Raw genomic sequence first — 57,671 nt, 5'->3', positions numbered from 1 at the left:
CTTCATTGAATCACAAGGCATATTGCAATCAGGCTTGCCTACAATTTTAGCTGGCACACCGACAACGGTCACGCAAGGGGGGACATTGCTCAACACGACACTTCCGGCGCCCACTTTTGAGCCTTCACCAATTTCAATATTTCCCAAAATCTTAGCACCTGATCCGATCATCACACCTTGGCGAATTTTTGGATGGCGATCGCCTTTTTCGTTGCCAGTACCGCCAAGTGTGACGTTTTGCAAAATAGAAACGTTATCTTCAATTACCGTCGTTTCACCAATAACAATACCAGTTGCGTGATCAAGCATGACACCTTTGCCAATTGTTGCCGCCGGATGTATGTCAACGCCGGACGCCATTGAATTCCGACTTTGAATAAACAGCGACAAATCGTTGCGCCCGTTATGCCACAAATAGTTAGCTAAACGATGGATTTGCAACGCTTGAAACCCTTTAAAATGAATTAATACTGTCAAAAATGAGGTTACCGCTGGGTCCCGACTGACAGCAGCCTGAATATCGATAATCGCAGAGTCAACCATAACTGGGTTAAGAGAATAAGCGGCTTCAAATATTTCTCGTAGCACAAGGGCTGGCATCACATCGTCTGACAACTTATTTGATAAAATAAAGCTGAGTGACGATTCAAAGGTATGATGGTTAATTAAACAAGCATGAATATAAGAAGTCAGCATTGGCTCTTTTTCAGCAACTTCTTTCGCTTCTTGCTGTAGAATTTTCCAAAATTCATCGCTGCTATGAACTCTACTATTCGGCATAATTTTTTCCATGAAATGGTATTGCTACTATTTGGTTTAACAAATTCATTCGCTCTACGCATTTGTACGTTGAAATAAGAAATAACCGTGAGTGTAGGTGAAACTAGCTAGCTTGCATAGCATTGCACTGGTGTCTATTGTTAAAAACAATACAATGTGGGAACGACATCGGCTTGATTCGATATGCTAGAAACCAAACATATGTTGATTCAACCCCATCCCAAAGTCGTATTGTGTATTTATCAGTTAAGCCAAATAGTAGCTGTTTAGTATTGCACATAGCTGTCATCTTTTAAGGAGAGAAGAATGCGTTTAAAGCACTGCCATAATTTTCATGATTTTCGTACACTGGCAAAAAAACGCTTGCCCAGCCCTATCTTTAACTATATTGATGGCGGGGCTGACGACGAAATCACCTATAGACGCAATACAACTGCTTTTGATACCTGTGACTTAATCCCTAACGTATTGACCGGCGTCAAGGACGTTGACTTATCCGTCACCGTCATGGGTCAAAAACTGGCTATGCCCGTATATTGTTCTCCTACAGCGCTGCAACGTTTGTTCCATCACAAAGGTGAGCGTGCGGTCGCCGCTGCTGCTGAAAAATATGGCACTATGTTTGGGGTCAGCTCCCTTGGTACTGTTAGCATTGAAGAAATAGCGCAACAAATTGATAGCCCGCAAGTTTATCAATTCTACTTTCATAAAGACCGCGCACTGAATTCAGTTATGATGCAGCGAGCCAAAGCGGCTGGCGTAAAAGTGATGATGCTCACTGTTGACTCCATCACTGGCGGTAATCGTGAACGTGATCTTCGAACTGGCTTTTCTATCCCCTTCAAACTGACCTTAAGCGGTATGTTGCAATTCGCTATTAAACCTATGTGGGGCATTAATTATGTCACTCATGAATCCTTTAAGTTGCCACAATTGCAAGACCATGTGGATATGAGCAAAGGCGCAACCTCTATTGCGGGCTATTTTAGCGATATGCTCGACCCCTCTATGAATTGGAAAGATGTAGAGGCCATGGTGAAGGAATGGGACGGTGAGTTTTGTTTAAAAGGAATTATGAGTAAAGACGATGCAAGGCGCGCTATTGAAATTGGTTGCACCGGCATTGTTATTTCAAATCACGGCGGTAGGCAACTTGATGGCTCACGCAGTTCGTTTGACCAACTCAAAGAAATCATGGATGAAGTGGGCGACGAAATTGACGTACTATTTGACAGCGGTGTGCAGCGCGGCACGCATGTGCTAAAAGCTTTGTCATTAGGTGCAAAAGCAGTGGGTATTGGTCGCATGTATCTTTATCCATTAGCAGCAGCTGGACAACCAGGCGTAGAGAGGGCTTTGGGTTTGATGCATGCTGAGCTTGAACGAGGAATGAAATTGATGGGTAAAATCGCTATTAGTCAGTTAAATTATAAAAACCTAAGATTTCGTGATTAAACACGTAATGACTGTATAAACGCACAGGTTTATTGCTATACTTGGCACATCAGACGCAAAATAAAAAAGAATTTTAATGGATGTAACTCGACTACTCGAAGATCTTAACGACAAGCAACGTGAAGCGGTTGCTGCGCCAGCACAAGACATGTTGATACTCGCAGGCGCTGGAAGCGGAAAAACCAGAGTGTTGGTGCATCGCATTGCTTGGCTGATGGAAGTTGAGTTAGTTGCGCCCTATAGCATTTTAGCAGTGACATTTACCAACAAAGCTGCGCGTGAAATGCGTGGACGCGTTGAACGTTTGATGGGCCAGCCTTTAAACAGTATGTGGATTGGCACCTTCCATGGCCTAGCTCACCGTCTATTGCGCTCGCATCATGAAGAAGCTGGTTTACCTGAAAACTTCCAAATACTCGATTCAGACGATCAATTCCGCTTAATAAAACGGCTATTGAAGTCGATGAACTTAGATGAAAAACACTGGCCTGCCAAACAAATTCAATGGTACATAAACGGCAACAAAGATGAAGGTTTGCGCTCCAGGCACATCGAAACTCATGGCGATCATACGCAGCAAAAAATGAAAGAGATTTACACTGCGTATGAGCAAACTTGCCAGCGCGCAGGCTTAATTGATTTTGCTGAATTATTATTAAGAGCTCACGAACTGTGGGCCAACAATCCACAGGTTTTACAGCATTATCAGAAGCGCTTCAGAGCGGTATTGGTTGATGAGTTCCAGGACACTAACAATATTCAGTATGCGTGGCTGAAATTACTTTCTTGTGAAAATAACAACATGATGATTGTGGGTGATGACGATCAATCGATATATGGTTGGCGCGGCGCGAACGTACAAAACATTTCCCATTTTTTGAGGGACTACCCCACAGCTAACACCATAAAACTCGAACAAAATTACCGTTCAACCTCGAATATTCTAGATGCTGCGAATGCCGTAATTGGACACAATCCCGGCCGCTTAGGTAAAAAGTTGTGGACCGAAGACTCTGAGGGTGAAAAAATAGCACTCTATGCTGGGTTTAACGATCTGGACGAAGCACGCTTCATTGTTTCGCAAATTAAGACCTATTATGAGCAAGGCGCTGCACTTTCTGACTGCGCTATTTTATATCGCAACAATGCGCAATCTCGTGTTCTAGAGGAAGCACTCTTGCATGAGGGCTTGGCCTATCGCATTTACGGCGGTTTACGCTTCTTCGAACGTCAAGAAATTAAAGATGCTTTGGGTTATTTGCGCTTAATTAGTCAACCCATCGATGATGCGGCATTTGAGCGTGTGGTCAATACGCCTACTCGTGGAATGGGTGATAAAACACTGTCCAACTTACGTGTATTTGCACGAGAAAATGATATTTCCATGTGGCAAGCAAGTAGTAAAATGCTAGCACAGAATATGCTTTCAGGTCGGGCAGCTACAGCACTTAAAGGATTTGTAGAGATGATCCTACAAATGACACAAGAAGTGAAAGACTTGCCACTTGAGAAGAAGGCTGATCACGTTATTAAACATTCTGGTTTATACGCTATGTATCAAGCTGAAAAAGGCGAAAAAGCAAAAGCTCGAGTAGAAAACTTAGAAGAATTAGTCACTGCCTGTAAGCAATATGAAGCCCCCGAGGAAGCGCAGGAAATGAGCCCGCTATCTGCATTTTTAGCGCATGCATCGCTCGAAGCAGGTGATGCTCAAGCAGATGCAAATCAGGATTCAGTGCAAATGATGACCATTCATTCCGCAAAAGGTCTCGAGTTTTCATTTGTGACATTAGCGGGTGTTGAAGAGGGCATGTTCCCAAGTCAGATGAGTAACGACGAGCCCGGTAAAATAGAAGAAGAACGCCGTCTCTGCTATGTGGGTATGACAAGAGCCATGCAAAAACTGCTTATTACCTATGCTGAAACCCGACGTTTATATGGTCAAGATAAGTATCATACTCCATCAAGGTTTATTCGTGAGATACCCGGTGACTTCATAGAAGAAATCAGGCTTAGAACGCAAATAAAACAGCCTATGCAAAACCGTTTTAGTGGCGCTACCTCGCACGCTGCATTTGAAGACAGTGGTTTTAAGCTTGGTGAGCGGGTTGAACACAAAAAATTTGGCGAGGGTACAGTACTAAATTATGAAGGCTCGGGCGAGCATGCAAGAGTGCATGTTAACTTCGATTCTGTGGGTACAAAAATTTTGATGCTTGCCTACGCTAAGTTAACTAAAATAGGCTAAGAGCTCAGCAGCGATTGGGCCTATTTTATAATCAAGGTGTTAGGTGTTCTCTTGCAACCATTCAGTGACACTTTGCTGATCACCTCTGAACACCACGCGATCTTTGCGTTTGTCCAACTGATACAAGTACATGGGATCATAGTAGTCTTCTGTAATTGCCCTAAGCCAATGTCGATGACTGCGAAAACTATCGCTGTGCTGGCATTCAATCGCCGCTTCCATTAACGCTAATATCTCCTTGGTACGCTGGCCGCCAAGGCGTTTCTTTACCCTCAATAGACTGTCTATAAGATAGTCTGAAAAGGCCTGCTCACCACTGATTTCATGATGACCTTGATAATACGCGATGGTCTCTGCATAACGCTCTACCACATATTCTTGCCAAAGCTTTTCGATACGTTCTTCAATGGGTAGGTCGATAACCACCATACCGCTCGCCGCCATGGCCAAATTAACTACCTCGGGCAGATGGCGAACGCCAATGTTGCGGCTTTCGTCCTCTAAGATAATCCGTTGGCCGGGGTGTTTTTCACGCACGCCAAGCAAGGCTAAAGTGAGGTTGTTCTCAAAATCAATCTGCGTAGGCTGTTCGGTCAGTGCTCGACCAAAGCTAGACCCTTTATGGTTAGCATGACCTTCTAGGTCGATGCTGTTATTCAGGGTTTTGATAATATCGGTTTTACCCGTACCGGTCATACCTGACAACAGAGTAAAGTTTTGGGCTGCACAAGTGTCGCCTAAATACTGCAATACAAATGTACGCAGCGACTTATAGCCCCCTTCTATGCGCGGACACTTAATACCGGCATCGGCTAACCACTGTTGGCTGAGTTGAGAGCGCAAACCACCGCGAGCACAATACAACACTGCATTTGGATGTTGCTCTAAAAACTGCTGCCAAGCCTTCACTCTGGTCTTTTTAGTCTCACCGTTGACCAGTTCGTGGCCTAAGTTGATCGCTGCTTGCTGGCCTTTTTCTTTATAACAAATACCAATAAGGCGGCGTTCTTCATCGTTAATGAAGGGCAGGTTAATAGCTGAAGGCAAGGCGCCTTTTGCAAATTCCACCGGGGCACGCACGTCAATCATTGGCGTCTGTTGCAACAACAGTTCTCGATAGGCATTACTGGTTGCGCGCTCAGTCTTTTTCAACTTGTCACCTCAATCGAATATTGTTCCCCAACTGCAGTCTCTAGATAGCCAATCGCTTGGTAATAGCAGCCGGCTGCGCTGAGTATGACTTTAGCCGCATCAACTGACTCAGCAGAGATGGCAACCAATAAGCCACCGCTGGTTTGTGGATCGCACAGCAATGCTTGTTGTTGCGGATCAACGCCGCAGACATGCTGGCTAATACTCTCCCAATTTCGCAGACTACCACCAGACACGCATCCCTCTTTAATATACTGATGCACAGACTCATCTAGTAATGGCACAGCCTTACTATCAATGGTGGCTTTGAGCTTGCTGCCCTGGCATATTTCAAGTAAATGTCCGAGTAAGCCAAACCCAGTTACGTCAGTCATTGCGTTCACTCCGGCGAGGCTGCCAAGTTCCACACCAACGGTATTTAAACGCATCATACTGTCAACCGCTAGGCGGCTATGCTCGGGCTTTAGCTTACTTTGTTTCTCGGCTGTGGTTAGAATACCGACACCCAGGGCCTTGGTTAAAAACAACTGATCACCTGCCTTGGCTGAACAGTTCTTCTTCAGATTAGTTAGTTTTACACGCCCGGTAACTGCAAGACCGAAAATAGGCTCGGGTGAGTCGATTGAATGACCGCCTGCTAATATAATGCCCGCTTCCCTACATGTATGTCGACCTCCATCGATTACTTGCTGTGCGATCTCTGGGCTAAGTATTTTTGAAGGCCAGCCAAGTATTGCAATGGCCATCATTGGAGTACCGCCCATAGCATACACATCACTAATTGCGTTAGTGGCAGCAACCCGACCGAATTCAAAGGGATCATCAACGATTGGCATAAAGAAGTCGGTAGTGCTAATGATGCCACTGCCATCACCAAGATCATATACTGCTGCATCGTCTTTAGTAGTGTTACCGACCAGCAAGTTGGGATCGGGCAGAGCAACAAAGTCAGTTTTTAGGAATTGTTCCAGCAGGTTCGGCGCAATTTTACAGCCACACCCAGCACCGTGACTAAATTGAGTTAAGCGTATTTTAGATGTCATAAGCTACATTTGTTGATAGTCGATGCTACAGGGTACTTTGTTTACTCATTGAGATCATGAGTTTTACTTATAATATTCACACTGGCTTAATACTTTTTGGTGTTTATCATAAGTGTAAAGAAGTTAATCCACATGCTCAGTTATTCCATGGCTTAGTATAATGATTGGCATATCCCTAGGCTATATGCAGGACTATTGGATCGCGTCACTATCGTAAGGGCCTATTTTAGCCGACACGTTATTGACTCTAATAGAGATCCTAAAGGTGGCAGTCTTTGTCCGGGGGGAAAACACCATCGAATTTGTGCTGTTAGCGACATTCGATGATGAACCCATATGGAATTCTGCCTGCGATATTATAAAATGAGTATTTTATTGATCAATAAACATTAAATATGTTTTTTGTAGTGAAATGACGCACTGGGGTGAGTATATTTCATATTCATTCTGGTGCATCATTGAATGCTTGAGTAAACCAATCGTATGATTTTTAAACGTCAGCTAATCATGTTTCTGCCACAATGACACTATATTATCCAATACTAATTCTGCAGCACGAATGTAACTATCTTGGTGACTATTTAGCTCATGTCCCATCATTGAATCATGTATTTCTGTAAAAGGATCAGCAATACCACTATCTTCACCACTTAATGCCTCAAGCACAGCCAATCCATGATATGGAACAGTCGATGGGTTGTACCCTCCCTCATGGCACATTACTAGTCGACCATCACACAATTCATCAGCCGCCTTTAATAACATATGAGTAAGACGGCGATAGCCGCTGCTGGTCATCATTTGTCGACCTAGTGGATCATAAATTCCGGCGTCAAAACCACTAGGTACAATAATGAGATCAGGAGAGAACTTATACAGAGCTGGCAACACGACACGTTCAAAACAGGCAAGATAGCCACCTAGTCCAGTTCCAGCGGGTAGAGGGATATTTAAGTTGAAACCTCGTCCCTCGCCTGAGCCTATATCTTGATTATCGCCTGTATCTGGCGGGAAGCAACGCTCTTGATGAACTGATATTGTCAACACTCTTGGATCTTCATAAAAAATTGATTCTGCACCATTTCCATGATGTACATCCCAATCTACAAATGCGATTTTTTTCAAATTGAGGTTATCCAGAGCATGATGTGCAGATATCGCTGCATTGTTTAATAAGCAAAATCCCATTCCCCCATCTGCAACTGCATGATGACCTGGCGGTCGAACTAATGCATAGCCATTTTTAACTTGTCTTTTAACAACCGCAGACGTAAGTTCCATTACGCCACCGGCAGCTAGTCTTGCAATATCAAGAGAGTTCACACTCATAGGAGTGAAAGGTCCTGCGTCTCCTCCTGTTTTGTTTAACTCAACCAATTGATTAAGATATCTCGGCGTGTGTACTTTTAATATTTCTGCATCACTTGCCACGCGATCTTCAATTAAGTGGAGCTTATTGGTCAACTTACTTGCATCAAGCAGGTTCTTTATTCGGCGTTTAGTTTCTGGGTTTTCAACATGTTGTAGTGGCTGCACATCGAAGCCTGCAGGCATTATCCCTGCCGCATTACCCGTATTGTGCCACATATAACGTTCATTCCAGACTAGTGCAGTTTTTAACATGACATTATCCTTAAAGATTAATTGTAAAACGTTTAAAACGTATAATTAAAGACAGCACCAAACTCTCTGGGCCGCGCAACATTTACCTCGACCAAACCAAACCCTGGCTTGTCTGCAACCCCACTGGTTATGTACTCTTGGTCAGTTGCGTTTCGGATATATAGCGAGATCCCCCAATCCGCATTATTCGGCGAATAACTGGCTGTCAGATTAACTAATGTTAATGCCTTTTGAATGAGTTCAGGTGTATTTATGGCGTCATTTGCAACCTTGTCTTTGTAATTTACGTCAGTACGCAATCGCAGTGTCGCTTGATTACTAAGTTCAACTTCATATTGCACACCTGCACTTAATGAGTTTTTTGGCGTATTGATAAATAAGTCGTCTTCTTGAATGGGATTAACTATCGGATTACCAAACGACCCGATAACAGCTGAGTCAAGCCGTGTATACCTGGCATTAAGATAGCCATAATCGATATTGATACTCAGGTTATCAATTGGTACAACTACTACCTCGATTTCTAAACCATCTATTTTACCCTTTGCAGCGTTAATTGTTCTGGGGATGCCTCCATCAAAAACAACAACTTGAATATCATCATAGTCAGCGGAAAATACGGCGGCGTTAACTCGTGCTCGTCCTCCCCAAAAATCAGATTTTACACCCGCTTCCCAGCTACCAACTTCTTCGGGCTCGAATGATGTTGGAAACTCTAATGGCAAACCATAGCGAGGATTAAACCCGCCACTTTTATAACCTTGTGAATAGGAGAGGTAAGTTAATCGGTCTTTGTTCAGAGTGTAGCTCAAAATAAACCGACCTGAAGTGTTAGTGAACTTTTCTTCTTGAATAGGATTAGCAATACTAGGACCACCGCCTATAGTATAACCCGTCAGATCGATCCCTTTTGTGTCTTGAGAGGTTCGTAATCCCAGTGTTAAATCCAAATCTTTATGAATGGCATAGTCAACTTCGATAAATACAGCCGTACTTTGGTTATCTATTGTCGTGCCTTCACCGGCGGGATCTATTCTAAAAATGTTAGGGCAAATGCCCGCTGATGTAAGATTTGGACCACCTAGCGCCGTCAAGTCACAGCCAATATTATTAGCCGCATATATGTCAAAAGTCTCTTGCGCAAAACTAACAGTGACTGCGTCGTTTCCAGTTTCATCCATGTAAAACAATCCTGCAATCCAGTCTAATTTGCCCTCAAATCCATTTCCAGAAAACTGTAACTCTTGACTAAACTGCTCATGCGACATGCTATTTTCGGTATGCAATAGGTTTAGTGGAGATCCATCTGCATCTCGAGCAAAATCGGTATCGAATTCGCGGTATCCGGTAATAGATTTAATTGTGGTGTGTTCTGAGATTTCCCATTCAGCGGTTAATGAAGAACCAAAAATATCATACTCAGAGCCTGTGGGGCCAGTTGCATTGCTCTTTTTTAGGTCGCCACTCAAAAAGCGACTATCATATAAGGGTGTGCCTAATGGCAAGCCAGGTAGCAGTGCGAATGCTGCTAATGCAGGATTTGTGGAACCCGCTAAAGGATTGCCACCGATTAGATTATTGTAAGCAAGTCCGGCAAAACTAGTATTTGCCGCACCCAAGTTAGAGGGCGTAAAGTTAACTAAAGAGGATGCCGGTGATTCTTCGTCGGCGCTACTATAATCAGTGGCGAAGTCAAGTGTAAGTGAGTCTGTTGCATACCATCTAGCAGTAAAGCGCGCCGCATATTTGTCTTCGCCTCCAAGTGATTGCCCTGTAAGAAGGCGTTCTGCATAGCCATCCTTTTCATTTGACGAGACAGATAATCGAGTAAACAGATTTTCAGAAATCGGTACATTTACAAAGCCTCTTAATTTTCTATGGCTAAAGTTCCCAATTGTCGTTTCAATTCCCCCTCTAAATATTTCATCCGGTTTAGTTGTAGTAACGCTAATAGCGCCCCCGATAGTATTTTTCCCAAACAACGTTCCTTGAGGGCCTCGCACGACTTCTATTCTTTCAATATCCATTGAATCAAAAACCGAACCTGTCGATCGTGCAATATAGACACCATCCAAGTAGATGCCCACGCCTGGATCCGCAGTTAAGGCAAAATCACTCTGTCCGATCCCCCTGATAAATACAGATGCCGCATTGCTGCTGCCGCTAATAGGAGCCGTTGAATCAAAGGTCATATTTGGCACTATCTGGTCTATTTGTGAAATATCACCTAACGCCCTATCGCGCAATCCTTCGCCTGTGAATGCGCTGACAGCTAATGGTGTATCTTGAATACTTTCAACTTTCTTCCTTGCATTTACTTGAATGACTTCTATTAGTAACTCTTCTTTTTCTTCTGTTTCTTGTGCACTTATGCAGATCGGAAAACAGGCTAAGGCGACGGAAACAGCAACAAATTTATGTTTAAACATTAACTTTTTTTTATTCATGAACTGCATAAATGTCCTTAATATTAAAATATTGTTATATATACGCTAAATTTTGTTAATACTATAAGAACAGATCTGGTATCGTAAAAAACTGACATTTGCGGACACACTAGTAACATTAACTTAAAATAGTGGAATAATTTTATGCAGCCTAAAACTCCGTATCTATCGCCTAAGTTTGCAACATATGTACAAGACTTCTTGTTAGATCGTGGCATCGAACCAAACGAGTTTTTTGACATTGAAGAGTTTCCTCATAAGAATGTTCAAGAGTTATCGCCGGCTATTAATATCGACTATGTTGCAGAGATGTTTGAAATTGTTTCTAAAAAACTCGACAAACCCTTATTTGGGCTGGAATTAGCGCAAGGATTTCACTTCGATTCGAGCAGCATGATAATCCTAGCTATGCTTTCAGCAAAAAATGCGACTGGCTTATTAGAGACACTGTTGAAGTATGACAAATATGTAGATACAGCGATTTCACTCGAATTTACTATAATAAATAATGAAGGCTGCTTGTCTCTTGAACTATTGTCTCCTGAAGGAACTAACACGGCACAAATTAGTCTTTTTCTAGTATTTCTTTTGCTATTATCTTTACAAAGGGCAACAAGAACCATGCCGAAAGTAAATAAAATTTGCCTAGTGGATCAGTTCAACTCTGCTGACATTAAACAAAAGGTGGATTTACGAAATACAAAATTCGAACGCTCTATTAATAAAAACTATATTTTTTTTGATTTGCAGTATCTCAAGACAAAGCTGAATTCCCACAATGAACTTTTACATGAAGTGATTTGCACAGCACTCGATAAGTATTATTCGTATCGTTCAGGACGATGCGACATTATTGATATTGTAAGTAGAGAAATATTAATACAAAACAAAACGTCTCTACCAACTATCATTACTATTGCTCGCGCTCTAAATATGTCTGAAAGAAGTCTGAGAAGATTATTGTCTGAGCATGAAATTACATTTAAAGAATTGAAGAGTGAAGTCTTTTTACAAAGAGCTAGCTATTATCTCGAATACACCAATATGACTATCTCCCAGATTGCTTATGAGCTAGGTTATTCGGAACCTAGTTCCTTTAATCGGGCGTTTAAATCATACTGCGACCAAACGCCAGATGTTTTTCGCAAGAAAAACTCAAATATAGATTAACTACTTTTGCTAAGTGGTGCAGGCAAGTATGAAAATAGTGCCAAAGTACATTTCACTGCTGCTGTTGCCTAATAAGCGGGTTGGCGTACATTTCTAACAATTTTTGCTGCTCTTCAGAATTCAGCATCGTTAGCCGAGACTCTATATAACGCTTTGCTTGTTGATACTCTGTATAAAGCTTCGCCAGTTGAGACTCTTTACTAAGCTCCGCTAGTTGAGACTCTTTACTAAGCTCCGCTAGTTGAGACTCTTTACTAAGCTCCGCTAGTTGAGACTCTTTACTAAGCTCCGCTAGTTGAGACTCTTTACTAAGCTCCGCTAGTTGAGACTCTTTACTAAGCTCCGCTAGTTGAGACTCTTTACTAAGCTCCGCTAGTTGAGACTCCACATAATGCTTTACTGACTCTTCGTTAGATGGAGCCGTTTTTATTTGTTTGTTTTGCTGATCACCATGCAACAAAGAGAGTGCAACGCTGGAAGTAGAAAAGGTTTGGTAACCTGACAAAATTTCTTTATCGATAAAAGCAGAAACCTCCTTCGCATTGGAAAATTGATTACCGACGAGTTTTCCGAAGTGCACATTCACTCTGCCTTTTTGACCGGTTATACCATTCACGATACTTTGCATATCTTCGTTATCAGGTTTGTCGTAGCCACCCACTTTTTCAGCTTGGCACAACTCTTTTGCTTTACTTACATCACATGGATCAAATTCGTAGGAAATAGAAACAGGTACAATACTTAAATTTGCAATATAGTCACAGAAATCAATATCTTTGGGTTTATTTAAAGACAGCATAGAAACAATAGCAGGGTTAGTGACATCAATGCCGTCTTTTGCTCGGCCCTCACGTTGTGCAATCCAAAGGTGTTGATTATCGTTTTTTAGCGAACATTCAATATACTCACTGAGTAACTTCGCAGCCGCCAATTTTTCTCTACGTCCTTCTACAGAGCGTTGAACCACAAAACACTTATTCAAACGAAGAATGTCGGCAACCCAACCTTTACTCAACAAATTGTCGCCAACCGCAATTCGAACCGTGTCTTGCCCATTGATGTGCAGCACCCAATTAACGAAGGCCGGATCGAGCGCAATATCTCTATGATTACTGACAAACAAATACGGTGTAGACAAATCGAGGGTGTCCAGGCCAGTCACCGTTAATCCCTTCGTCGTCTTCGTTAGCATGCGCTTCATGTAAGGTTCAACCATGACCTGAAAGTCACGTAAACTGGTTATGCTTTTTATTTTTTTACTAACATATTGTTTAATAAAAAAACCAAATATTGGCTTAGAAAATGGAGGCCATTTAGCAAAACGAAAGGCAACTAAAGTACGGATGAATTCTTCGTTATCAACTAAATTTTTTAGGACTTGGGGTAAATCAGCATTGTCATATGGCCTGATTTCGTCAAATTTAGACGTCATATCTTGGTTTTTACCTCAGTTATATCAGATTGCACGAATTTGGGCCTACTTTAAAACCCGCCAATTCATTTCTAATTGTTCGATCGCTGTGCTCACATACAAAGAGTCATCGCTTATAGTAATAGACCAACTTGACTTGCGTTCCACTTGTTTAGCTAAGGCCTGAATTTGCGGCCATTGAAACGCAAAAAACTGAATGGGTAGCGTTTCAAATTGCGATTTATTTTGTTTCCACCAAACGTCAGATTTTGTATTGAAACTATACACAAATGTATTTTTTGCAAGTCGGCAGGCTTTTTTCATTCTATCAAAACTTGGCTCTCCAACATCAATCCAACTCAATAATTGGTCGTCCAATGTTTTTTGCCAAATGTCGGGATCGTCTACTGAACTTAAGCCTTTGGTGAAAGCCAATAAATTTTCGCTATCATCAAAGGAATGAAGACAAAATACCAGTAGGCGAACAATCATACGTTCGATCGTTTCAGAAGGATGTTGTGCAACAGTCAAATTTAAATTGGGATAGTGATGATTATTTATGTCAGCAAGCGTGATATTAAATTTATAAATTGTAGGTTTAAGAGCCATTGAGTTTTCAGTTGTTCACTTAAGGTTTCTGCGTTATTGCAATTCGGCATAAATTACAGTTGAGAGTACGTTGTAAAACGCGTTTGAGTAGAGTGTACACTACATATAAATTATCTTTTTAAAAGAATGCATCGATTAGCTAAACAAGAACAAATTGACGCGCTGTGCTTTTAACTATATTTGTCAATGCGCAAAGTAACTTGCCTTCGCATGTACGCCAAGTGAGCGCTTACTTTAAATAAAGAAAACACTTAAGTAAAACTGTGATATTTCGTTCATAAGACTAATTATTCGCAAATATGACCAAGCAAGCAATTTAAAAATAATTTAACACTATGTTTTATATGTAGATTATTTTTGGTACGCGCTTTGCTTTATGTGTTGGCATAACGACAATAAAGGAATATGACTATGCCAGTAAAATTAGAAGACAGACCCATCGAGCAAGTAAAAGAAGAAGTAATTGACGTGCTTATTCATAATTACAGCCATGGTATTATTTCTAATGAAGCTTTTGAGCGCCGACTAGATGCAGTTATTGCGACATCATCTCACCAAGAAATGGTTGACCAAATTCAAGATTTAGATGCTGCACCAGACGATACATTGAAGAAACATAAAGAACAGCAATTTTCTGTACACTATAGCCAAGCCCCAGCTGAAGACAGCGAAACCCTGGTCAACATTTTGGGCGAGACCGAGCGCAGCGGTGTTTGGATTGTACCCAAAGAAATTAGGCTATTTACGATCCTTGGAGGCTCAACTCTCGACTTTACAGACGCGCGTTTTACCAGCTCTAACGTAACGGTAAAAGTGATGAGTATATTGGGTAGTGATAAAATTTTCGTTCCTGAAAATGTGAACGTACTATCAAAGGCTTTTTGTATACTCGGCAGTTCGAAAAATAAAGCGCCATCGGTTGCATCACTGCACGCCCCTACAATTAATATTGAGGGTGTGGTTATCCTCTCCGAATTGAGTATTAAACTAAAAACCACAATGAAACAAAACTTCGTCGCGTTTGCTAATAAAATGAAGGCGATGTTCGAAGCTAATTCCAAGACCTGAGGTGTAAATAATCCCAGCCTATTCACAATTTTAGATGTTTTATGAAGCCTTTTTAATGACAATTATGTAATGCATGAACTTATCCTAAATTAACCGTGTAATAATGATGTTGGCGTATTATTATGCTGGCGTTTTGGTTACTCCATGGTCAATTGCTGTAAATATAAGCAGTCTATGGACCCTTTTGATTACATGGGTAGGAGCATTGGATGCACTGGCGTCGTTGGTTAGTAACAATTGTATTTTTTTTTGCCGTTGTCGGCTCACTTGGGTTTGTTAAGTTCAACCAAGTTATGGCTGCAATCGCTTTTGGCGAGTCATTTCCAGAGCCCAGTGAAACGGTAAGGATTGAAAAGGTTGAAACATCGATTTGGCAACCTAATTTACGACTTATTGGCTCAATTTTACCGATACACAGTTTAGAAATTCGTAACGAACTAGAAGGTGTTGTTACTTACATTGGCTTCAAATCGGGAGGCAAAGTCGAGAAAGGTGCGGTTCTGCTGAGAATGCAAATTGATGACGAGTTAGCGCAATTAGACGCTATTGATGCAGAAATAATGATTGCAGAACTTGATGTCACCCGCTTTGAAAAATTGCTCGAACAACGTGCCTCGAGCCGCGAACAGTACGACAGAGCTAAAGCACAATTAGCCGTATCAAACGCACGCAAACGGTCACTTGAAGCAGTTATTGCAAAGAAAACTGTTATTGCGCCTTTTGCTGGTCAAGCAGGATTACACCAACTCGAGACCGGCGCATTTTTGGCCGCTGACACCATGACCACAAAGCTGGTTAGTGATTCAAATACCGTATGGGTAGATTTCAATATCCCGCAGGCTTATTCAAACTTAAGCGTAGGAACCAAAGTCACGGTCAGTTCCACTAATTTGGGACTCTTTGATGCAACCGCAGTCATCGCCGCAATTGATCAAGAAATATCCACACGTTCCAGAAACTTGAGGGTGCGCGCAGAACTGACAACATTTCAAGTAAAATTAAAACCGGGCACTATTGTTTCAGTTTTGTTACCGGTTTATTCCTCAAAAGAAGTGGTTCGACTCCCTACTAAGGCAATTAGACATGACGCTTTTGGCACTTATGTTTTTAAACTAACCAAAGATGACATGAACAATTGGCGCGCCGCTCGTCATGTTGTTACGGTTATTTCGAAAGAAAATGAAAGTAGTATCATCGATATCGCGTCGAGTAATAGCCTGCAATTAAACGATATTATTGCCACGCAGGGTTCATTCAAATTGCGTGAAGGCATTTTAGTTTATACCGATGAACAAGGCGAATAAGGATTATGGATAATCCAAAACCTGACCTTGGCAAGCCTAGCATTATGGATATTTTTTGTAAGCGCCCTATTCTAGCCATCGTATTATCACTCACCCTGTGCTTGGTAGGTATTCGCGCAGCGATTGAATTACCTATACTACAATTTCCAAAAATTGAGAGCGCATCACTGCAAATTGTTACACCCTATATAGGCGCATCAGCTGAAGTCGTGCAAGGTTTTGTTACAGAACCAATCGAACGAGCAGCGGCTTCTGTTCCTGGTATCGACTACATCGATTCAAACACAACATCCGGTGTTAGTACGGTAACGTTATGGTTGCGCCTTGGCGTTGATAGTACACGGGCGTTAGCTGAACTTTCATCAAGGCTTGACCAAATCCGCTTTGAATTACCCTCCGGTGCTGAAGATCCTTCTGTTCAAGTAGTAAGGGCCGACAGACCCTTTGCTGTGTTCTATTTGACGGTTAACTACGATGAAGAAATCGCAGGTATGTCGCGCTTGGAGGTTACTGATTATCTTTCTCGTCGTGTTGTGCCTAGTTTGTCCACCATCCCCGGTGTACAGCGTGTTGGACTTGAAGGCGGGCGTTCTCCAGCAATGCGTATTTGGTTAAATACAGAAAAAATGGCAGCCCTTGATGTTGCAGCCGATGACGTTTCTGAGGCACTGCGCGCAAACAACCTAGTTGCTACTGTAGGGCGCAGTGAAAACGCGCAGCAACGCATCGGCCTATTAACCGACACCTCTCTTAGCAGCGCCGAAGAATTTGAAAACCTTATTATTCGCCAAGTAGATGGTGCCCAGGTACGAATCAAAGATATTGCCGAAGTAAAATTAGGTGAGGAAGAGGGCCAAGTGAGTTCTCGTTTAGACAAAAAAACCGTTTTATACATTTCTGTGTGGCCATTGCCTGGTGCAAATGAAATAGAAATTGGCGATCGTGTATATAAAATGTTAGATAAAATAAATCTAACGTTACCCCAAGGTTTGAGTATTACCGATGGCTATGATGGTACTATTTATATGCGCAGTGCATTGCGAGAGATATTCATCACCTTAGCTGAAACCATCCTTCTCGTTGGGTTGGTCGTAGTTGCCATGATGGGTTCATTTAGAACCGCCTTAGTCCCTCTCATTACGATTCCCATTTCCATTCTAGGTGCCATTGCAGCCATGACATTGATGGGCTTCACGCTGAATCTGCTAACCGTGCTCGCCATCGTTTTGTCAGTCGGTTTGGTGGTTGATGATGCGATCGTTGTGGTGGAGAACGTTGCTCGATATATGCGCCAGGGTATGAGCAGAATGGAAGCCGCACTGGCAAGCTCAAGACAGTTACTGGCGCCGATTATCAGCATGACGATTACGCTTGCCGCTGTTTACGCCCCGATTGGGCTATTATCCGGACTCACTGGCGCATTGTTTAAAGAGTTTGCTTTTACTTTGGCTATCGCCGTGTTGATATCCGGTTTTGTCGCCATCACGCTATCTCCTATCATGAGTGCTTATGCGTCGCCAGAAGGTGGCAAAGAGGGCAAGTTGACGCGCAAAGTAAACGGCTTTTTCGAACGCCTAAAAACAGCATATGGAAAAGTATTAATTCGCACCATTGAATGGAAAGCGCAAGTTCTAACCATAGCTATATTCCTTTCTTTGCTTACAGTCCCATTCTATTTATTCTCATTAAAGGAGCTCGCACCAACGGAAGACCAATCGAGTATTAACGTTATTGTCGAATCTTCGCCTGACGCTTCTTTAGAGTACACTATGAACAAAATGGACGGTATTGTAGACACGATGAAAGAACTTGAGGGTGCCAAGTTCATGTGGCAAATCGTGAATCCACTAGGCGCATTCAGTGGGGTTGATTTCGTTGGTTCTAGCGAGAGAGAACAAAGCACACAAGACATGTTTTGGAAAGCCTTCGCCTCTCTTTCATCTGTAACCGGACTGAAAGCATTCCCTGTTTTGGAATCGGCCCTGCCGACATCCGGTAATTTTTCAGTTGAATTGGTCGTACTTAGCACTGATTCTTATGAAGATATGAAGGTGAATGCAAACAAAATGGTGCAAGCTGCTATTGCCAGTGAAAAGTTCCTTTTTGCAGATACCGACTTAAAGATTGATTTACCCCAAGCGCGCTTTAATTTAAATAGAGAACGTATTGCCGACTTAGGTATGGACTTAACCAGCGTTAGTCGACAACTGGAAGTGTTGTTATCGGGTAACTTCGTTAATCGCTACAATCAAGATGGACGAGCTTACCGCGTAATTCCTATGATTGACGAAGCAGGAAGAGCAAACCCCGAGGCCATACTCGATCTTCAAATTCGCACGCCCGCTGGTGATTTAGTCCCTGTTCGCACTATCGCGACGTTAGTGACCGAAACTGCACCGCGTGTATTGAGTAAGTTTCAACAAAAAAACGCATTTAGGATATTTGGCGAAGTTATTCCTGGAACCACTAAAGAGCAAGGATTGCGCGCGTTGGAAGACGCTGCTGCGCGACTTCTTCCTGTTGACTACAGTATTGATTACGCTGGTGAGTCACGCCAAATAAGACTTGAAGGAAATAGCCTTGAAGGTGTTTTGTTAGTTGCACTGATTTTTGTCTTTCTGGTGCTGGCAGTCCAGTTTAATAGTTTTAGAGACCCGCTGGTGGTTTTGTTAGGTAGCGTTCCTTTGGCACTCGCTGGTGCCATGATGTTTGCGTTTTTAGACTTTACAACGATCAATATTTACTCACAGGTCGGCTTTATTACCTTGGTGGGCCTTATCGCTAAAAATGGCATTTTGATAGTAGAATTTGCTAACCATATGCAGAAAATAGGCTATACCAAATTAGAAGCCATACAATTGGCTGCGCAAACCAGACTTAGGCCAGTATTAATGACAACTGCGGCTACTGTTTTGGGCCACTTCCCATTAGTATTAGTGACTGGTGCGGGAGCGGAGGCGAGAAACAGTATCGGGATTATATTGGTTGCAGGTATGTTGGTAGGGACCCTATTTACTCTGTTAGTGCTGCCGAGTGTTTATATGGTTTTGGCATCGAATCATTCACCAGATGAATTGAATGATGGTGAAACTGACAACAGAAGCACAGAAGACACAAGTGACACAAAGAGAAATGCAGCTTAAGTAAAAGGAATAACCGCCTAGAGCCACAATTTAGGTAGCTCTAGGCCAATATAGATGTAATTTTTATGATCATTCTTTGTATTTTTTTTGTTTCAGATATATGCTTACGATATACAATTTTTTAGTCGCACTTCAACCCAAAAAGAGAAGTCTATGCCTTTCAATAATGAGCTTACCGAAGAACTCAATCTTATTTTAAAATTCCCAAACAAGAGCTTGATGCAAGGGCTTAAGGTGCATAATGATGCTGACCCAGGTATGGTGGCTGCAGCAAAACGTTTATTTGAAAAAGGCATTATTAACCGGCCTGATGGTGGCTATTTAACTGACTTAGGACATGATCTTGCTGAACATGCCTCAGTAATACAATCGGCCCTAACGCATCCATAATGCGTTTTTCAGTAGTCTGAAAAGTAGGCTCTAACACCATAGGGCTTACTCGACTAACCAAGCTAGGGCATCTGACTCAGTCTTAAAGTAGTCAACTTCGCCCGAGACAAACCACGGAGCCAGTTTTGCTGCAAACTTTTGCCAGCCTTTATTGCCATATATTGCAATTTTAGTAAATTCACTACCGTGATTGAGGGATAATTGAAAATCGTCCCATGCGGCTCTAAATTCCCATCCTTCAAGTTCAGTGCAGTCGATTAGCGCTTTAATTTTAGCTTGCTTCACCTGTATAAGTGCGGCATCAAGCATGGGCGTAATAATGGCGTAGTCATCATGCATCAATTTGCCTGATACTTTTAAGGTGAGAAAAAATTCGTTGGCAACTCGTTCGATGCCTACGGTTAAACCGTGTTTTTTAATACTCATACTGATATACCTCAACTTTAGTTAAAGATGACTAACCCTGCCCTTTTCGCTTTACTGGCCCATGCATTTGAGGGATAAGTAAGGAACCAAAAAAAACACGACAGTAAGTACTTTATAATTAGCCATGAATTTATAATAAATTAGAGGCAGTTCACTTGCCGGAATTGCAAACATTTTACTGTGCATGGATGTCACCCAATTTCTCATTAATATCAACATTAGCGCCATAAAACATAGCAGCAAAATGTTTATAAACGAAGCCCAGCCTAAAAATTGTGTTAATTGTGTTAGCGTAACCATTGCAATTCCTGATGGGTAGGTTTGTTAATTCGCAATTCATGTTGAGTTGCGCACCAGGCATTGTCAATGTAACCGTCAGACCATCTTATGATGTGATGATCTTGATCAATTCTGTTGGGGTTCAATAGATTACGCATGCACTTTTTAGTGACCTTTTTGGCTTGAATTATAACTAGGAATAATTCGCCGCTATTGTTAAAGTGCAGAAACTAGTGTTAAAGTGCAGAAACTAGCGATACTCGCGGCCGTCTCGCGGCTTATATCCGGACAGGCTATTGGGAATACCTCAGTCGCATGGATAGTGCCCATCACTTGCCTGCATCTCGCATTAACACCAGCACGCAGTAGTAAGCGATAGAAGTTGACTCCTTCGTCTCGCAGCGGATCGCACTCGTTAACACTGATCATTGTCGGCACCAACCCTTGCACGTCATCTTCGGTAGCAAAGCCAGGCCAAGCCAAGGGATTACGCTTTTCGAATTCGTCAATACCATAGATCATTGCCCCCTGATTGTTATGCAAATCCAGCAGAATGCCATTGTTTTCTATCGATGACGGATTCTCCACCCGCGGCCACTGTCCTGCAATGTAGGGACACAGCGCATAAATACCACTGATCAACTCAGAATTACCATCTTGATTCAAACGTAAACCAGTCGCCAACGCCAGATTGCCGCCACCGCTATCACCAGACACAATAATGCGCGACTTATCTATTGCAAGAGACTCGCTGTTTGCACTGAGCCACTTTATACCCGATATGCAATCGTTCAGACCAGCCGGATAAGGCGCTACTTCGGGCGCAGATGAAGGAACCAAGGCGTTTCGAAAATCCACCATCGCCACGGCAACACCCTGAGCCGCAATGAGTCTCCCCCACGCCTTATAGTTGCCGTCATAGCAGGATAAGTTCGCCATACCACCACCATGAATGTAATAAACACAAGGTAAGATAGCGGAATTACGCGGACGAATAAATTGGATCTTAATGGTGTTGCCATCAGGGTCAGACTTGAAGGTCTTATCAGCAATAATGAGGCCTTCGGATGGCGCGATCTCCTGTGAATCACACATGTCGAGAAACTTACCTATCATTTCTCGAGTAGCAATTGCCTTTTCGGTATTAGCTGCCTCCAATGCCGCTTCTCGGCTTTCAACGTCACGCACACCGCCCATGGGTATTTTGCCAAATATTGCCTTTATGCGCGGGTCTATTCTTGGATCGTCATTCATTTTACTCATGTAATACTCCCAATGTGTGTGAAACCATGTAATTTAATGTGAATTCTATTCAACATTATGTCGACTTAAACAAGTAATTACTTGCGAATGAATACACACATTCATTAAATTTTAATAAAATACGGCAGCGCGACTAATGCTGGGCCAACCGCAAGTAACAAAGTGAAATTTGGCACAAAATATGGAAAGACAAAGAGTGCCAAACCGGTAAATAGTGGAATTGGAGCCTCTTGTTTTTTACCATAAATAAAATAGCCAATTCCTATTCCAGAAAACAAAACGCTCCAAAGCATGATCGATGACTCATCCATTTTCTATGTTCTTCTCAGTTTAAAATGTGCATTTTAGCTATTAAAGATTGGAGCTGAATAGGTGGATGTAATCCTAATGCCCGGTGATCACGCATTATAGAGAGTCCACACTATGTGTCGTATTAAAGTTGGCAGTTCACATACGTTATTTAGGTATGTTTCTTAGCATACTAGATTAAAAAAAATTACTGATCAATCATTCTAAGTCAGCCACCTTTTTGATGTCAGGACATGGACTTTTTTCCGTTCTAGTATCGCATACAAACATACTTACAAATTTATCGCACTTCTCTTTACCAGGCTTATCTACTTCTTATCCCTTGTTTTTTATATACGTCCCAATCAGATAGCTCATTTGAAAATGGTGTTATTAAGTTTTCCCCTTCAAAAAGTTCTGTTTTTGATGATGCGCTTGATAATACTGACAACATGCAAAAAAGGCTAAAAAACTGTATTTTATTCTTCATAAAAAATCCCCAGTGTATTTTAAGCATGACGCATCAACTCTACCGACAACTCAGCGCTTACGAAATCTTAATCTTAACCTTGCAATGGAAGAAGAATAAACTACATGCCTGTGCTAGGCAATAAACACTGATTCTGTGCACTTTATTGGTATTTAGGAGGCTAAGAAACTGTTTGATTTGAGAGGGGATGCATCACTTGTAAAATGTCGATTTGTGAATATAAGTTGATTGATATCAAAGAAATCAAACGTCCAATATCAGAACATAGAGTGGAAGTAATGATTGAGACTTTTTAAGAGCGTTAGGGTTAATGACTTAAACTGGGTGCATAAGGCGGGCCTGCAGCTAAAACGATGTATCCAACAAATTTAATTTCCTTATTTCAGCATAGATACGCCTAGTTTTGCGCTAACCATTAGGTGTACCTAAGTGTTTCTGAGATATAAGTGAGGGCCAATATCATTGCCAATAGATATATTATGCTAGTTCTTAAGATCTAAATAATAGTCATTTAGATTTAAATATTCTTAAAATATGGCAAGCTTGCACAATGCTTTTGTTGTGAATGACTATACTCAGAAATGTGGCTAAAAATCACACACAAGTCACTATCCGACTATTTAATATTAGGAGGTTTTTATGGAATATCGATATGCTGAACGTTCATCAGTAATTGAACAAGTAGAATTGTGGAATGGTAAAAAAAATTACGGCGAGTTTGAAACAAAGGATTACTGTTCAGGTGGTATTTTTGTTAAAAACTGTCAAAATAAAGTTGACACACACAGTGCATCTTCCTTAACGGTTAAGTTTTGTCATAATCCAAATCTAAGTTATCAGGCAAGTCATCATGCAGTGGTGGTGCATAAAACCGATAATGGCTTAGGTTTAAAGTGGTCGCATAGACAATACTAATAAGTGTAGAAAGTGTCTGCATCTTGATTTACTGCTTGCGGTAGTTCTTAAGGATGGCTCTTGCCTGCCATCCTCAAACAAATACATGGTCAAGAGTTTAGACTGCTAGCACTGAATTATCTTCGAATGACATAGGCGAAGTAATGTAAGCGTCAGCGTCAGCGTTCCAATCATTTTCCCATTGGCCATCATCTAGCAAATAACGAAATTGATATTCAGCGTCCTTTGGTAATAAAACGATGGTCGAGAAAGAATCATTTTTCAATTTTTTCATTGGAGTTTTAGCCATATCCCAATCGTTGAAGTCGCCTACGATAAAGACTTTTTCAGCATTTTTTGCTTCATCTTTCGACAGCTTAAAAATTACTTTACAAACAGGTTTAGATTTAAGATATTGCTTTTGGAAGTTCATTTGACGGTATAAACTAAACACGTTGTTTAATACTTTGCTGTAAACTTGCCGCTTGCATATTTAGTAACAATGGCCTGTTTTTAGTCTTGGTTAGCAAAAATTAATATCTGAACCACAGAGGCTTATCTTTCCAGTCGGCAGGATCTTTACATATCACAGTAATCTCCTTAGTTAGGGTTTGTTTACCCTCTTCAAATAGCGATGCTTGACCACAACAGCTGTCGATTTTTTAACGCTAAATTAACGATGGTAACTTTGATTACAGCCTTAATTTACCCTAATCTTGTTTTACTCGAATTTATGCAATGTATTTAAATGTCAGCATCTAAGACAACTCCAGCACTTAAAACCTCAGCTAACTCTATTACTGAACAAGTGCGTCTACATTCCCTCGACACCACCCGCGGCATTGCCGTAATGGCAATCTTATTAATCAACATATGGGGGTTTGGCTTACCATTTGAAGCTTACGCCAACCCGAATGCTTATGGTGGAATTGATGGCTGGAACCTCACATCTTGGTTTATTTCAGCCGTATTTTTCGAAGGAACCGCTAGAGGGTTATTTTCGCTTTTATTTGGAGCGGGTTTTATTTTGATGCTTAATCGGCTTGAGAAACTTGGCATGCATGGCATGGACATCTATACAAGACGCCTAGGTTGGTTGTTGCTCTTTGGTTTATTTCATGGGTATATTTTGCTGTGGACCGGAGATATCTTATTTCGATATGCAGTAATGGGCTTTTTATTGTTAGCTTTTCGTTCAGTAAAACCTAAAACGCTACTTGTTTTGACAGTCTTGCTTCTACTATTAGATGTCGCGCGCTATCAATTCTTCACTGAAACTAAGATGCTTGAAGTGCGCGAAAAAGCCACCATATCCCAAACGCTTAAAGATGGGGATACTGTGCTAACAGAACAACAGCAAAACAATCTTCAAGCATGGGAAGAAATGCAAAAACCGTTTGATCAAGAACTGGTAGATGAAGATGTAAAAGGCTATCAAGGTTCTTATTCAGATAGTTTTAAACTGTCTATAAAATGGATGGAAGCTCAAGCCACATATCTTTTCAATTATGCTATTTTTGATATTTTAGTGATGTTTTTTATTGGCGCAGCGCTGATGAAATTAGGTTTTTGGCAACAGGGTTTTGCCACTCGAAGCTTATGCTTAATGGTACTAATTGGGTATGGTATTGGGTTAAGCGCTCGCTATTACTATGTTCAAGCAGAAATTGCTTCTGATTTCGATATTTATAGCCGAATGGCCTATGCAGAATATAAGAATATTTGGCGTATATTGGTCACCATAGGCCACCTTGGAGTTATCACTTTATTTTGTCGTTCTGGCATACTAATGTTCCTGCAAAAGGCGCTTGGTAACGTAGGTCGTATGGCATTAACTAATTATATAAGCCAGACAATACTTGCCAGTATATTCTTTTACGGCACATTTATGGGTAATTACGCTAAATTAGAAAGAGTAGAACTTTGGTATGTGGTTGCTGCTATTTGGACTTTCAACATTGTATTTTCACATGTATGGCTGAAACTATATTATTACGGACCATTAGAATGGTTGTGGCGAGCACTTACTTATGGTGATTTACCAGAAATGAAACGCTCATAGCATTAGTTCACAACTTACCCTGGGGCACCTCAACCATTGCTTGTCGTTGCAGTTGCTGCTCGTTAACCGTTAAGGTTTTCTTCCCGTCTGAAATAGACCAACACCAAAATTGTTCCTTGCCTACTTGCTCAGTTTGAGGAGATAAAGTAATGGTTAACTCGCGTGACGGATCAACACTAAAGGCCTCGGGTAGCGGGAACAAAATTTGATCCCAATGAGTGGGTGCATCATTGGGTCCGGTGCCAAATTGTACGTCAGCGCTTAACTGCGCACTGAACCAGCCACACAGTGCAAATATCTCAGCCTTTTCGCTCGGTATAAGCGTGCTGGTGAATACTCTTGGCGTATCAGTTTTTGTTATAGTGTGCATATCCAGCGAGCCCATATTGGCGACGCTTTCCAACAAGCTCTCAGGCTCTAGCGCGACCAAATCCGATTGCTGAAAAGGCACTTGAGCTATGGGCGAAAAGTCGAGACCGTAGGGAGAATCCCGCAAAAAACACAAATCTTCTAATACATTTTCATCAACGACCAGTCCTACGTGCAGAGATAATTGGGCGGGGATCATTACACCGCCTTTGGCCAAATAACGATCCCTTACCGTTAGCAAGGGTTCTAGCATAGCCTCGTAAAACAGGCAGTGACCCATCCACTCCGATACGATAACATCGACCTTCTCGTCTAGTTGCAGCGAATCGTGATCGTCGTGGTAAAAAGTGATGTTCTCAAAGCCGTTAGCGAGGGCAATGGCTTGTGCATTCTTGATAAAAGGCGAACGGTCTACCGCTATTACCTTCTGTGCATTTGCGCGAGCAGCAAACATCGACAACACACCGCTACCGCATCCAAAATCAAGCACACTGTGATTGGGTTTGACTACTGCAGCGATAGATTTTTCGTAGGCTTCTGTGCGCACAAGATCCTGCAGCATTACTTTGTGCATGGCTACATCACGATAAGACATCCGGTGAAGACCCCCGCTGCCATCTCTTTCGTTGGCGCTTATGTCACCGCTGTTATTGTCGTCATTAGTCTTACTCATAGCCATCTCATGTTGGTGTTTGCGCGACAGTTTAACAGGCTGATGCTTTTCCAGATACTCATTATATTGGAACAATTAGCAGTCCTGTTTTGATTGCTTTATTACGTATTTTTAACCGCTACGCCAAAGCTAATGTAGGACGCAAATTTTGGCATCCCCTTTATATAATCACTTTCAAACCAATCGATAGTGAAGCCACAGCTTTGTATATTTTCAATTATGGGCCTATTTAAATTACAGCCACCAAAAGCCTTACTCCATAAACTATTTAAACGATTTTGCCATTTTTGAGTTGAATCATCAGGAGCCTGACCATGCTCACAGAAAAGAATTTTACCATCAGACTTTAAAACGCGGTGTATTTGCTTCATTGCTGCTCGCCAATCATCAATAGTACACAGCGTATAAGTTAATACTACTGAGTCAACTGAGTCATCATCAAGTGGAATTTTTTCACCTGGGAGGCTCAATCACTCAACCTGAATAGCTGATCTAGCTATGTTGTTCATCGCTTTTTTACGCATTCCAAGAGAAGGTTCAAGCCCCCATATCATGTTAACGTTGTTCTGATTATATAAAGCCAAGTTTACTCCAGAACCCATGCCAACCTCTAAAACATTTCCAAAAGCTAAGGGAACGACTTTCTCTCTGAGTTTCATTATTGCATTTGAAGAACAAGCACAATTTATGATGTGTGGAAGAATATTATTTTCATAAAAACTCAAAGGTGTATTCCCTCTTTAAACTGATATTCATGTGGCCTAGTGAGGCCTCCTTTCTTGATGTCTAAAGCTAAGGCTTACACTGTTAAAGTAAGCGCGCAACACTTCTTATATTTTTTACCACTGCCGCAATTACAGGGATCGTTGCGAGCAGGGACCTTAACAACCTTAACCGCCTGCTTTCTGTCAAGGAGCGCGGTTAGCTCAAAGATAGATTCAACTGCACCTTCGCTGCTATCAATCTTCACCTCAGCAAATAGATGTGCTTCAGCAACTGCGCTTTGCACCTCTTGCTTACGCTCCTCACTGGTAACAACCAAACTCAAGGGATATTTTTTACTACCGGGTATGCGGTTGGCATTCCTTTCATAACCGAATTTAAGATTGCTTTGACGTGCGTCTTGGCGGCCTTGAAAAAAGAATTTATCTGACATGTATGATCCAAAAATCTGTAAACGGTAACCACCAATGTGGTGGTCTCTACCAATAGTACCTTGTCTCGCCAAAACAGCCTACTAATAAGCGCTACAAAGTGGTAAACCAGACATTCTTACCGCATATTGAAATTCTTTTAACTGAACAGACAGGTGTGGCAATCTCTCTTTGAAGAAGTTTATTTCACTGCTATTTTTGAATTCAGCATTTAACGCACACTCAAGCGACATCTGTCTTGACAAACACCGATACTGATGATTCTTTATTCTGTGGAAGGCGATGGTATAGCAAGATGTCCTCTCCCATTTTTATAATCCAAAGTCACAATAAAATGTTTTAGAATATCGAAACCCAAAATACCACGTATTCTTTTCGACTTTATTCTTGAGCTAGCCTGCCCATATTGAGTATCCAAATTCGCCTTTTCACCCTCAGCTACAAATCGAACATCTACATTTTCAAGTTCAAATGGCCCTAACTTAAATGTATCGGCTTTTGCTATTTTGACGTCTGCCGATGAGTTAACGCCGCCAGATCTAGCCGTGTCATAAACTGTGTCGTCAAGATTTAACGATAAGGCTAATCTTCTATCGAGCAGTACACTGCCATTGCTGCCAGTATCTAGCAAAAGCCATACATTTTTATCATTTATCTCGACTTTAACCATGGGTACACCTGAGTTTTTCTGCCTGCGTAAATCGATATTTTTATGCTTGATCAAATCGATAGAATCTCTCGACATAATTCTCATGCGACTATTCGGATAGTCTAGCTGAACGATATAACGGTTAAAGAATGGCGCGCCAATCAACATTCCTGTTGAGTGGTGGCCTAAACTGAGGGCTGTAATTTCATTAAAAATCGTATTTTGGCTAAATAAAGCAACGGGTAATGCGGTAAATGCTTTGCGTTTTGAAGTACCATATACGCCTCTAATATAGACCTCTTTTCCGCGTTCTAGTTCGAGATTATGCTTTTCAACGAAATTCGTATTTATTGCATTTCCTTGTGCTCCGGTGTCTAAAAGCGCGTGACTGTCGACACCGGAAATAGTCACAGGAATATAGATATGACCACGGTCAATTTGAAAATTGATCCATTGGCTAACGTTAGCAAAACCAAGTTGAGAGAAAAAACAGATTAACGCTAAAAGGAGTACTCGATACATAAACAACTCTACAAATCCTTGTGTATATTCAAAGAATATACTTTTAGCTGCTTAAGGTAAAGTGACGGGATATTCTTTTAGTAGCAACGCCTGTTGGTAAGTGAAGTGGCATAGTATCTTTGATAAAGGGAATCCAAACTTAACAGCAATGTGTCACTTTCTAAATAAAGTCTGGTAGGAACTGACATGAGTATGACAGTTAGCCATTGTAATTTTGACATTTAACTTATGCTTATAAATTGCTATGAAAGTAACGGGGGGCTGCTATGGATAGCAAATGGAAAATTGAAAGGTAGAGGAAATATCTATCACCTTCTATATAATATTACTAAGAAAATTTTTCACAACAACTTCTTAGCTAACTCAGAGTGCTTAGAGGTTGTTGCCAATCAGCTATTAACTGCCTATGATACTCAATACATAACTCTTCAACATCAACGAATTAATTTATGACAAACTCCAATAATGCCCACGAGTTTAATTCAGGTAAAATATTACAAAAATTACGTGAGCTACAAGGTTTGTCTATCCCCGAGCTAGCTAAAGTGCTGGACATCAATTCTACTGACTTAATGAAATGGGAAAGCGACAAAATTCCCAGCCATAAAATTCAAGCATGTAGCATGTATTTTGAAGTGCCCGTCTCATTATTTAATACAATATTTAACAACAAAGCGACACTAAATAATATAGTGGAGTCTCATTTATACGCCCAACCAAATGATAAAATACAACAAATACTAAAAGAAAATAGTATTAGCCGAGAGCCGCAATTAAACTTATCAGGACTTGCTTTAAACCGGATTCCCCCAGAGGTATTCGAATTTTCATGGTTGCAATATTTAGACCTAAGTAACAACAATATCAAGAGATTGCTGCCTAGTGAACTATTTCAGCTTCCACAGCTAAAAACCCTAAATATCAGTGCTAATTTAATAACTTATCTCCCCGGGATATTAATTCACTTAGATAGATTAACAATGCTTGATTTTCGCGACAACCCCATGAGTTTGCAACCAAACCTATTGCAATCAGCAATGAACTTCGACGCTTTTAAAAACTTTGTATATAGTCGCAATATGACTTTAGTTATCTTTGAGCCAACTACTGGTATTGGTCATACTAGGTATGATGCATTAAGCGCTGAGATAGAAAAAAAGCAACCACTGTTGCTCACTACGGCCGATGAAGCAGAAGCTCAATTATCACTGTATAAAGAGCATATAAATAGTATCCTTTATCTTACCCCCAGCAGCCAACCCAAAATCTCGGCTGAACAGCTTAAAACATTACTTCAACCTTATAATTGCCACATGATTATATATACTCATGAATCTAATTTCAAAGAACAATATGATGCGATCAGGAGGGAGTTGATATTATCCTTGCCTAGTCATACTGGCTTAATTTACCAAACCAATACACTAGCAGAGTTTATTAAGCTCTTTGCTGATATTCAGCGCGGTTTGACCATGAATAAGCCTTCAATAGAGATTAAATTCGAAAAGTTAATACTCGAAAATATAGGAGCCTATGAACATCTAACAATTTTATTGAACCCAAAATTGACTGTACTCATAGGCTTGAATGGTGCAGGTAAAACTACTATTCTCAGAGCATTAGCACTTGCAACATTAGGACCAGAACACGCCGGAGTAGATGATTCAACAGCTGCGGACTTGTTGAGAATTACTGGAAATAGTAACGCTCTGACCCAGTGGGAGCCAAAGGGGTTAATAAAATTAGAAGCTAAAGTAAATGGGAAATCATACACAAACACTATTAATATTTTATATAATAGTGATACGGAAAAAGTAGAAATAAAGGGTCAACGTTTTTCCTCATTGTTCGATAGTGAAGGATATTTAATTAACTTGATTATTGGCATAAGTGAGCAACGTAATACAAACCTTAAATTGTCAGGTTATTCACCACATGACAAGATAAGGCCTAAAGTTAAAGATTTATTACCACTAATAAATGGTGAAGAGCAAGCTTGTATTGCCCAGTTTAGCAGTTGGCTAAGTAAACAAGCATTTGATATTTCACAAGGTGACGAGTCAAAACAAGTTTTGATTGATATTATATTTGCAGTCTTTTCTGCGTTGACGCAAGAGGACATTAAGTTTGCAGGACTTACCGACGTTGAGCCTCCAGAGTTATGGATAGAGCACCAAGATCCTAAACAACGAATACCATTGCGGTTGGCCAGCCAAGGCTATCAAGCGGTCATGGGTTGGATTGGCTTTATTCTTAAGCGTATGTTTGAAGCTTACGAATACTATCAGCAGCCATTACTTCAATCGAGCATAATTATAATCGATGAAATAGATCAGCTATTACACGTAAAGTGGCAACAAAAAATAATTAATGTACTGGCAAATCAGTTTTTCCCCAATTGCCAATGGATTATTACAACTCACTCACCGATGGTGGTAAATGGGTTAGACCAAGATCAAGTACTGACACTGCAACAGCGTGGGGGTGTTCTAACAGTCGAGGCTTGTCCTTCTGATTTATGGTTGTGGCAATATGGTGATGTAGTTAATTACTTATTCAACGTACCTCAAGAGCAACCAAAACAGCAAGAACAGCAATTGCTTCAAGATATTGCAGCGCTCAATGATATAGAAATATCCATACGGACTGAAGAACAACAACAAGAATTAAATAAGCTAGAATTAAGGCTTGAAAAGACCCAAAAAAGTTTAGCCTTTGTTAATGAACTCTATTCGGAGCAACAAAGGTTGCATGAAAGAGAGCAAGAGTTAGCCGCATTAATCGAAAAACTGACTCAGAAATAGAAGGTTTAATTCAATGCATTATATTAAGCGCAGTGAATTACCTGAGTTATTGGAAAATAGTACAGAAAGTTGGACTCAACCATGGATCGATTATTATAGATGGATAAAAAGCGACGACCCTAAAAATGTACACCCAGTAAAACCGACCGATGGCCACTGGCGTAAAGATGATATCAGGTTAAAACTGATCAACGATTTTCATAATAATTGTGGCTATTGTGGTAATGCATTACCCACCCCTTCTCTTTTTGCTGACATAGTCGACGAACTGAATGAAGAAGGTGAGAGGGTATTTGCAAGTAAGGGGGATGTAGACCATTTTTTGCCAAAGGCCATTTATCCGGAAAAAGTTTACGATTGGATAAATTATATTTGGTCATGTAAGCCTTGCAATCAATTAAAACTAGAATTTGAGGATATTAAATATCCATTATTAAATCCTTGTGAGAAAAGTGATTGTCAGCAGCTTATCTATCTTGAGTCTAGCGGACAATATGGTTTGAAAAATGTAATGCGTAATAACAAGTATTGGCAAAAAAGATTTAAAAATAGCCAAATAAAGACGTTGATGAACGCTATAGAAACGGGACAAGAACGGGCACTCAAAATTAGTGTTTTAAGGCAATGCTTTGAGTCTATAGTAGTGGGATTAACGATGTTAAAAAAATTACAACTCCCAGAAATAGAAAAACACATCGATAAAGATGTGAGGTTGATCAAAAAAACCATCGTTAGCCCAAACTTTCACTACCTATTACAAGAGTACTATCAATTGCTGCAGGACGACTATCCACAAGTAGTGCCCTTGCTGAACGAATAAACTTCATTCACTCTAACTGAATCGGCCCCAGAATGCTTCAACCTCGAATTTGAAAATATCTTTGGCAGTGCTTCCTTCAATTTTATCCAACGCATGTTTATCTGCAAGGAAAGTTATAATTTCAGCAGCAATATTTTCCGCCTGCTTTTCAACCAGAGATTGTTCTAAACCTAGCAATAAAAACCACAAGATATAAAATGGTTTTTGTAATCGTGTTTTTCCTTTTACCCCGAGTAAAATATTAAACGCTTCTGCTTCAGTTAGTGTTCCTTCTTGTAGGCTATGAGTCAATAGCATCGCCTTGTTAATAAAAACCTTTACGTCTGCAATACTGGCTTTGATATCTTCAATTGCTTGGCCATTTTGAAGTCCATTCGTCATCTCAAGCCATTCAGTAATCAATAGTTTTGGTAAGCGAAAGGTTAAGGGCCTTGGTGCCCAATTATATACGTCTACACGCTCAAAAATATCATTTTTATCATTCTTAGACGCATAACTTAAAAATGAAAACACGCTAAGTAATTCTTCATTTTCCATTCGAATGCTATCTTTGCGATAATGAAACCAGGAACGACAGTCTTTTTCCATTATCCTGATCTCATCGATAAAGCTACGCACAGCATAAGAGTTCCACATTTCAAAGGAGTGATCTTTAACGGGATAAGGTTTGTTGTTTAACCTTATAAACAAATCAATAGGGTCGAAAAGCTCATTAAGTTTCTCTTCGATATATACTACGGATAGTTCAAAGTCCTGGATGCTATCCTGAAAACCCTCATCCAAATCTTGATATCTCTCACCACCAAGTTTACTTAACACACGAATACTCTTCGACAATTTATAGTGAGGATGATTTGAAAAACTCTCTGTTCCATTTTCATCAATATATGACTCTCCAATAAAAGCCAATATCGATAGTAAGCGTTGCTGACCATCAACAACTTCACAAACACCATCTTTACGACGGAAAACAAAAATACTTGGTAAAGGAATGCCAAGCAACATACTTTCTATGATCCCGGAAGCTTTCTTGTTGTTGATGACTTCCTGTCGCTGATACGGTGGCCGGATCATAAAACGAGTACTGCTCATATCTGCAATGATATCTTCAATAGTAATCGTTACCGCGTCAGGGCGGTTTAATCGCATACTATCTAGCTGATTCATTGTTTCTTCTATATCTTTTTCTTCCTGTTCATTTCTTTTTGCTTTGAGTGGATTTTTTAAATAGGGCTGAAAATCAACTTTAGCGGCTCCTATAACAAATAGTTCTTCACTAAAAAAATCTGCCAAATATTGGAAGCGTAGATTAGTTATCCGGGAAAGGCCTCTATTATCTCCAGTAAACATCTCTAACTTATCTTTGATTGCTGTGCTTAGACGTTCGATAGTGGAGGAATCAAAAAGAACAGAAAAATCAGTTCCACTTTGCTCAATGATAACGAGAGCCCAATAGACTCCCTGATAAATCATCCATTGGTCTTGGTCTAGCTCATCAAACAATCTGTTCAGCCAATCCACCTTAGTAATGAAATCTTTTAAAATAGCCTCTTTATCTTCATTTCCTTCGATATATAGTTCATAAAGCCATTCTACTTTGTCCCTTCTTCCTGAGGTGCTGGCATATATATTAATTGGAAAATGCTCTAACACCAGTAATTCACGAATTTTGGCTTGGCACTCTGCGTCCGTCAAAGGTAAAGACGAGGATTTTGCAAAAAATACCCGTTTAAAATGAGTTAGCCATAAAGGAGCTTCAGCAAATTCTTCATCCATTAGCTCAGTGAAATTATCTTTTAAATGAAGAGCTCGCTGCACCTCCAGTGTCTTTAGTGGTGTAATACCTGAATTATAACGCCAAAAAATTTCTTTTTTAATCAAGTCTTCCAATTCTTGTTGATTGGCATGCTCCCCTATCGTAGAGAATTCAATAGTGCGTATTGTGGTATCCAAAAACACTTGTCTAGCTTCAGGCTTGAGGTCTTGAAAATGAAGCCCTTTAAGTCCACTTAAACTACGTAACCCCTTTTTACTTAGTTTAAATTCTTTATTGAAAAAACGAACCAGAGTTTCGTATCGTTGTCGCCCATCAATAACTTCATAAGTTTTATTGTCACTGGCAGATATAAACATTATCAAAGGTGGAATTTCGATTCCCAACAAGATGCTTTCAATAAAAAAGGTAGCTTTATCATCGTCCCAAACATAATTACGTTGATAATCTGGGCGATAATTAATAGTTTTACGCTTTCCCTGTAATAAAGTATTAATCTTTTTTGTTACAGGGCGAGCATTCAGGTGTTTTTTTAATGCATCGGCTAAATCGATTACAGGTACGTTTTTTTCTTCCATTAAAATGCTTCTAGTCAGTGTTAAAACTCTAGCGATATAATATGAAACCATCCGTTAAAAGGCAATACAAACTGTGAAGTGCGTCGCTGTCTATATGAAATAAAGAATTAGCCGCTAATCGACTATTAGAATTCATTGGGGTAGCGGAGGTTTTTAAGGAAAATTGAAGACGAAAATCCATAAATTGTAGTGTTCACACAACATGTGTCATTTGTGAGCATTAAACACGATATCATCAACGACCCCTCAGATACGTTTTTGTCAGTCATTGTCAAAACACTTTGTGTTACGTTCAGGTCAATTAATTTTATTCACCCAACTTAGTTAATTAATGTTTGATATGGTTGGTTTCTTTTATTTTTAAGGGGCTGTGAGTCGAGTCACAAACTTTATTCCACAGACTAAATGGAGTCTACCTACATTATTCTCTAATAGTCACAAACTTAATTAAAATAGAGGCCTTAATTCTAAAGGCCTGCAAAATATCAAAAGTCACAAACTTAATTCCATGCCGACAACTGGCAACACAATCACGGCGCTGCCCCAATATGCCAAAAGAACCGTTTGTGCTCTCGGCAACAATGCGCAACACCTCTATTTTATGTACAAAGATGCGCGAGGGAATAAGTATTTTAAGCCACATGAGATTGCACCTTTATGCTGTTTTCATTGTCTGATTTTTGCGGCAAATGAGCTTCATCTATGGCGCCTATCATATACAGTGCACTTTCTGGATAGTCGTTATATTCACCATTTAAGATGAGCTCGCAACCGTCTAGGGACGCCTTTAAGCCGACCATTTTGCCTTGCATACCGGTAAATTGCTCGGTGGTAAAAAAAGGTTGAGTGAAAAAACGTTCCAACCTTCGTGCGCGGGTAACTAGATCTCGGTCGTCTACCGACAACTGCTCTAGGCCCAACATCGCTATAATGTCTTTAAGCTCATCATATTTAGCCAACGTTTGGCGAATTTTTTGGGCCAATGCATAGTGGCGTTCGCCTACTATGCATGGTGTGTTCATTTTCGAGCTCGATTGTAAGGGATCGATTGCAGGGAATAGACCTTCGCTGGCACGTTGGCGTGAAAGCACCAAAGAAGCTGAAAGGTGTGAAAATGTATGCACCGCGGCAGGATCAGTAAAATCATCAGCGGGAACATACACCGCTTGAATTGAGGTAATTGAGCCAAATTCCGTATTGGCAATACGCTCTTCAATACTGGCCAGTTCGGTACCCAAAGTTGGCTGGTAACCCATCCTTGAAGGCATTTGCCCCATCAAGCCCGATACTTCGGCGCCTGCTTGAATAAAGCGGAAAATATTGTCTACTAGCAACAATACATCTTTATGTTCTTGATCTCGAAAATATTCTGCCATGGTTAACGCTGCCTGAGCGACACGAAAACGACTACCGGGTGGCTCATTCATTTGCCCAAATAACATCACCATGTTGTCTAGCACGCCGGCTTGTTTCATCTCGCGATAGAGCTCTTCACCTTCACGACAGCGCTCACCAATACCACAGAAAATACTAACGCCTTTTTGGTGTTCAATCATGTTGTGTATCATTTCAGTTAATAATACGGTTTTGCCAACACCTGCCCCCCCAAATAACCCTGCTTTACCTCCTCTTTCTAAGGGAGAAAGGACATCTACTATTTTGATACCGGTTTCAAATACTTGAGAATGGCTGGATCTTGCTATTAATGGGGGTGGAGTCTGGTGCACGCTGCGCCACTGAGTATCAATTGGAGCAGGAAGCCCATCGATAGCGTTACAAAATACATCAAACATACGCGAAAGGATTTGGTTTCCAACCGGAGCTTGCAAGGGATGACCCGAGTTTGTCACCGGCATGTTGCGAGCTAGTCCTTGAGTGGGGGTTAACGCAATGCTTCTAACCCGCTGACAATCAAGCTGGGTTAATACTTCCAGAACGACGCTGTTATTGTTAGCAAATAAAATCGTTCTTATATGCGGTAAGTTAACTTCAAACTTGACGTCCACGATGCCGCCACGCACTGCTATCACTTTGCCAAAAGTCATCGCTTGTGTGCTGGATATATTGGATGAATGGTTTTTACAATTAAACATTGTGGTGCGTCTTTGTTTACCTGTTTATGCTTAAATGTAATGTTACCGTGGTTCAGTTACTTACTATTGACCTTGATCAAGATTACCTATTTTAGCTAAGCTAATTTATCGACGTGCCTAATTTCTGGCAACAATGATCAATGTCCTATAAGTATTACCCCTTTATTACTCTCCGTGTTAGCTTGGTGTATAACTACGTGAAGCAATAATAGTAGACAGATAATTATGGTGAGCAAAATTAAGCATATCGGTATTTTCACATCGGGTGGTGATGCTCCTGGAATGAATGCAGCATTATTTGCGGTGGCTAAAACAGCTGAAAGCTACGGCATTAAACTGAGCGGCATACGTCGGGGATTTGAAGGTCTTATAGATAATGATTTGATACCGCTGAATTCTAGGCAACTGCAAAGAATAATGCATCTTGGCGGCACACTCCTAAAAACCGCTCGTAGTGATCGCTTCATGACTGCACTGGGGCAACAAAAAGCCTTACGAACAGTTCAAAAAAATAATCTCGACGCACTTATTGCCATTGGTGGCGATGGCACATTTCGAGGTATGTTGTCGCTAGCAAACATCGGCAACACTCCTTTTATTGGCATTCCTGGCACCATAGATAATGACATTACTGGCACTGACTACACGCTCGGGTTTGATTCAGCGGTCAATACAGCAATAAAGTGTATTGATAATATAAGAGATACTGCAGAATCTCATAACAGAGTATTTCTAGTTGAAGTCATGGGCCGAGATTCTGGTTACATCGGTATATATTCTGGCCTTAGTTGTGGCGCAGACTCAATACTGATCCCTGAAAGTGATGAAGATATCACCTATCTTTTAAATAAGATCAAGAATTACGACAGCGAAGACGCGTTTATCGTAGTGGTAGCCGAAGGTGATGCCCTGAGAGTTGAAGAAGTAATGTCACAAATTAGGAACGTTAATCCTCACATAGAGTTACGAGTAGCCAAACTGGGTCATATACAGCGGGGCGGCAATCCTTCGGCTCAAGACCGTATGCTAGGGATCCGGCTAGGCGTACTTGCAACAACAGCCCTTATAGAAGGGGAGTCGGGTAAAATCGCCGGTTTTTGCAACAATAAACCGTCGTTAAGTCCTTTTGAAGGCCTTGTAAAAAAACATCTGATTAATACTGAGCTGAAAGATCTTTTAACCCTGTTTTGTGGATAACAACGACAGCTAACGTTGCAAACTGTTAATGACCATAATGACAATGTTCAGTAACAGCCACCGCTTTATTACGTTCACGTTTTAACGTTCAAACTTTTCAATTCAATTGGCTTACCTTGCCTTTTAATAAATCAGCGGCGTTAAGATGCTGTATTGGTAAATAGGTCCTTTGTTTTATAGTTAAGTTTTGCAGCATTTTTTGTGTCACCAATACAATCCCATTGCTGCTGATTCGAAACCCTCGCCTTAAATCTTCTTTTCTATTTTCACCAATTTCCAAGTTATCTGGGATAACACAGTTACTATCAATAATTGCATTTTTAATAGATACGTTATTTCCTACCTTAACCTTAGGTAATAAAACTGAATGAGAGATATGTGCATTGTTGCCAACTGTAGAATGTTCAAAGACTAAAGATTTGAGTATTTCTGAGGGATGTATGATGCATCCTGCGGATATAAGCGAATCACAAACTCGTCCTGTCGACGTTGCATTACTACCTAAAAACCTAGCTGGTTGAAGGCAACCTGTGGTGCTCCATATAGGCCATTTAGTATCACACAAATCAATTGAAGGTTGGCTGGAGAGTAAGGCCATATTGGCCTCCCAATAAGCATCTAGGGTTCCTACATCACGCCAATAAGGGACTTTATTATCGTTGGGTGTGCAGAAACGAAAAGCTTGTACTTTTTGTTTAGCTACCACTTTAGGAATAATATCTTTTCCAAAATCGTGGCTAGAATAATGCTCAAGGGCATCTTTTTGTAATTGCTCAATCAAGAAATCGGTGTTAAATACGTAATTTCCCATAGACGCCAATACATGACCGGACTTATCGGGTAAACCACTTGGCGCAATGGGCTTTTCTTCAAATGACAGCACCAAATCACCATCATCAACATTCATCACCCCAAATTGACCAGCGGCTTTTTTTAGCGGCGTTTCAATACAAGAGACCGTCATTTGAGCGCCACTTTTAACATGTTTCTCAAGTATATCCTGATAGTTCATTTTGTAGATGTGATCACCCGACAGGATTAATACATACTTGGGCATTACCGATTTAATAAACTCAATGTTTTGAAATAGCGAGTCTGCCGTGCCTTGGTACCATTTTTCAGAATGTTGTTGCGATGCTGGTAATAACTCTAAAAACTCACCAAAATTTTGATTGAATTTCGCCCATCCATTAACCAGATGTCGAATCAGACCTTGGGCTTTATATTGGGTAACTACGCCAATTTTCTTAAATCCTGAATTAACACAATTTGATAGTGGAAAATCAATTATTCGACATCCCCCACCAAACTCAAGAACTGGCTTCGCGCGTGAGTAGGTTAGTTCATGTAAGCGACTTCCTTGGCCTCCAGCTAAGATTATTACTAAGGTGTCATTTGCAAGTTGATTAATATTGGGTTGTTCTAAATGTGCCATATAAAACCTCTAAAAATACAGTGGTTAAAAAACCTGACGCAACGGCAAAAAATTAGTTTTTTTAAGCGTGTAATGATGTTACGCCTATCTGCCAATTCTCACTAATTAAGGCAAAGTAGGTGATGGTTTTGACATTCCATTAAACATAAGTTTTAAAGAAATAACTTGACCCATATCAATTGTTACGCATGTGATTGACGAAATCCTTGCACCGTTAGATGTCGACATACAGACACTAAAGGCTCAAGGGCGTTATCGTGAAGACATGTATTAGTCTGCTATTCAGGACGTAAGGCTGCTAGTTTCTTTTCTTTCATCTCTCTTCGATAATGCTTGAATGTGTCGAAAGTAAATAATGCTAATGCCACCCAAACAAAACAAAAAGTCACTAAACGTGCAGTGCTCAGTTGCTCATTATAAAGGGTCACCGCCAAAACAAACATTAACGAGGGGCCAATATATTGAAAAAAGCCTAAGGTTGAATAGCGAATACGTCGAGCCGCAGCGGTAAAGCAAAGTAACGGAGCCGTTGAAACTACACCCGCTAGTAACAATAAAACATTCAGTGAGCTTGTATTATTGCTTAAATCGGACACTTGAGTGGCAAAGAATAGCCAATAAATAATGGCTGCGGGGAACAGAAATAAAGTTTCTATAAACAAACCAGGCAATGAGTCTACAGAGACTTGCTTGCGCAGTAGTCCATAAATACTAAAACTCATCGCCAACGTTAAGGCAATCCACGGAACGTAACCAAAATTAAAAATCATGATCAAGACACCAGTAACGGCGACACCGACGGCGACCTTTTGCGTCATTCGCAAGGTTTCACCCAAAAATAGACGCCCTAAGAACACATTAATTAGCGGATTAATGTAATAGCCCAAACTTGCTTCAAGAATAAAGTCGTTATTAACCGCCCATATATACAAAAACCAATTGCATGCAAGTAAGGTACTTGCCACCATCAGGGTAATCAGCACTCGCGTACTTTTTATAGCCGCTTTCACTTTACCAATATGACGCAAGCCAACAATCAAAAACGACAGTAATACGAATGCCCAAACTACGCGATGCATTAATATTTCGATCGGGGGAACATCGGCAAGTGCTTTAAAGTAGATGGGTGCAATGCCCCACATTGTATAGGCACAAAGCGCAAAAATAACGCCGGAACGGACTGAACTTTGTTGGCTCAATTGACTCTCTTTAACGGTTAATACGAGTGAGTTTTAGTTCACTCTTTACTATATACGGACAAGAAAAACGTAGCATTACCAACCTTTCAGGATAATCGACTCTATGCTTCCCAAGGGTTAATCGTTTGTATCTTAATATGCTTGTAATCTAACGGATGGCGAGTAACTAAACTAAAATTTTTCACCAAGCAAGTAGCTGCAATCATAGCGTCTCTTTCCGATTTAGGATTAGGCACGTGCAATGCGGCGCAATACTCTGCCATTTCGCCATCAAATGCAACAATCCGACCTTTAAAACCTTGTAATACTTGCTTTTGTAGCCAAGTATTTAAAACGTCGCATTCCCCAGGACTGGTTTTTCTTTTTTGTAAGATGGCCAACTTCAATTCCAGTATGCTTATTGATGAAACATACAAATTAAAAGTCTGTTGCTGACTGGCCCATGCAACAAGTTTTGCATCCTGCGCGCCTGGGCTTCTTAATACCGACAAAACGCTAGTATCGAGTAAATACATAGTAGTCCCTTATGCTGACTGACTGGTAGTTTTGAACTTAGGCACCGATAATTCGATATCAGCTGTATTTGGCGCACCTAATAAATCGCAAATAGTGCTAGTTTTACCGGTTATTTCCAAATATTCCTCAATGCTCATCATCATGTAAGCAACAACACCTCGTTCAGTAATTTTTACTGGTCCGTTTTTAGCGGCACGCTTTACTGAACTTGGGTCTTGGTTAAATTGACGGCTTGTAAATGTATCTACACTCATGTTTATCGCTCACTTTATATACAGGTAACTACATTACTACAGTTTTTAAAATGTGCAAATACCCAGCAATAATAAAATAGTCTGCTAGTACAGCATGAATTCAAGCGCAAAAACGCGTAAAATGCCGACATCAAATTTGAATGAGATAAAAATTGAGCCTTATTGCACAACAATCTAATGCTATTGCCGAGAATATCAACAAGGTAAGTGGCGTAATAGCGTCTGAAAATGTCGATACTCAACACTACCAAAAGTGTGCAAAAATATTAAAAGATACCTTTGGCTATGCTGAGTTTCGTGCAGGCCAAATGGAGGTCATTGATAAAATCTTAAATGGCCAAGATGCGCTTATTCTATTGCCTACCGGCGGCGGCAAATCGCTGTGTTATCAGGTTCCGGCATTGGCTCTCGAAGGCATCACTATTGTTGTTTCACCGCTTATTTCTTTAATGCAAGATCAAGTACAACAGTTGACAGCCCAAGGCGTAAAAGCAGCCTACTTAAACTCATCACAAGACGCTGAAGAGTCTCAACAAATAACTGAGCAATTATTCCGTGGCGAACTTGACCTGCTTTACGTAGCACCCGAAAGGTTATTAAAATCGTATTTTCTGAATTCATTGCAACGGGTCAAAGTGAGCTTAATTGCAGTGGATGAAGCACATTGCGTTTCGCATTGGGGGCATGATTTTAGACAAGATTATCGTCAACTTGGGCGTTTAAAGTCGCAGTTCCAGAATGTTCCCTTTATCGCGTTAACGGCTACCGCCGACCATGCCACGCAAGTCGACATTCAACATCAATTGCAGCTAGAAAATCCCTTCGTTTTTAAGGGAGGCTTCGATCGCCCAAATATTCGATACAACCTACTCGCCAAATATAAAGGGTTTGACCAAGTCGTTGCCTTTGTTAAGCAACAAGATGGTGCTGCCGGTATTGTATACTGTAATAGCCGAGCGAAAGTGGACGACCTAACTCAGCGCTTACAAAGCGCGGGTATTAAGTGTGATGCTTATCATGCCGGTCGAGATACCGCTACGCGCGAATTTGTACAGACTCAATTTCTAAAAGACGATTTGCAGGTTGTAATCGCAACCGTTGCCTTTGGCATGGGTATTAATAAATCGAATGTTCGCTTTGTAGTGCATCATGATGTGCCTCGAAGTGTTGAATCTTACTATCAAGAAACGGGACGAGCAGGTCGAGATGGTATGCCTGCAGAGGCACTATTGTTATTTGACGAACGTGATGCTGCTAGAATTAAACAGTGGATTTCAACCGGCACAGCACCCGATCGATATGATATTGAGATGCATAAATTTGAAGCTATGGAAGCGTTTGCTGAAGCGCAAACTTGCAGGCGACAAGTGTTATTAAACTACTTTTCAGATTATCGCGAAGAGCAATGTGGTAACTGCGACATTTGTCTCGACCCACCCAAATTATTTGAAGGTACGACGCAGGCACAGCAAGCATTATCATGCGTTTACCGCCTGAAACAAGACACCTCCGTACAATACGTAATTGATGTTCTACGCGGCAAAAGCATAAGAAGGATACTGGACAATAAACACAATGAATTGAGCACCTACGGTATCGGCAAAGACCAATCTGATAACTACTGGCATAATATTATTCAGCAATTGATCCACCAAGGACTTTTGCGCATTGATATGACTCTGTCTGGTATTTTACGTATTAATGAATCGGCTCGCGCTGTTTTGAAAGCAGAACGCATTGTGCATCTTGCTGTACCTAAATTAAGTGTCGATACGAGCAAACGAAACAAAGCAGAGCCGGTGAATATTGACCGCCAGCTATTTGCTAAGTTGAAACACCTGAGAAAACAAGTTGCTGAAGAAGAAAATGTACCCGCTTTTGTCATTTTTAGTGATGCTACGCTTGCAGATATGACAGACAAAATGCCCACAGACAAGAACCAATTTATTGGGGTCACCGGTGTCGGTCAAACTAAGCTAGAGCGATATGGAGAGGCTTTTATTACGCTTATTGAAGACTATTTAGGAAGTCGTTAAGGCCTTATATAATTACCCTGCTAACTGACCGTGCCAGTTAATTAAAAAGACGCTTCAGCCTCTTTCATCTTAGCCATTGCGGTTCTGTGACTTTGCAAGTTTCTAAGTTGCTGAACGTAAGTCGTCATATGCTTAAAAGGCTTAAGTTTGCCACTATCAAATAAACCTTCAAGGCCAAAACTCATCTGTACATCAGCCAGTGTGGGTATGTCGCCGACAAACCATTTGTTGTCTGCCAAATGGCCTTCAACGAAGACTAAATTTGCTTCAATGTTTTTACCAAAGTAAGCATCCATTACACCATCAATTATTTTGTCTGCAACATAACGAATAAAAAATGGACTGACTTTTTCCCTCGCTTTTTCAAGCACCATACTGGTTACCAACGAAGGCATGAAACTACCTTCCGCGTAGTGCGACCAAAATTGCACATCGTTGAAGCTATCCGCGTTTGACTCCGGTAACATTCCAGAATCAGGAAATTGCCTCGCGATGTAATCACAAATAGCACCTGATTCAGCAATCACCTTACCGTTGTGGATCAACACAGGCGCTCTGCCCAATGGATGAATTTTTTTCAACTCAGGTGGGGCTAAATTGGTTTTAGCATCGCGCCTGTAGACCTTAATCTCATAATCTGCGCCGACGGCTTCCAACATCCAAACGATGCGTTGAGAGCGTGAGTTATTCAAATGGTGTAACTGAAACATATTTTCTCCTTCAGTGTTAATTCGCTATTCCATTAATTGCGATTCTTTATGCAACCGCAAAACCTTTCACATAGACCTCATGTAAAAGCCTTCTACAACAAACTTTATATAAAAATACTATAAAAAATTTATACAAACGCTTTATACAAACGCTTTATACAAAAGCTTTATACAAAATCTTCTGCAAAAACCCCTGACTACAATCTTTTGCAGAGACTGTTCTTAGGGACTGATAGGAAATACATTGCTCATCTGAATTTTTTTGTATAGTAGATTATTTATACTTATTGACAAGTCATTTAGATTTAAAAAGTTTTATTGAGGCTTTGGATCGAGTTGCGCATAGTAAGCTGATAGATCCGCAATATCTTGGTCTGTTAGTTTTTGTGCATGCGAGGTCATCGCTATATTTACCCGTTCGCCACTTCGGAATGCTTTTAATTGGAGGACTAAATATTGTTCTTTTTGACCTGCTAAATTTGGGTAGATAGGTATGTTTGAGATGCCATTTACGCCATGACACATGCCGCAAACCACGGAGATTTCTGAGCCTCGTTTAACATCACCTTGTAATATTGTATCTGCGCACGCTGAAAGGCTCGCAACAGAAAACACGATTAGTGCAAGAAGTTTTTTATTTAAGGACATTCTTGTCTTATTTCTTTTAATTATTTTTCTCATTATTGATTCCTTTGCACAAAACTAACGTATAGTCACTGCATACTAATTCAAACGAGATAGCATGCAACTTTTTCATCATTATGCCACAGAGCTCAGCGCCATTAGCAGCCACGTAAAACCATTCCCCGTTACCCGCGCCAGAGTTGCTGTGCGCAATGAATCACTCGCAGCTGAATTAGGTATCGACCTCAAGGAACTTGAAACCGACGCGTTGTTATCAGCATTATTTAGTGAAAATGGAGAATTACAAGCAAATAGTGTTGCCCAAAAGTACGGTGGACATCAATTTGGCCAATGGAATCCAAACCTCGGTGATGGTCGTGGATTACTGTTAGGCGAAATTAAGGCGCCAAATGGTGCTTTTTGGGATTTGCATTTAAAAGGGGCCGGTCAAACACCCTATAGTCGTCATGCCGACGGCAGAGCGGTTTTGCGCTCAACCATTCGAGAATACCTTGCGGGCGAGGCCTTGCATGTTCTAGGCATTCCAAGTAGTCGCTCTCTATGCTTGTTGACCAGTCACGAACCGGTGCATCGCGAACAGCGAGAGCGCGGTGCAATGATGATCAGAACGTGCCAAAGTCACATACGATTTGGGCACTTTGAGTATTTTCATCACAGCAACCAACCGCAGCAACTAGAAGCCTTGTTTAATTATTCATTTAAACACCACTTCCCAAGTTGTTTAAATTCACCAACACCACACCGAGACATGTTCCAAAGTATTGTTACAAAGACCGCTTTGATGATTGCAAAGTGGCAAGCCTATGGATTTAACCATGGTGTAATGAATACCGATAATATGTCTATTCATGGCATTACGTTTGATTACGGCCCGTATGCTTTCCTAGATGATTTTATTCCGGAGTATGTGTGTAACAGTTCAGATCATACAGGAAGATATGCTTTTGATCAGCAACCCAGTATCGGACTGTGGAATTTGAATGCCCTGGCACATGCGTTTACCCCATTTTTAGAAATTGACGAAATAAAGGCCGTATTAACGACCTATGAAACTACCCTAGTAAACGAATATCAAATATTAATGAAGCGCCGTTTGGGCCTTTATGAACATACCATCAATGATGCCCAACTGGTCTCTGAAATTGATGTATTGATAGCCGAATGGATGACTATTTTAGAGGATGAGAAGGCAGATTTCCATCAATCATTTCGACTAGTGAGTGAACAATTACTATCACTTGAAAGTCTCGATTTATCTAGTATATCCGATAACTTTGTGCAAGCAGATCGAGTTCGCCAATGGTGTGTTAATTACCATGAAATACAACAAAACCTGATCTCATTGTCAGACAGTAGTTGGGCACAAATCCAACAAAAAATGCTGGCGGTTAATCCTAAATTTGTATTACGAAACCACTTAGTGCAAGAAGCAATTGAAGCCGCTGAAGACGATGATTTTTCAATTTTTGAGGTACTCGTAAAAGTGCTGACATCGCCATTTGAAGACCATCCTGAATTTGCGCATTTTTCTGAGCCTCCAGCCAATCCGCAAAAAGGTATTTCATTGTCATGCAGCAGTTAAGTCATAAAGCCGGTCGTTGTTTTGTATCCACTAGCGCAAGCTTGAGTTATTATCTGTAACGTAAGGGCTTATGTAGAAAAGCGTTTTCATTAATAATATCAGTTATTTGATTGGTTAAACCAGATATATTTTTCCTTCACACAAGCCCGGTTTTAAGACTAAAATAGGGCTTGAGTTGCAAAAGGACATAATGAAATTGAAAGCAATATTTGCTCAGTATTTAATTATTGGACTGTTAATAGCTGTGAGTGCGCTGCCACTAAAGGCCTTCTGCCAAGAACAGTCACCCGCTGATATGATTAATATCGTCGAAGCACAAGAGATAACTACGTCGATTAATTTGCAAAACATAGCCGTATTGCACTACACCAGTGAAGGTTTATTGCTGTCCGATGTGGTCCAACTGACGCAGTGGCAACGGACATTTTCGCTCACCCCCATCCCTGAAAACAAAGTTCTGTGGGTCCGTTTCCAAATTCAAAATAGCGGTAATATTAATATTCCGCTCATGCTCATTGCCGGAAATACCTTTATTGACCGCATAGATGGTTTTTTAGTCGATGAACAAGGTCGTATTATACAGTCTATTCAGCGCAATAATGCCAACCCAAATTCCGCGGCCAGTGGTCTACATGGTTTTAGGATGGCCCTCACTTCTCGTCCCGATCAACTACTTAGTGTGTACTTGCGAATAAATGATGATGGTCCTGCAATCTTGCCTGTCGAATTATGGGATGAAGAAAGCTTTGAGCAACAAAGCAGCATTCGACTCATTTTGCTCGGTGCTCTTAGCGGTGGTTTATCGCTATTAGCAACCTACTTCTTAATCACATATATGCTCAAGAATGCGCCCGCTCGCTTTTGGTTTGCGATATTTTCAGTTGCCTCGATGACCACATTACTTAGCGCCGAAGGTATTCTACCCAGTTTATTTAACCTACCCGCCTTTGCTGCTGAAATAACTGCCTTTAGTTTAACGATTAGTTTATTTGCCGCGATTAAGATTGGTCGCGATATATTTGTACCGGTATCTCGCGTTTGGTTGCGGGCCCACTACATTTTGCTAGTAGTCCCTATCGTTACGTTATTTCTGTACAACGACTTTTGGCAATTAATCTCTATTTTAGGCATCATCATTGCGTTTTTAGTCAGCAAACTCTTCGCCACACTTATGTATCGATCTAAGATTGATATGCGCAGCACTATTATTTACTTCTGTGGTTGGCTTGCAATAGGCTTAGTTGCTGTATTGGAAGTGCTCTCATTTGCACAAGGTGCGAGTCATCTAAGCTATTCAGCAGCACTGCCATTTGCCTTTACTTGCTTTGGGATCATGCTAATTGGTGTCGCGATTATTAGTCGAGAGCATTCGTTGGTGTATCGACAAGAACACGAGCAAGCGACGATTATTAGCAATCTGCAACACTTTGCAGATGTTTTTGATAATACCGCAGAGGGTTTATACGCAGCCAAATCTGACGGAACGTTGCTGCGCGCAAATACCGCCTTTACATCACTTTTTGGTTTTGAGTCGGAACGACAACTGCTGGCCACTTTGCATAAAATACATGATTTGTTTTCGGATCCTGTTGAGGCTGACTTATTACTAGGAGAGTTGTCCTCGCAACGAACAGTCCTAGGTAAAGAATTTAGAGGGAAGCGAGTTGATGGCAGAGAATTTTGGTTTTCAATTTCAAGCCAAATAGTAAAAGCCAATGGTGATGCAGAGCATTTTGGTAGCCTATTCGATATTACCGAACGCAGAGTAAATCAAATTAATCTGCAGTATTTGAATACGCACGATCAATTAACAGGCTTGCATAATCGTCGTCACTTCTTGCAATTATTGAATGATAAAATCACACAAAGCAACGTTAGCGATCAAAAATTCGCCGTGTTTTATATTGATGTCGATCAGTTTAAAATTATTAATGATACCTGTGGTCACGCTGCCGGGGATGTATTTATAAAGGAACTTGCACATGAACTATATGAAGTGTTTGATCCCAAATGGATTTTCGCTCGCTTAAGTGCAGATGAATTTGGTCTTATTGTTGAATTTAGTGATGAAAGTAGAATTAATGCAACAACTGAGAAAATTCTTTCTCAGGTACGTAACTTTGAATTTAAGTGGGATCGCCATCGCTTTAGTCAAAGTGTGAGCATCGGTATTGCAAGACATGAACTCAATGCGACTGACGCCGAAGAGTTACTCAGTTTTGCAGACACAGCCTGTATTGTTGCCAAAGAAAGTGGTCGCGATAAAGTGCATGTGTTTTCAAAAGATATGGACACAAAAAATAGTTACGAGAGAGAACTTTACTGGGTTAACGAAGTCACTCGAGCGTTAAAAGAAGATTCATTTGAACTGTATTTTCAACATTACCGTCCGCTCAACAAAGCAGATGACAATGATTACTATGAGATCCTTATTCGCTTAAGAACCGAAACCGGTGACTTGACGCTCCCAGAATTTTTTATGCCTGCGGCAGAGCGTTGTAACTTAAGTAATAAAGTAGATAAGTGGGTCATTGAGAACTATTTTATTTGGTTAAACACAAACTCCGAATATATGCACAAACTTGCCAAATGTAATATTAATATTACCGGCCACTCATTGTCTGATGACGACTTCCAGTTTTTCTTGCTTAACGCATTTGAAAAGTATCATATTCCGCCCGAAAAAATATGTTTTGAAATTAGGGAAACACTGGCTATCATCAAAATGAACGACGTTATCGCTTTCATCAAGCAATTTAAACGCTTAGGCTGCACCTTCGCGATCGATGACTTTGGCAGTGGCTTTTCTAGTTATGCCTATTTAAAAAACTTACCTGTAGACTATGTCAAAATTGATGGAAATTTTATTCGCAATATATTGACCGACCCAATTGATCTTGCAATGGTAACCTCCATTCGTGATGTTGCAGGCGCTATGTCTATTCAAACTGTCGCTGAGTTTGTTGAATCTGATGAGATTATGGTGCAGCTTGGGAAAATGGGATTGGACTTTGCACAAGGGTATTGTATTGCAGAACCTGCACCTTTAATCGACTTTGTGTCGTACAATGGCAGGGCGTTATAGCAATAACGCTTGGAAAATTGAATTTCATCCCCAAATATCGCTTACTTCAAGGGCAAATAGCTATAAATATGAGTAATCCATACACTTCATTTGAATTTGTGAGTAGTGCAAAACTACCCACTCACTTTGGCGATTTTGTCATTCATGGCTTCGTAGATACATCTAACGATCAAGAACATATTGCATTGTCACACGGTGAATGGGCTGAAAATGATGTGGTTCCCATTCGCATCCATTCTGAATGTTTAACCGGTGACGCGCTGTTCAGTACCAAGTGTGATTGTGGTTTTCAGTTAGAAAGAGCCCTACAAAATATCGTGGCCAATGGATGTGGTGTTTTACTATACTTGCGCCAAGAGGGTCGTGGTATCGGCTTGCTAAATAAAATAAAAGCGTATCGTCTACAAGATGAAGGCTATGACACCGTGGAAGCTAATGAACATTTGGGTTTCGATGCGGACTTACGCGATTATAGTATCTGCAAAACCATGCTTGATACACTGAAAGTGAAACGCGTAGAACTCATGACAAATAACCCTAAAAAGGTTGATGCATTGACCGACATGGGCATTGAGGTTGTAAGGCGCCTGCCAATTGACCACGGTATTACTGACGCAAATAAAGGTTATCTTAAAACAAAAACTGAAAAGTTAGGCCATACCTTTAATGCAGACCACCTAAAATAAGCCATTTTACTACTAGTCCAATTTGTATTCAGTTTCGGTTAAGTTTACTTAGCGTATAACTGTAGGTATCCAAGTAGGAGGATATCGGCATGAACACGAATCAAAAAGTAACAACTAACAAACCAAGAGTATCTACAAGTGTTATAAAAACACTTGGCTATACGGCTTTATTGACTGTCTCGTTAACCTTAGGCATGCACTATGCCCAAGCGACCTCGTTGCAATCAAATAAAGTGTATGGATTTCAAGAGAGCCAATCTCAAAGCGAATATGATCAAATTGATTCCGCGTTGGCACCTATTGCACTTTATCCCGATTCTTTGTTGACCCATATTTTGATTGCATCTACGTATCCACTTGAAGTGATTGAAGCTGCACGCTTTATTCAACAGCACCCGAAATTTGATTTGAACGATTATGAAAAGAATGGATTAGATCAAAATACCATTGAAGCAATTCAAGAAGACGCGCTGAAATACGGCTGGGATGCTTCAGTTATCGCACTAACCGCGTTCCCAGACATTTTGAACAATATGAGCGACGACTTAGGTTGGTTAAGTGACTTAGGCGATGCGTTTAAAAATGATCAGGAACTGGTATTAAGTCGCGTGCAAAAACTACGTGAATTAGCATATGAGCAAGGTAACTTGCAAAACGATGACCAAGTAGAGGTAGTCGTTGAGCGCGAACAAAATACGCGTGTCATTATTATTCAGCCGCGACGCCATGAATTCGTCTATGTACCATATTATGATAGCGCTGTCATTTATGGACCAAGTTGGCATTTGGGTTCGCCATATCGTTGGTCAAGACCGTATTATGCGCGTCATTATCGCCACAACTATATTTCTTTTACTCCAGCGGCCTATATTGGTAGCCGGTTACTATTCGGTGGAATTAATTGGGGTAACCATTACATTTCGATTAATCGTGACTGGTCTTATCGCAAAGCAAATTCCTACCACTACAAAAATACGCAGTATAAACGTGTCCATCATAAAGAATACCAGCGTTGGACTCCTGTAAAACGCCATACACGCCATGTTGAACGTCAAAAATATGCAGGCAACAAAGCAACACACAGTGCTTATAAGCGCAACGCATGGGTCACTAATAAACACAGTGAGTTTCAAAAAGTACGTAGCCCGGATAGAAACTCGGATAGAAAAATTACGCGCAGTAAGGTAGAACAGACCCAGCGTGAATTTTCCAAAGCGACCATTAATAGCAAGCAAAAGCAATACAGAAAGACAGATATAGCCGAAGCGCGTCAACCAAAGCCGGTGCAAAATAGAGAAATTCAGCGCAAAGATAGCGGCTTTAACTCGGTTAATTCGCGCCAGTCTGAGAGAAATATGGTGTCGCAGCAACAGCGTCAGGTTTCGCAACCAAACCGGGGGGCGTTCTCACAGCAGCGTCAAGTATCTAAGCCGCAGCGTCAGGTATCTAAGCCGCAGCGTCAGGTATCACAACCGCAGCGTCAGGTATCGCAACCGCAGCGTCAGGTATCTAAGCCGCAGCGGCAAGTATCGAGACCACAGCGACAAAGTGTACAAAAAAACAAAACAGTACAGCGGTCTAAATAATAAGTGTTAATAGCAACGCCTTAGCAGTTTTGTGACAACTTAAGGGATCGCTGACAAAGCAATGGCAGAAGATTGTCGCAGGCGCCTATGCAATAGCCAGATTACGGGTACTAATCTGTTCAGATTTTGCATAGGCGTTTTTTCTTGATAGAGGTTAAGGCATCCGAATGGTAAGACCCACTTCAGGCGCAATTTTCCCGTCACAAACATCTGCATAAATATTTGACATACCGTCTAGACCATTGATATCGGTGATTTTTAGCCATTCACGACTTTTCGTAAAAGAGTGTTTTAGATATTTACCACTTTGCTCTTCAAAACCCTCCATTCCCCACTCTTTAATGCGCTTTTGAAGCTGCGAGGGGGCAAAGAAAAACTCACTACGTTGCTTGATAAAATCCGGTCCTGTTTTCATTTCTTTCCAATGTGTTACACCAACATTTGAGCAGAATTTCATGTTATCGCCCAAATGTTTATGTAAGTCGTTTAGAACCTGACCATTTCCCGACATATCTACAATCAACGTCGGTTTAGTAGCGTCTATCTGTTGTATTTGGTCATACGATAGCGTTTTGTCATAAACACCTAAGCTTGCAACCATCTGCAGATTGCGTGTTGAGGTTAACGCAACTTGCGACGGTGCATTTGCGTCATCTTTAACACCATAAGCCAAACCTGTGCTGGTTTTACTCGACGCGCTTATCATGACTAATTGAGTTGCACCGAACCAATCATTACTCTTAAAATAATCATATAAGGCAAATGAAGTTATATGCAGTGGGTATAGCAACATGCGATCATCCTCAAAGGCTTTATTGTAGCCTCGCTCAGACTCTACTTTGCGATAAATATTATACCCCACTGGCAATGCTGCGCGATGCGCAGATCCGTCAATCCAGGTCGTCGGGCTGACCTTCGTCGGATGCATTATTAAGTGAGTGGCAGGCGGGAAATAACCAAATAAGCGCTCTCCCACCGGCACTTCAGGGTTAGTTGATTTGACGACATCAGCAAAACCCCATACGGGCAATACCCCCCAAGCTGACACATCATCACTGTTATTCGAACTTGCAGTATGCGCAGGAAAAAACTGCCAATAGCCTATTTTATCAGCAACAACAGCATAGGTTATATTGTTAGCGGTAAGCGCAAATTTATCCACTTTCACCAAGACCTCACCTTCAGCTAACATTTGATTGGAAAGTTCATTGTCTACAATTCTGGATTCTACATAATTACTTTTACTTACTTGAAATTCGCTCATGCTGTTTGTCCTTGTTGAATTGCAGCTAAATACCCCTGCAGTTTGACCATCGCAGGTTGCCCATTATCGCGCATGCGTTTGAGTATCATCAGTTTCTCCATGTCATCTGGTTTTACTGAACGAACGAGTTTGCTAAAGCCATCTAGTCGATTGTTCAGCAACCATTTTCTGAGTCCGTCATCTTTGGACCAAATATGCTGATTCATTAAGAAAGCAGCCGTGAGTCGCAGCCAATCTAAGTCGGTATTGGGGAGCGGTACAACATTACAGATCTTATTTTTCACCGCATCGTCTGGATAGGCGGCTTCTACGTGCGCAATAAAAGCAGCGCTGAATACAGGCTGATACGAACGCACCGTTTGGGGAGTTATAAGACCCTCGGCGAAAATAGGTTTCATGGCTAAGTTTGAAATCGCGCTTGCAGAACAATCAACATGAATATGATTTAGCGTAGTGCTAATCTCACCTTTTTGAAGTTTGATTTTATCGGCTGAAATTGAGACAACTCGGCCCATTCGCACAACATTCTTTACGCGCTGTAATTCAGTAAGTTCCATTTTACTAACCGTTGCACCGTGAAACATTTTTGGCCATACGTTCTCATCAATTCTTAAGAATACCCCCGACGCTTCTAGGCGCGAAAACATATCGTTTATCGAGGTTGAATTGACAATGGCTTCCATTTGGTTCGCTTGTGCACCAATAGAACTGGTGAAAAACTCTTCTGTTGGTTGTGTGTTTTGGCGGTCTAACAACCATGCATCGCGAGGCATAATCCAGCTAATATGATCTGGATTTACGCCGTTTTGAAGTAAGAACAATACCGCGTCGATACCAGTTTTACCGCCGCCGACAATGACATAACCAGCAGGAGGAGTCTGAATGTTTGGCAGGTCATTCAAGGGCATAAAATTAACACCCGCTGCGACATCAAAATTGGGCGTATGGGTCGATGGCACCGTCGTTTTTAAATAGGTGCAATCAACGGTTTTATCATTAACGTCAACGTGATGTTTCTGACCCGTTAATATTGATTCAAAGTTGCTATCTCCTTTGTAATCGCACATTGGAAAATACTTGACCCGTCCGGTTGGCAGGAATTGCTCGCGCATAATATTATCAAAATAGGCACTAACCTCAGCACCTGTGGCTAGTTCATTTAAGCCTTTATTGAGACCTACCTCATCTTTACAACCTGTGCTTAGCTCTCTTGAACTGACACCATAAAATGCGGAAGGTTGGTGTAAAGTTACAAACGGGTAAGCGGCGTTCCAATGACCACCTGGCTTGTGATGCCTGTCAACAATGACGATATTTGCAGCGGTCTCGGTCAATATCGTATCAGCAAAAGCCATTCCTACAGCACCACTGCCGACAATAAGATAATCTGTTATGTGCGTTTTAATCGTCATTGTATCTCTCACTAATAAATTTAGAAGGTAAAAAGCATTATTCTCAGGCCTAAAAAGCACCTGATTTATTGCTCGTTAGTTAAGCATAACGTTGTTATACCTGTCAATAAAATGTATATTAAGTAAATAATTTGTAAGTATTTTGTAAGTAACGCAAAGAAAGTAATGACTATTGGTTGATAAAAAGGAGGGAGTCAGGTTGAGACAAACCAAAATAGAAAGTCCCGAAAAGATTAGTGAAAAAGCATCCAAACAGCCTAGTAAAGTTGGAAAAGCCAACAGCTTACATGCAAAAAAACGGATATTACTCGCCGCTTCTGAATTGTTTGCTGCTGGCGGCATTTCAGCACTAAGCGTACGCTCAATTGCAGACGCAGCCGGCGTTTCAACGATTGGTATTTACAGCCATTTTAATGGCAAGCAGGGGATCTTAGATGCCTTGTTTATGGAAGGTTATCAGATGGTGTATGATTCTATGGCCTTTTCAACGGTTGGCTTGTCGGCTAAACAAATTCTGCTGAAGGGTGTTCATGGTTATCTTACCTTAGCGAATGAATATGAGGGTCACTACAGACTTATCTTTGGTGAAAACGGTAATCAATATGAACCCTCCGATGAAGCACGCGAGATGTCGTCTAAAGCATTTAAGCGTTTGGTTAGTCATTCATGTATTATATTGCCACCCAACTCAGCTTGGCCTCTAAAGCAAAAAATAGCCCTAGAATTGTGGGCATTTGTGCATGGCTATGTCAGCTTAAAGCACCACGCTACAAGCGCAATGATTTCAGACCAACATTGGCAGGAAATGGCAGTTGAAGGCATCTCGATACATATTGACGCACTTATCGCTAAATATCCTACTTCGCAAACCAAGTAGCAAACTCAGATCGCCAATAATCTGTTGCACTGCAAAGTAAATAAACGCTGTCGCTAGCCTCCAGTAACGGGAGGGAAAAACGCAATTTCATCACCATCATTTACCCGCGCTGATGCGCTGGTTAATGTCTGATTCAGTGCAATCAATACGTCTTGTTCTGCGAGTAATGTCCATGGTTCGCCACGGGCAATGATGTTTTGTTTAATATCATTTACTGTTTTCTCATCGCTGTATTCGTAAGCAAGCGAATCAACACCAAGACGCTCGCGCAGTATGGCAAAAAATCGGATATTTATCATGTTTCAGACCTCTTCCAGTCGCCGGTTTTACCGCCTTCTTTTATTAGCACCTTAATGTCACCAATGACCATGTTTGGATCGGCTGCCTTACACATATCAAAAATCGTAAGCGCGGCAACAGAAACGCCGGTCAACGCTTCCATTTCAACACCAGTATTACCAATTAACTTGCATTCACAGCGAATATTTATTCGAGAGTTAGCATCGTCAATAGTAAAATCAACGCCCACTTTTGACAGCATTAACGGGTGACACAAAGGAATTAGCGATGGACATTGTTTGGCACCTTGGATCCCGGCAATTCTAGCAGTCGCAAGCACATCGCCCTTGGCAACGTTATTGTCTTTAATAAGTGCTAGTGTCGAAAGTGTCATTGATACAAACCCTGTCGCTACCGCTCTTCTTGTGGTTTGCGTTTTTGCGCTCACGTCCACCATACTGGCTTGACCCGTTTGGTCAACATGCGTAAGTTTACTTTGCGTATTCAATTTATTATCCATACAGCCTCTATTAACGTTACAATTAGCGTTACAGTTAGCGTTAACCTTACAGCTCGCATCTTAGTTTATACCTAAATTATGCCTCAACTAACAACGCGAAATTCAATGCTACCAATACATACACAATAAGCAAATGAAACACGCTTTAGCTTACTTATTTTTGATGGCGATTTGCAAAAACTCAGGACTGTGCATAGGAGAACCACTTTGTTTTTGCTCTGCATCTTTAACTAAATTGACGATACGTTGGTTGACTGGCGCTGGGATACCGTGCTTTTTAGCGAGATTAACGATTTCGCCATTCAGAAAATCAATTTCGGTTTTACGTTTTAGTTCAAAATCCTCATACATTGACGAACGGGCTTTAGGGTCGATTTTGAGCGTTGCGCTAGCCACTCGTTTAAACAAGCAATTAGGCAGCGCCAAGATGTGTGGCATCCAACTTGGAATCACTTTTCCTGTCCTCGCAGGCTTGATACCGGCGACTTTCATGACTGCTAACGCTTCTGCAATCACTTTTGTCATCACCAAGCGATATTCACGATTATTCATTTGCTCTAACAATGGAATTCCTGACAGCGCATTGACTGAGTTATTTAAATTTATAATCAGTTTGCCCCATTGCACTCCCTCAATATCTTCATGTAATGTCACCGGCAAATGGGCTTGCTCTAGTGCATTAACAAGGCTTGCATACTCACCCGCTTTTGCCTCAATAGCTAAATTACCCTCTGTACCGCAATGAAATTGGCCTTCCCCATTATTTAAAACGTTAAAAGGCACCATGGCTTTGAGTATCTTATGATTCGGCAGTTTAGCTTTTAAAGTAGCTACATTTTGAGTTCCGTTTTGAAAGCTAACAATCACAGCTGAGGCTTTGGCATAGTGCAGAATCGACTCAGAGGTAGACTCTGTATCACCGCTTTTTACAGTCAGCAAAATATAATCTGCGTCAGCTATACTGTCCATTGAAAGGGAAAACTGTAGCTGATCAATTTGCATCGTTTGGTCTCGCCCCTTCCAATCAGTAACGTGTAAACCATAACTAGTCAGTTGTTTTTGAATTCGCTCTCTGCCGACCAAAATAACAGCAACACCAGTCGCTGTTAGGCAGCCTCCAAGATAACAACCCACGCTACCCGCTCCAACTATCGCGATTTTTCGCTGCATACTTTATGTGGTCCTTTATTTTTACGCTGGACTTTAGATAAACTCGATACTCAGCTTATTTGCAGTATTGACATCCTCCCCGCCCTAAAGGGCGGGGATTCCTACGGGTGAACGCAACTTCTGCGCCCTACCTTCGGTGGGTTCCTGCTTCACAGAGCGGCCTGACTGCGCCGACTCTCCACAGGCTAACAAGCGATATCCTCGCTCTAAAACATTGATCGCGCCGACCACATCGGC

Annotated in this window: 49 protein-coding genes (1 of these 49 cut by a window edge); 18 read left to right on the top strand and 31 right to left on the bottom strand. The window is 41.0% G+C overall.

The window, feature by feature from the left end; translation table 11 throughout:
- A protein-coding gene (gene cysE, locus G399_RS0119710; protein ID WP_026843920.1) for a serine O-acetyltransferase crosses the window boundary here: on the bottom strand, positions 1-780 show its 5' portion. Its footprint begins 39 nt before the window's first position; only the first 780 of its 819 coding nucleotides appear in the window; the start codon lies at positions 778-780; its stop codon lies off the left edge, out of view.
- 306 nt (positions 781-1,086) lie between these two features.
- On the opposite strand from cysE, the gene G399_RS0119705 reads away from it, so the two are divergent.
- Both G399_RS0119705 and uvrD read left to right on the top strand, forming a co-directional pair.
- The gene (locus G399_RS0119705) at positions 1,087-2,235 is read left to right on the top strand and encodes an alpha-hydroxy acid oxidase (protein WP_006015151.1); all 1,149 of its coding nucleotides are present in this window, start codon (positions 1,087-1,089) and stop codon (positions 2,233-2,235) included.
- Between the two features lie 76 nt (positions 2,236-2,311).
- A complete protein-coding gene (gene uvrD, locus G399_RS0119700; protein WP_006015149.1) occupies positions 2,312-4,483 on the top strand; it encodes a DNA helicase II in 2,172 nt (723 codons plus the stop codon).
- Between the two features lie 39 nt (positions 4,484-4,522).
- On the opposite strand, the gene mnmH is transcribed toward uvrD, so the two are convergent.
- From mnmH to G399_RS0119680, 4 genes are all read right to left on the bottom strand, one after another.
- Positions 4,523-5,635, bottom strand: coding sequence for a tRNA 2-selenouridine(34) synthase MnmH (gene mnmH / locus G399_RS0119695; RefSeq protein WP_006015147.1), 1,113 nt, complete (start codon positions 5,633-5,635; stop codon positions 4,523-4,525).
- On the bottom strand, positions 5,632-6,678 hold the full coding sequence (gene selD / locus G399_RS0119690; protein ID WP_006015145.1) for a selenide, water dikinase SelD: 1,047 nt from the start codon (positions 6,676-6,678) through the stop codon (positions 5,632-5,634). Before selD ends, mnmH begins: the two co-directional genes overlap by 4 nt.
- A 501-nt stretch (positions 6,679-7,179) precedes the next feature.
- Entirely contained in the window at positions 7,180-8,301 is a 1,122-nt protein-coding gene (locus G399_RS0119685; protein ID WP_006015144.1) for a class II histone deacetylase, read from the bottom strand.
- Between the two features lie 32 nt (positions 8,302-8,333).
- A complete protein-coding gene (locus G399_RS0119680) occupies positions 8,334-10,748 on the bottom strand; it encodes a TonB-dependent receptor (RefSeq protein WP_158409444.1) in 2,415 nt (804 codons plus the stop codon).
- A 144-nt stretch (positions 10,749-10,892) separates the two neighbouring features.
- Here G399_RS0119680 and G399_RS0119675 point away from each other — a divergent pair, with 144 nt between their 5' ends.
- Positions 10,893-11,918, top strand: a complete 1,026-nt coding sequence (locus G399_RS0119675) for a helix-turn-helix domain-containing protein (RefSeq protein WP_006015138.1) — start codon at positions 10,893-10,895, stop codon at positions 11,916-11,918.
- A 52-nt stretch (positions 11,919-11,970) separates the two neighbouring features.
- Here the strand turns inward: G399_RS0119675 and G399_RS0119670 are convergent, their stop codons facing one another.
- Together G399_RS0119670 and G399_RS0119665 are read right to left on the bottom strand one after the other, a co-directional pair.
- Complete coding sequence (locus G399_RS0119670) at positions 11,971-13,350, bottom strand: 1-acyl-sn-glycerol-3-phosphate acyltransferase (protein ID WP_026843919.1); 1,380 nt, start codon at positions 13,348-13,350, stop codon at positions 11,971-11,973.
- Between the two features lie 45 nt (positions 13,351-13,395).
- Positions 13,396-13,938 carry a YaeQ family protein gene (locus G399_RS0119665; protein WP_006015132.1) on the bottom strand — a complete coding sequence of 181 codons (543 nt, stop codon included), beginning with the start codon at positions 13,936-13,938 and terminating at the stop codon, positions 13,396-13,398.
- Between the two features lie 411 nt (positions 13,939-14,349).
- Between G399_RS0119665 and G399_RS0119660 the strand changes: the two genes are divergently transcribed.
- The 4 genes from G399_RS0119660 to G399_RS0119645 all read left to right on the top strand — a co-directional run bounded on the left by G399_RS0119660 (position 14,350) and on the right by G399_RS0119645 (position 19,843).
- Entirely contained in the window at positions 14,350-15,006 is a 657-nt protein-coding gene (locus tag G399_RS0119660) for a hypothetical protein (protein WP_006015130.1), read from the top strand.
- Positions 15,007-15,215: 209 nt separating this feature from the next.
- Complete coding sequence (locus G399_RS0119655; protein WP_006015128.1) at positions 15,216-16,310, top strand: efflux RND transporter periplasmic adaptor subunit; 1,095 nt, start codon at positions 15,216-15,218, stop codon at positions 16,308-16,310.
- Positions 16,311-16,315: 5 nt separating this feature from the next.
- The gene (locus G399_RS0119650; protein WP_006015126.1) at positions 16,316-19,453 is read left to right on the top strand and encodes an efflux RND transporter permease subunit; all 3,138 of its coding nucleotides are present in this window, start codon (positions 16,316-16,318) and stop codon (positions 19,451-19,453) included.
- Positions 19,454-19,606: 153 nt separating this feature from the next.
- Positions 19,607-19,843: a TIGR02647 family protein gene (locus tag G399_RS0119645; protein ID WP_006015124.1), complete on the top strand. Its 237-nt coding sequence runs from the start codon at positions 19,607-19,609 to the stop codon at positions 19,841-19,843.
- Positions 19,844-19,888: 45 nt separating this feature from the next.
- Here the strand turns inward: G399_RS0119645 and G399_RS0119640 are convergent, their stop codons facing one another.
- The 4 genes from G399_RS0119640 to G399_RS0119625 all read right to left on the bottom strand — a co-directional run bounded on the left by G399_RS0119640 (position 19,889) and on the right by G399_RS0119625 (position 22,122).
- Positions 19,889-20,269 (bottom strand): SpoIIAA family protein, encoded by a 381-nt coding sequence (locus G399_RS0119640; protein WP_006015121.1) that lies wholly within the window; start codon positions 20,267-20,269, stop codon positions 19,889-19,891.
- A gap of 51 nt (positions 20,270-20,320) precedes the next feature.
- The gene (locus tag G399_RS22875) at positions 20,321-20,569 is read right to left on the bottom strand and encodes a DUF6868 family protein (RefSeq protein ID WP_026843918.1); all 249 of its coding nucleotides are present in this window, start codon (positions 20,567-20,569) and stop codon (positions 20,321-20,323) included.
- A 195-nt stretch (positions 20,570-20,764) separates the two neighbouring features.
- On the bottom strand, positions 20,765-21,811 hold the full coding sequence (locus G399_RS0119630; protein ID WP_006015116.1) for an alpha/beta hydrolase: 1,047 nt from the start codon (positions 21,809-21,811) through the stop codon (positions 20,765-20,767).
- A gap of 104 nt (positions 21,812-21,915) precedes the next feature.
- Positions 21,916-22,122: a hypothetical protein gene (locus G399_RS0119625; protein WP_006015114.1), complete on the bottom strand. Its 207-nt coding sequence runs from the start codon at positions 22,120-22,122 to the stop codon at positions 21,916-21,918.
- A 1,106-nt stretch (positions 22,123-23,228) separates the two neighbouring features.
- Here G399_RS0119625 and G399_RS0119620 point away from each other — a divergent pair.
- A complete protein-coding gene (locus G399_RS0119620) occupies positions 23,229-23,504 on the top strand; it encodes a hypothetical protein (RefSeq protein WP_006015107.1) in 276 nt (91 codons plus the stop codon).
- 97 nt (positions 23,505-23,601) lie between these two features.
- Here the strand turns inward: G399_RS0119620 and G399_RS0119615 are convergent, their stop codons facing one another.
- Complete coding sequence (locus G399_RS0119615; RefSeq protein WP_026843917.1) at positions 23,602-23,916, bottom strand: isoamylase early set domain-containing protein; 315 nt, start codon at positions 23,914-23,916, stop codon at positions 23,602-23,604.
- A 315-nt stretch (positions 23,917-24,231) separates the two neighbouring features.
- Between G399_RS0119615 and G399_RS0119610 the strand changes: the two genes are divergently transcribed.
- On the top strand, positions 24,232-25,545 hold the full coding sequence (locus G399_RS0119610; RefSeq protein WP_006015097.1) for a DUF418 domain-containing protein: 1,314 nt from the start codon (positions 24,232-24,234) through the stop codon (positions 25,543-25,545).
- Between the two features lie 7 nt (positions 25,546-25,552).
- Here the strand turns inward: G399_RS0119610 and G399_RS0119605 are convergent, their stop codons facing one another.
- The 5 genes from G399_RS0119605 to G399_RS0119590 all read right to left on the bottom strand — a co-directional run bounded on the left by G399_RS0119605 (position 25,553) and on the right by G399_RS0119590 (position 28,912).
- The gene (locus G399_RS0119605) at positions 25,553-26,662 is read right to left on the bottom strand and encodes a class I SAM-dependent methyltransferase (protein ID WP_006015094.1); all 1,110 of its coding nucleotides are present in this window, start codon (positions 26,660-26,662) and stop codon (positions 25,553-25,555) included.
- Positions 26,663-26,688: 26 nt separating this feature from the next.
- Positions 26,689-27,057 (bottom strand): class I SAM-dependent methyltransferase, encoded by a 369-nt coding sequence (locus tag G399_RS22705; protein WP_244877417.1) that lies wholly within the window; start codon positions 27,055-27,057, stop codon positions 26,689-26,691.
- Positions 27,058-27,312, bottom strand: a complete 255-nt coding sequence (locus G399_RS22700; RefSeq protein WP_244877416.1) for a class I SAM-dependent methyltransferase — start codon at positions 27,310-27,312, stop codon at positions 27,058-27,060.
- A 74-nt stretch (positions 27,313-27,386) separates the two neighbouring features.
- Entirely contained in the window at positions 27,387-27,743 is a 357-nt protein-coding gene (locus tag G399_RS0119595; RefSeq protein WP_006015090.1) for a PBPRA1643 family SWIM/SEC-C metal-binding motif protein, read from the bottom strand.
- A gap of 263 nt (positions 27,744-28,006) precedes the next feature.
- Complete coding sequence (locus G399_RS0119590) at positions 28,007-28,912, bottom strand: aspartyl protease family protein (RefSeq protein WP_026843915.1); 906 nt, start codon at positions 28,910-28,912, stop codon at positions 28,007-28,009.
- Positions 28,913-29,361: 449 nt separating this feature from the next.
- Here G399_RS0119590 and G399_RS0119585 point away from each other — a divergent pair, with 449 nt between their 5' ends.
- Together G399_RS0119585 and G399_RS0119580 are read left to right on the top strand one after the other, a co-directional pair.
- Complete coding sequence (locus G399_RS0119585; RefSeq protein WP_006015081.1) at positions 29,362-31,716, top strand: AAA family ATPase; 2,355 nt, start codon at positions 29,362-29,364, stop codon at positions 31,714-31,716.
- Positions 31,717-31,729: 13 nt separating this feature from the next.
- Complete coding sequence (locus G399_RS0119580) at positions 31,730-32,536, top strand: HNH endonuclease family protein (protein ID WP_006015079.1); 807 nt, start codon at positions 31,730-31,732, stop codon at positions 32,534-32,536.
- A 12-nt stretch (positions 32,537-32,548) separates the two neighbouring features.
- On the opposite strand, the gene G399_RS0119575 is transcribed toward G399_RS0119580, so the two are convergent.
- The 3 genes from G399_RS0119575 to atpD form a co-directional block, all read right to left on the bottom strand.
- Positions 32,549-34,888 carry a DUF262 domain-containing protein gene (locus G399_RS0119575; protein ID WP_006015077.1) on the bottom strand — a complete coding sequence of 780 codons (2,340 nt, stop codon included), beginning with the start codon at positions 34,886-34,888 and terminating at the stop codon, positions 32,549-32,551.
- 421 nt (positions 34,889-35,309) lie between these two features.
- Positions 35,310-35,531, bottom strand: coding sequence for a hypothetical protein (locus G399_RS21415; protein WP_006015075.1), 222 nt, complete (start codon positions 35,529-35,531; stop codon positions 35,310-35,312).
- A complete protein-coding gene (gene atpD, locus G399_RS21120; RefSeq protein ID WP_148277485.1) occupies positions 35,521-36,981 on the bottom strand; it encodes a F0F1 ATP synthase subunit beta in 1,461 nt (486 codons plus the stop codon). The genes G399_RS21415 and atpD overlap by 11 nt, the downstream gene beginning before the upstream one ends.
- Before the next feature lie 225 nt (positions 36,982-37,206).
- On the opposite strand from atpD, the gene G399_RS0119560 reads away from it, so the two are divergent.
- The gene (locus G399_RS0119560; RefSeq protein ID WP_006015067.1) at positions 37,207-38,178 is read left to right on the top strand and encodes a 6-phosphofructokinase; all 972 of its coding nucleotides are present in this window, start codon (positions 37,207-37,209) and stop codon (positions 38,176-38,178) included.
- Positions 38,179-38,275: 97 nt separating this feature from the next.
- Here G399_RS0119560 and glgC read toward each other — a convergent pair whose 3' ends face one another.
- From glgC to G399_RS0119540, 4 genes are all read right to left on the bottom strand, one after another.
- Positions 38,276-39,613: a glucose-1-phosphate adenylyltransferase gene (glgC, locus tag G399_RS0119555; protein ID WP_006015065.1), complete on the bottom strand. Its 1,338-nt coding sequence runs from the start codon at positions 39,611-39,613 to the stop codon at positions 38,276-38,278.
- 278 nt (positions 39,614-39,891) lie between these two features.
- Positions 39,892-40,812 (bottom strand): EamA family transporter RarD, encoded by a 921-nt coding sequence (gene rarD / locus G399_RS0119550; RefSeq protein WP_006015063.1) that lies wholly within the window; start codon positions 40,810-40,812, stop codon positions 39,892-39,894.
- A gap of 101 nt (positions 40,813-40,913) precedes the next feature.
- Positions 40,914-41,327, bottom strand: coding sequence for a type II toxin-antitoxin system VapC family toxin (locus G399_RS0119545; protein ID WP_006015062.1), 414 nt, complete (start codon positions 41,325-41,327; stop codon positions 40,914-40,916).
- A 9-nt stretch (positions 41,328-41,336) separates the two neighbouring features.
- Positions 41,337-41,582 (bottom strand): type II toxin-antitoxin system Phd/YefM family antitoxin, encoded by a 246-nt coding sequence (locus G399_RS0119540; protein ID WP_006015060.1) that lies wholly within the window; start codon positions 41,580-41,582, stop codon positions 41,337-41,339.
- 194 nt (positions 41,583-41,776) lie between these two features.
- On the opposite strand from G399_RS0119540, the gene recQ reads away from it, so the two are divergent.
- Complete coding sequence (gene recQ / locus G399_RS0119535; protein ID WP_425304087.1) at positions 41,777-43,618, top strand: DNA helicase RecQ; 1,842 nt, start codon at positions 41,777-41,779, stop codon at positions 43,616-43,618.
- A 41-nt stretch (positions 43,619-43,659) separates the two neighbouring features.
- On the opposite strand, the gene G399_RS0119530 is transcribed toward recQ, so the two are convergent.
- Entirely contained in the window at positions 43,660-44,328 is a 669-nt protein-coding gene (locus tag G399_RS0119530; protein WP_006015055.1) for a glutathione S-transferase family protein, read from the bottom strand.
- A gap of 315 nt (positions 44,329-44,643) precedes the next feature.
- On the bottom strand, positions 44,644-45,009 hold the full coding sequence (locus G399_RS0119525; RefSeq protein ID WP_006015052.1) for a c-type cytochrome: 366 nt from the start codon (positions 45,007-45,009) through the stop codon (positions 44,644-44,646).
- 61 nt (positions 45,010-45,070) lie between these two features.
- Here G399_RS0119525 and G399_RS0119520 point away from each other — a divergent pair, with 61 nt between their 5' ends.
- From G399_RS0119520 to G399_RS0119505, 4 genes are all read left to right on the top strand, one after another.
- Positions 45,071-46,555 (top strand): protein adenylyltransferase SelO, encoded by a 1,485-nt coding sequence (locus G399_RS0119520; protein WP_006015050.1) that lies wholly within the window; start codon positions 45,071-45,073, stop codon positions 46,553-46,555.
- A 190-nt stretch (positions 46,556-46,745) separates the two neighbouring features.
- Positions 46,746-49,640, top strand: a complete 2,895-nt coding sequence (locus G399_RS0119515) for an EAL domain-containing protein (RefSeq protein ID WP_006015047.1) — start codon at positions 46,746-46,748, stop codon at positions 49,638-49,640.
- A gap of 68 nt (positions 49,641-49,708) precedes the next feature.
- Positions 49,709-50,326, top strand: coding sequence for a GTP cyclohydrolase II (gene ribA / locus G399_RS0119510; protein WP_006015044.1), 618 nt, complete (start codon positions 49,709-49,711; stop codon positions 50,324-50,326).
- An 89-nt stretch (positions 50,327-50,415) separates the two neighbouring features.
- Positions 50,416-51,912 (top strand): DUF3300 domain-containing protein, encoded by a 1,497-nt coding sequence (locus G399_RS0119505; RefSeq protein WP_006015040.1) that lies wholly within the window; start codon positions 50,416-50,418, stop codon positions 51,910-51,912.
- A 154-nt stretch (positions 51,913-52,066) separates the two neighbouring features.
- Here the strand turns inward: G399_RS0119505 and G399_RS0119500 are convergent, their stop codons facing one another.
- Together G399_RS0119500 and G399_RS0119495 are read right to left on the bottom strand one after the other, a co-directional pair.
- Positions 52,067-53,176 carry a DUF2855 family protein gene (locus G399_RS0119500; protein ID WP_006015037.1) on the bottom strand — a complete coding sequence of 370 codons (1,110 nt, stop codon included), beginning with the start codon at positions 53,174-53,176 and terminating at the stop codon, positions 52,067-52,069.
- Positions 53,173-54,588 carry an NAD(P)-binding protein gene (locus G399_RS0119495; protein WP_006015034.1) on the bottom strand — a complete coding sequence of 472 codons (1,416 nt, stop codon included), beginning with the start codon at positions 54,586-54,588 and terminating at the stop codon, positions 53,173-53,175. Before G399_RS0119495 ends, G399_RS0119500 begins: the two co-directional genes overlap by 4 nt.
- Positions 54,589-54,787: 199 nt before the next feature.
- Between G399_RS0119495 and G399_RS0119490 the strand changes: the two genes are divergently transcribed.
- Entirely contained in the window at positions 54,788-55,465 is a 678-nt protein-coding gene (locus tag G399_RS0119490) for a TetR/AcrR family transcriptional regulator (protein ID WP_006015030.1), read from the top strand.
- A 53-nt stretch (positions 55,466-55,518) separates the two neighbouring features.
- On the opposite strand, the gene moaD is transcribed toward G399_RS0119490, so the two are convergent.
- From moaD to G399_RS0119475, 3 genes are all read right to left on the bottom strand, one after another.
- Complete coding sequence (gene moaD, locus G399_RS0119485) at positions 55,519-55,764, bottom strand: molybdopterin converting factor subunit 1 (protein ID WP_006015029.1); 246 nt, start codon at positions 55,762-55,764, stop codon at positions 55,519-55,521.
- Complete coding sequence (gene moaC, locus G399_RS0119480; protein ID WP_006015027.1) at positions 55,761-56,264, bottom strand: cyclic pyranopterin monophosphate synthase MoaC; 504 nt, start codon at positions 56,262-56,264, stop codon at positions 55,761-55,763. The genes moaD and moaC overlap by 4 nt, the downstream gene beginning before the upstream one ends.
- Positions 56,265-56,414: 150 nt before the next feature.
- Entirely contained in the window at positions 56,415-57,434 is a 1,020-nt protein-coding gene (locus G399_RS0119475) for a 2-dehydropantoate 2-reductase (protein ID WP_006015025.1), read from the bottom strand.
- Positions 57,435-57,671 lie beyond the last annotated feature (237 nt).

The sequence above is a fragment of the Brumicola pallidula DSM 14239 = ACAM 615 genome, assembly GCF_000428905.1.
GTDB classification, from domain to species: Bacteria; Pseudomonadota; Gammaproteobacteria; order Enterobacterales; family Alteromonadaceae; genus Glaciecola; species Glaciecola pallidula.
This window is presented reverse-complemented; position numbering and strand designations above follow the sequence as displayed.

Bases quoted from the DNA above. Each gene is read 5' to 3' on its own strand.
- G399_RS0119505 (WP_006015040.1), top strand. From the start codon at position 50,416: ATGAACACGAATCAAAAAGTAACAACTAACAAACCAAGAGTATCTACA.
- G399_RS0119640 (WP_006015121.1), bottom strand. From the start codon at position 20,269: ATGAGTATTAAAAAACACGGTTTAACCGTAGGCATCGAACGAGTTGCC.
- G399_RS0119590 (WP_026843915.1), bottom strand. From the start codon at position 28,912: ATGTATCGAGTACTCCTTTTAGCGTTAATCTGTTTTTTCTCTCAACTT.
- G399_RS0119675 (WP_006015138.1), top strand. From the start codon at position 10,893: ATGCAGCCTAAAACTCCGTATCTATCGCCTAAGTTTGCAACATATGTA.
- G399_RS0119655 (WP_006015128.1), top strand. From the start codon at position 15,216: ATGCACTGGCGTCGTTGGTTAGTAACAATTGTATTTTTTTTTGCCGTT.
- G399_RS0119705 (WP_006015151.1), top strand. From the start codon at position 1,087: ATGCGTTTAAAGCACTGCCATAATTTTCATGATTTTCGTACACTGGCA.
- G399_RS0119580 (WP_006015079.1), top strand. From the start codon at position 31,730: ATGCATTATATTAAGCGCAGTGAATTACCTGAGTTATTGGAAAATAGT.
- G399_RS0119500 (WP_006015037.1), bottom strand. From the start codon at position 53,176: ATGAGCGAATTTCAAGTAAGTAAAAGTAATTATGTAGAATCCAGAATT.
- G399_RS0119645 (WP_006015124.1), top strand. From the start codon at position 19,607: ATGCCTTTCAATAATGAGCTTACCGAAGAACTCAATCTTATTTTAAAA.
- G399_RS0119560 (WP_006015067.1), top strand. From the start codon at position 37,207: ATGGTGAGCAAAATTAAGCATATCGGTATTTTCACATCGGGTGGTGAT.
- G399_RS0119520 (WP_006015050.1), top strand. From the start codon at position 45,071: ATGCAACTTTTTCATCATTATGCCACAGAGCTCAGCGCCATTAGCAGC.
- G399_RS0119685 (WP_006015144.1), bottom strand. From the start codon at position 8,301: ATGTTAAAAACTGCACTAGTCTGGAATGAACGTTATATGTGGCACAAT.
- G399_RS0119525 (WP_006015052.1), bottom strand. From the start codon at position 45,009: ATGAGAAAAATAATTAAAAGAAATAAGACAAGAATGTCCTTAAATAAA.
- G399_RS0119575 (WP_006015077.1), bottom strand. From the start codon at position 34,888: ATGGAAGAAAAAAACGTACCTGTAATCGATTTAGCCGATGCATTAAAA.
- G399_RS0119625 (WP_006015114.1), bottom strand. From the start codon at position 22,122: ATGGATGAGTCATCGATCATGCTTTGGAGCGTTTTGTTTTCTGGAATA.
- ribA (WP_006015044.1), top strand. From the start codon at position 49,709: ATGAGTAATCCATACACTTCATTTGAATTTGTGAGTAGTGCAAAACTA.
- G399_RS0119620 (WP_006015107.1), top strand. From the start codon at position 23,229: ATGGAATATCGATATGCTGAACGTTCATCAGTAATTGAACAAGTAGAA.
- G399_RS0119585 (WP_006015081.1), top strand. From the start codon at position 29,362: ATGACAAACTCCAATAATGCCCACGAGTTTAATTCAGGTAAAATATTA.
- glgC (WP_006015065.1), bottom strand. From the start codon at position 39,613: ATGGCACATTTAGAACAACCCAATATTAATCAACTTGCAAATGACACC.
- G399_RS0119495 (WP_006015034.1), bottom strand. From the start codon at position 54,588: ATGACGATTAAAACGCACATAACAGATTATCTTATTGTCGGCAGTGGT.
- uvrD (WP_006015149.1), top strand. From the start codon at position 2,312: ATGGATGTAACTCGACTACTCGAAGATCTTAACGACAAGCAACGTGAA.
- G399_RS0119595 (WP_006015090.1), bottom strand. From the start codon at position 27,743: ATGTCAGATAAATTCTTTTTTCAAGGCCGCCAAGACGCACGTCAAAGC.
- G399_RS0119615 (WP_026843917.1), bottom strand. From the start codon at position 23,916: ATGAACTTCCAAAAGCAATATCTTAAATCTAAACCTGTTTGTAAAGTA.
- moaC (WP_006015027.1), bottom strand. From the start codon at position 56,264: ATGGATAATAAATTGAATACGCAAAGTAAACTTACGCATGTTGACCAA.
- G399_RS0119475 (WP_006015025.1), bottom strand. From the start codon at position 57,434: ATGCAGCGAAAAATCGCGATAGTTGGAGCGGGTAGCGTGGGTTGTTAT.
- G399_RS0119610 (WP_006015097.1), top strand. From the start codon at position 24,232: ATGTCAGCATCTAAGACAACTCCAGCACTTAAAACCTCAGCTAACTCT.
- G399_RS0119660 (WP_006015130.1), top strand. From the start codon at position 14,350: ATGCCAGTAAAATTAGAAGACAGACCCATCGAGCAAGTAAAAGAAGAA.
- selD (WP_006015145.1), bottom strand. From the start codon at position 6,678: ATGACATCTAAAATACGCTTAACTCAATTTAGTCACGGTGCTGGGTGT.
- atpD (WP_148277485.1), bottom strand. From the start codon at position 36,981: ATGTTTAATTGTAAAAACCATTCATCCAATATATCCAGCACACAAGCG.
- G399_RS0119530 (WP_006015055.1), bottom strand. From the start codon at position 44,328: ATGTTTCAGTTACACCATTTGAATAACTCACGCTCTCAACGCATCGTT.
- G399_RS0119630 (WP_006015116.1), bottom strand. From the start codon at position 21,811: ATGAGTAAAATGAATGACGATCCAAGAATAGACCCGCGCATAAAGGCA.
- G399_RS0119650 (WP_006015126.1), top strand. From the start codon at position 16,316: ATGGATAATCCAAAACCTGACCTTGGCAAGCCTAGCATTATGGATATT.
- G399_RS21415 (WP_006015075.1), bottom strand. From the start codon at position 35,531: ATGTGGCTTAAAATACTTATTCCCTCGCGCATCTTTGTACATAAAATA.
- G399_RS0119680 (WP_158409444.1), bottom strand. From the start codon at position 10,748: ATGAATAAAAAAAAGTTAATGTTTAAACATAAATTTGTTGCTGTTTCC.
- moaD (WP_006015029.1), bottom strand. From the start codon at position 55,764: ATGATAAATATCCGATTTTTTGCCATACTGCGCGAGCGTCTTGGTGTT.
- G399_RS0119665 (WP_006015132.1), bottom strand. From the start codon at position 13,938: ATGGCTCTTAAACCTACAATTTATAAATTTAATATCACGCTTGCTGAC.
- G399_RS0119515 (WP_006015047.1), top strand. From the start codon at position 46,746: ATGAAATTGAAAGCAATATTTGCTCAGTATTTAATTATTGGACTGTTA.
- G399_RS0119545 (WP_006015062.1), bottom strand. From the start codon at position 41,327: ATGTATTTACTCGATACTAGCGTTTTGTCGGTATTAAGAAGCCCAGGC.
- G399_RS22875 (WP_026843918.1), bottom strand. From the start codon at position 20,569: ATGGTTACGCTAACACAATTAACACAATTTTTAGGCTGGGCTTCGTTT.
- G399_RS0119540 (WP_006015060.1), bottom strand. From the start codon at position 41,582: ATGAGTGTAGATACATTTACAAGCCGTCAATTTAACCAAGACCCAAGT.
- G399_RS0119670 (WP_026843919.1), bottom strand. From the start codon at position 13,350: ATGACGTCTAAATTTGACGAAATCAGGCCATATGACAATGCTGATTTA.